At 38.1% G+C, this 57671-nt stretch carries 54 protein-coding genes (1 of these 54 running past the window's edge); 3 read left to right on the top strand and 51 right to left on the bottom strand.

Annotated elements, in window-relative coordinates; genetic code table 11:
- The 24 genes from clpB to VIK44_RS09380 all read right to left on the bottom strand — a co-directional run.
- On the bottom strand, positions 1–558 hold the 5' portion of the coding sequence (gene clpB, locus VIK44_RS09495; protein WP_331553663.1) for an ATP-dependent chaperone ClpB. Its footprint begins 2058 nt before the window's first position; only the first 558 of its 2616 coding nucleotides appear in the window; the start codon lies at positions 556–558; the stop codon falls past the left edge of the window.
- 29 nt (positions 559–587) lie between these two features.
- Entirely contained in the window at positions 588–1232 is a 645-nt protein-coding gene (locus tag VIK44_RS09490) for a hypothetical protein (RefSeq protein WP_331553662.1), read from the bottom strand.
- A 252-nt stretch (positions 1233–1484) separates the two neighbouring features.
- Positions 1485–3506, bottom strand: coding sequence for a sodium-translocating pyrophosphatase (locus VIK44_RS09485; RefSeq protein ID WP_331553661.1), 2022 nt, complete (start codon positions 3504–3506; stop codon positions 1485–1487).
- A 56-nt stretch (positions 3507–3562) separates the two neighbouring features.
- Positions 3563–3790, bottom strand: a complete 228-nt coding sequence (secG, locus tag VIK44_RS09480; RefSeq protein WP_331553660.1) for a preprotein translocase subunit SecG — start codon at positions 3788–3790, stop codon at positions 3563–3565.
- A gap of 125 nt (positions 3791–3915) precedes the next feature.
- On the bottom strand, positions 3916–5451 hold the full coding sequence (gene gpmI / locus VIK44_RS09475) for a 2,3-bisphosphoglycerate-independent phosphoglycerate mutase (protein ID WP_331553659.1): 1536 nt from the start codon (positions 5449–5451) through the stop codon (positions 3916–3918).
- 82 nt (positions 5452–5533) lie between these two features.
- Positions 5534–6271: a triose-phosphate isomerase gene (tpiA, locus tag VIK44_RS09470; RefSeq protein WP_331553658.1), complete on the bottom strand. Its 738-nt coding sequence runs from the start codon at positions 6269–6271 to the stop codon at positions 5534–5536.
- An 11-nt stretch (positions 6272–6282) separates the two neighbouring features.
- Complete coding sequence (locus VIK44_RS09465; RefSeq protein ID WP_331553657.1) at positions 6283–7467, bottom strand: phosphoglycerate kinase; 1185 nt, start codon at positions 7465–7467, stop codon at positions 6283–6285.
- 96 nt (positions 7468–7563) lie between these two features.
- Entirely contained in the window at positions 7564–8568 is a 1005-nt protein-coding gene (gene gap / locus VIK44_RS09460) for a type I glyceraldehyde-3-phosphate dehydrogenase (RefSeq protein WP_331553656.1), read from the bottom strand.
- Between the two features lie 71 nt (positions 8569–8639).
- Positions 8640–9761: a sugar-binding transcriptional regulator gene (locus VIK44_RS09455; protein WP_331553655.1), complete on the bottom strand. Its 1122-nt coding sequence runs from the start codon at positions 9759–9761 to the stop codon at positions 8640–8642.
- A gap of 64 nt (positions 9762–9825) precedes the next feature.
- On the bottom strand, positions 9826–11244 hold the full coding sequence (gene rpoN / locus VIK44_RS09450; RefSeq protein WP_331553654.1) for an RNA polymerase factor sigma-54: 1419 nt from the start codon (positions 11242–11244) through the stop codon (positions 9826–9828).
- A gap of 75 nt (positions 11245–11319) precedes the next feature.
- Positions 11320–12237 carry a thioredoxin-disulfide reductase gene (gene trxB, locus VIK44_RS09445; protein ID WP_331553653.1) on the bottom strand — a complete coding sequence of 306 codons (918 nt, stop codon included), beginning with the start codon at positions 12235–12237 and terminating at the stop codon, positions 11320–11322.
- Positions 12238–12336: 99 nt separating this feature from the next.
- Positions 12337–12786, bottom strand: a complete 450-nt coding sequence (locus VIK44_RS09440; RefSeq protein WP_331553652.1) for a flagellar FliJ family protein — start codon at positions 12784–12786, stop codon at positions 12337–12339.
- Complete coding sequence (gene fliI / locus VIK44_RS09435) at positions 12783–14087, bottom strand: flagellar protein export ATPase FliI (RefSeq protein WP_331553651.1); 1305 nt, start codon at positions 14085–14087, stop codon at positions 12783–12785. The genes VIK44_RS09440 and fliI overlap by 4 nt, the downstream gene beginning before the upstream one ends.
- A gap of 17 nt (positions 14088–14104) precedes the next feature.
- Positions 14105–14821 carry a FliH/SctL family protein gene (locus VIK44_RS09430; RefSeq protein WP_331553650.1) on the bottom strand — a complete coding sequence of 239 codons (717 nt, stop codon included), beginning with the start codon at positions 14819–14821 and terminating at the stop codon, positions 14105–14107.
- Positions 14814–15818: a flagellar motor switch protein FliG gene (gene fliG / locus VIK44_RS09425; protein WP_331553649.1), complete on the bottom strand. Its 1005-nt coding sequence runs from the start codon at positions 15816–15818 to the stop codon at positions 14814–14816. The genes VIK44_RS09430 and fliG overlap by 8 nt, the downstream gene beginning before the upstream one ends.
- Before the next feature lie 32 nt (positions 15819–15850).
- Complete coding sequence (fliF, locus tag VIK44_RS09420) at positions 15851–17416, bottom strand: flagellar basal-body MS-ring/collar protein FliF (protein ID WP_331553648.1); 1566 nt, start codon at positions 17414–17416, stop codon at positions 15851–15853.
- Positions 17417–17569: 153 nt separating this feature from the next.
- On the bottom strand, positions 17570–17890 hold the full coding sequence (locus tag VIK44_RS09415) for a flagellar hook-basal body complex protein FliE (protein ID WP_331553647.1): 321 nt from the start codon (positions 17888–17890) through the stop codon (positions 17570–17572).
- An 18-nt stretch (positions 17891–17908) separates the two neighbouring features.
- Complete coding sequence (gene flgC / locus VIK44_RS09410; RefSeq protein ID WP_331553645.1) at positions 17909–18343, bottom strand: flagellar basal body rod protein FlgC; 435 nt, start codon at positions 18341–18343, stop codon at positions 17909–17911.
- A 2-nt stretch (positions 18344–18345) separates the two neighbouring features.
- Positions 18346–18747 carry a flagellar basal body rod protein FlgB gene (gene flgB, locus VIK44_RS09405; RefSeq protein WP_331553644.1) on the bottom strand — a complete coding sequence of 134 codons (402 nt, stop codon included), beginning with the start codon at positions 18745–18747 and terminating at the stop codon, positions 18346–18348.
- Between the two features lie 324 nt (positions 18748–19071).
- The gene (locus VIK44_RS09400) at positions 19072–19467 is read right to left on the bottom strand and encodes a hypothetical protein (protein ID WP_331553643.1); all 396 of its coding nucleotides are present in this window, start codon (positions 19465–19467) and stop codon (positions 19072–19074) included.
- A 2-nt stretch (positions 19468–19469) separates the two neighbouring features.
- Positions 19470–19862, bottom strand: coding sequence for a flagellar export chaperone FliS (gene fliS, locus VIK44_RS09395; RefSeq protein ID WP_331553642.1), 393 nt, complete (start codon positions 19860–19862; stop codon positions 19470–19472).
- A 22-nt stretch (positions 19863–19884) separates the two neighbouring features.
- Positions 19885–21795, bottom strand: a complete 1911-nt coding sequence (gene fliD / locus VIK44_RS09390) for a flagellar filament capping protein FliD (RefSeq protein ID WP_331553640.1) — start codon at positions 21793–21795, stop codon at positions 19885–19887.
- 59 nt (positions 21796–21854) lie between these two features.
- On the bottom strand, positions 21855–22667 hold the full coding sequence (locus VIK44_RS09385; RefSeq protein ID WP_331553639.1) for a protein-glutamate O-methyltransferase CheR: 813 nt from the start codon (positions 22665–22667) through the stop codon (positions 21855–21857).
- Positions 22668–22873: 206 nt separating this feature from the next.
- Positions 22874–24925, bottom strand: a complete 2052-nt coding sequence (locus VIK44_RS09380) for a chemotaxis protein CheA (RefSeq protein WP_331553638.1) — start codon at positions 24923–24925, stop codon at positions 22874–22876.
- Positions 24926–25152: 227 nt separating this feature from the next.
- Here VIK44_RS09380 and VIK44_RS09375 point away from each other — a divergent pair, with 227 nt between their 5' ends.
- From VIK44_RS09375 to VIK44_RS09365, 3 genes are all read left to right on the top strand, one after another.
- Complete coding sequence (locus tag VIK44_RS09375; protein ID WP_331553637.1) at positions 25153–26580, top strand: hypothetical protein; 1428 nt, start codon at positions 25153–25155, stop codon at positions 26578–26580.
- Positions 26567–26860: an EscU/YscU/HrcU family type III secretion system export apparatus switch protein gene (locus VIK44_RS09370; protein WP_331553636.1), complete on the top strand. Its 294-nt coding sequence runs from the start codon at positions 26567–26569 to the stop codon at positions 26858–26860. The genes VIK44_RS09375 and VIK44_RS09370 overlap by 14 nt, the downstream gene beginning before the upstream one ends.
- Before the next feature lie 233 nt (positions 26861–27093).
- Positions 27094–28626, top strand: a complete 1533-nt coding sequence (locus tag VIK44_RS09365) for an IS1182 family transposase (RefSeq protein ID WP_414637071.1) — start codon at positions 27094–27096, stop codon at positions 28624–28626.
- Positions 28627–28717: 91 nt separating this feature from the next.
- Here the strand turns inward: VIK44_RS09365 and VIK44_RS09360 are convergent, their stop codons facing one another.
- The 27 genes from VIK44_RS09360 to VIK44_RS14245 all read right to left on the bottom strand — a co-directional run bounded on the left by VIK44_RS09360 (position 28718) and on the right by VIK44_RS14245 (position 57656).
- Positions 28718–29482 (bottom strand): cytidylyltransferase domain-containing protein, encoded by a 765-nt coding sequence (locus VIK44_RS09360; RefSeq protein ID WP_331553634.1) that lies wholly within the window; start codon positions 29480–29482, stop codon positions 28718–28720.
- Positions 29483–30427 carry a Gfo/Idh/MocA family oxidoreductase gene (locus tag VIK44_RS09355; protein WP_331553633.1) on the bottom strand — a complete coding sequence of 315 codons (945 nt, stop codon included), beginning with the start codon at positions 30425–30427 and terminating at the stop codon, positions 29483–29485.
- Positions 30428–30430: 3 nt separating this feature from the next.
- Positions 30431–31408, bottom strand: coding sequence for a Gfo/Idh/MocA family oxidoreductase (locus VIK44_RS09350; RefSeq protein ID WP_331553632.1), 978 nt, complete (start codon positions 31406–31408; stop codon positions 30431–30433).
- A 4-nt stretch (positions 31409–31412) separates the two neighbouring features.
- Positions 31413–32579 carry a UDP-N-acetylglucosamine 2-epimerase gene (neuC, locus tag VIK44_RS09345; protein ID WP_331553670.1) on the bottom strand — a complete coding sequence of 389 codons (1167 nt, stop codon included), beginning with the start codon at positions 32577–32579 and terminating at the stop codon, positions 31413–31415.
- Positions 32579–33574, bottom strand: coding sequence for an N-acetylneuraminate synthase (gene neuB / locus VIK44_RS09340; protein ID WP_331553631.1), 996 nt, complete (start codon positions 33572–33574; stop codon positions 32579–32581). The genes neuC and neuB overlap by 1 nt, the downstream gene beginning before the upstream one ends.
- Positions 33571–34218 carry an acetyltransferase gene (locus tag VIK44_RS09335; RefSeq protein WP_331553630.1) on the bottom strand — a complete coding sequence of 216 codons (648 nt, stop codon included), beginning with the start codon at positions 34216–34218 and terminating at the stop codon, positions 33571–33573. The genes neuB and VIK44_RS09335 overlap by 4 nt, the downstream gene beginning before the upstream one ends.
- The gene (locus tag VIK44_RS09330; protein WP_331553629.1) at positions 34208–35254 is read right to left on the bottom strand and encodes a sugar phosphate nucleotidyltransferase; all 1047 of its coding nucleotides are present in this window, start codon (positions 35252–35254) and stop codon (positions 34208–34210) included. Before VIK44_RS09330 ends, VIK44_RS09335 begins: the two co-directional genes overlap by 11 nt.
- Positions 35255–35276: 22 nt before the next feature.
- Positions 35277–36449, bottom strand: coding sequence for a LegC family aminotransferase (locus tag VIK44_RS09325; protein ID WP_331553628.1), 1173 nt, complete (start codon positions 36447–36449; stop codon positions 35277–35279).
- A gap of 23 nt (positions 36450–36472) precedes the next feature.
- Positions 36473–37123 (bottom strand): transferase, encoded by a 651-nt coding sequence (locus tag VIK44_RS09320; RefSeq protein WP_331553626.1) that lies wholly within the window; start codon positions 37121–37123, stop codon positions 36473–36475.
- 10 nt (positions 37124–37133) lie between these two features.
- Positions 37134–38114 carry an NAD-dependent 4,6-dehydratase LegB gene (locus VIK44_RS09315; RefSeq protein WP_331553625.1) on the bottom strand — a complete coding sequence of 327 codons (981 nt, stop codon included), beginning with the start codon at positions 38112–38114 and terminating at the stop codon, positions 37134–37136.
- Between the two features lie 12 nt (positions 38115–38126).
- Positions 38127–39998 carry a motility associated factor glycosyltransferase family protein gene (locus VIK44_RS09310; protein ID WP_331553624.1) on the bottom strand — a complete coding sequence of 624 codons (1872 nt, stop codon included), beginning with the start codon at positions 39996–39998 and terminating at the stop codon, positions 38127–38129.
- A complete protein-coding gene (locus VIK44_RS09305) occupies positions 39988–40656 on the bottom strand; it encodes a hypothetical protein (protein ID WP_331553623.1) in 669 nt (222 codons plus the stop codon). Before VIK44_RS09305 ends, VIK44_RS09310 begins: the two co-directional genes overlap by 11 nt.
- A 558-nt stretch (positions 40657–41214) precedes the next feature.
- Positions 41215–42438 (bottom strand): flagellin, encoded by a 1224-nt coding sequence (locus tag VIK44_RS09300; protein ID WP_331553622.1) that lies wholly within the window; start codon positions 42436–42438, stop codon positions 41215–41217.
- Positions 42439–42732: 294 nt separating this feature from the next.
- Positions 42733–43332 carry a hypothetical protein gene (locus tag VIK44_RS09295; protein ID WP_331553621.1) on the bottom strand — a complete coding sequence of 200 codons (600 nt, stop codon included), beginning with the start codon at positions 43330–43332 and terminating at the stop codon, positions 42733–42735.
- Between the two features lie 99 nt (positions 43333–43431).
- Entirely contained in the window at positions 43432–44439 is a 1008-nt protein-coding gene (locus tag VIK44_RS09290) for a hypothetical protein (protein WP_331553620.1), read from the bottom strand.
- A gap of 53 nt (positions 44440–44492) precedes the next feature.
- Positions 44493–46094 (bottom strand): flagellar hook-associated protein FlgK, encoded by a 1602-nt coding sequence (gene flgK, locus VIK44_RS09285; RefSeq protein WP_331553619.1) that lies wholly within the window; start codon positions 46092–46094, stop codon positions 44493–44495.
- Positions 46095–46115: 21 nt separating this feature from the next.
- Positions 46116–46613: a flagellar export chaperone FlgN gene (flgN, locus tag VIK44_RS09280; protein ID WP_331553618.1), complete on the bottom strand. Its 498-nt coding sequence runs from the start codon at positions 46611–46613 to the stop codon at positions 46116–46118.
- 30 nt (positions 46614–46643) lie between these two features.
- Positions 46644–46958: a flagellar biosynthesis anti-sigma factor FlgM gene (locus VIK44_RS09275; protein ID WP_331553617.1), complete on the bottom strand. Its 315-nt coding sequence runs from the start codon at positions 46956–46958 to the stop codon at positions 46644–46646.
- A gap of 228 nt (positions 46959–47186) precedes the next feature.
- Entirely contained in the window at positions 47187–49919 is a 2733-nt protein-coding gene (locus VIK44_RS09270) for a methyl-accepting chemotaxis protein (protein ID WP_331553616.1), read from the bottom strand.
- Between the two features lie 176 nt (positions 49920–50095).
- Positions 50096–51130, bottom strand: a complete 1035-nt coding sequence (locus VIK44_RS09265) for a chemotaxis response regulator protein-glutamate methylesterase (protein ID WP_331553615.1) — start codon at positions 51128–51130, stop codon at positions 50096–50098.
- A gap of 23 nt (positions 51131–51153) precedes the next feature.
- Positions 51154–51648: a chemotaxis protein CheW gene (locus tag VIK44_RS09260; RefSeq protein ID WP_331553614.1), complete on the bottom strand. Its 495-nt coding sequence runs from the start codon at positions 51646–51648 to the stop codon at positions 51154–51156.
- Positions 51649–51707: 59 nt separating this feature from the next.
- Positions 51708–54038, bottom strand: coding sequence for a methyl-accepting chemotaxis protein (locus VIK44_RS09255; RefSeq protein WP_331553613.1), 2331 nt, complete (start codon positions 54036–54038; stop codon positions 51708–51710).
- A 138-nt stretch (positions 54039–54176) separates the two neighbouring features.
- The gene (locus VIK44_RS09250; protein WP_331553612.1) at positions 54177–54665 is read right to left on the bottom strand and encodes a chemotaxis protein CheD; all 489 of its coding nucleotides are present in this window, start codon (positions 54663–54665) and stop codon (positions 54177–54179) included.
- A complete protein-coding gene (locus VIK44_RS09245) occupies positions 54662–55279 on the bottom strand; it encodes a chemotaxis protein CheC (protein WP_331553611.1) in 618 nt (205 codons plus the stop codon). Before VIK44_RS09245 ends, VIK44_RS09250 begins: the two co-directional genes overlap by 4 nt.
- Positions 55280–55327: 48 nt before the next feature.
- On the bottom strand, positions 55328–56746 hold the full coding sequence (locus tag VIK44_RS09240; protein WP_331553610.1) for a FapA family protein: 1419 nt from the start codon (positions 56744–56746) through the stop codon (positions 55328–55330).
- A gap of 43 nt (positions 56747–56789) precedes the next feature.
- Positions 56790–57491, bottom strand: a complete 702-nt coding sequence (locus tag VIK44_RS09235; protein ID WP_331553609.1) for a flagellar hook-basal body protein — start codon at positions 57489–57491, stop codon at positions 56790–56792.
- Positions 57492–57512: 21 nt separating this feature from the next.
- Positions 57513–57656 (bottom strand): flagellar basal body rod C-terminal domain-containing protein, encoded by a 144-nt coding sequence (locus VIK44_RS14245; protein WP_414637072.1) that lies wholly within the window; start codon positions 57654–57656, stop codon positions 57513–57515.
- Positions 57657–57671: the final 15 nt, after the last annotated feature.

The following is a 57671-nucleotide window of genomic DNA, read 5'->3' as shown; positions in this document are numbered from 1 at the left end:
AATCACAGGGTCAAGCTTATTATCTTTTGCATCCTGGACCAGGTCATGTCCATATTGACTCAAGGCTTCATAGGTTACTTCGGGATGATCATTCACCACTTTCTGTCCGCCACGAACCTCTTTAAGAACATTTAATATTTCATCTTTGGAGATCCCGTATCGTTCAAGAATTTCAACGGCCTTTGACTTCTTTCCAAGGTTATATAATGCCAGCAGAATACATTCCACTGAAATGAATTTGTCATCCAGTTTTTTGGCTTCCTTATAGGAATCATTAAGAACCTTATCCGTTTCAGTACTGATGTAAATTTTCCCCTGTTCCCGGCCCGGCCCTGAAACACTTGGTTTCTTTGCAATTTCTTTTCTGAGTTCTTCTGCAATGGTATGAGAATTTTTTCCGATCCGGTCGAAAATTCGACTGACAATCCCATTTTCCTGGGTAATCAGCCCTGCTAATAAATGCTCCGGCTCAATTTCCATGTGATTATTTTCACCTGCAATGAGTTCTGCCGTTTTAAGGGCTTCCAAAGATTTTTGTGTAAATAAATTCATATCCATGACTTATTCCTCGTTTCTTTCAAATTTATTCAATTATTATAATAGCCCCTGTAGATTTCCTCTAATAAATCTGTGAGGTCCGAACTATTCAGCCCTTCAATGTTTAAAAAATAGACATTCATTGCCTTATCAATCATTTTTAAATACCGTGTAAGGTTATTGGCTACAATTTCAGTATCCTGGGAAAGCTCCCCTTCTTCTTTAAACTCTCTGATGAATTTATGACTGGTTTGTTTATTGGTTAAATCCGCAGCATAATCTTTTTGTTTTTTTTCGATATCGGTAATAAGATTAAAAAATTCATCAAAATGATCAATTAATTCCTCGGATTTAGTCCTTGAGCTGATTTTTAAAACAGCATATTTTCCTTTTTCATTGCTGGTGAATTCATAACTGTATCGGACCTTTGGACGGTATTTATATTTTAGGCTTTTGCCAAATTGAATACTCGAATTTTTATTAATTTGGCTTACTGACAATGTATCACTGAAATTTTCATCCAGTTGCTCGAGTATTATTTGGATTTTTTGTTCAGGTGTCACCAATCCAATTTTTTCTGCCAAAATATCATTAATCAGCTGGGAGCGGTTTGTATTGTTAACATAGGCTATTTGATCGATTTTTTCTACAATTTCATCAAACAACATTAGGCTGTAGACACTTTTTTTCATCATATAACTCCTTCACTATAAATCATAAGACCCTGCTCGTAATTTGTCAATCATTTTATTTATTTAGTCTCTCGCTTTATTAATATTATTAACTATTTTTAAGACTGATTCTATCTATTGATTACCCAAAAAACAAAGAAAAAACCAGCCTCTTTCGAGACCGGCTTTAAATAATATTTTTTATGCTGAATTCAATCTGTATTTTTAATTAATTTTTATTTGTTGAATACAATTTTTGCATTTGTACGACACAAACTAATGAATCATATTTGCAATAATAGGGGCGATGATTAATGATAAGGTTCCCATAACTTTAATGACTGCGTTTAATGAAGGACCGGCAGTATCTTTAAAAGGATCTCCGATTGTGTCCCCAACAACAGCAGCTTTATGAGCTTCTGAGCCTTTTCCGCCATGTTGACCTTCTTCAATGTATTTCTTGGCATTATCCCATGCACCACCGGCATTAGCCATTGTTAATGCAAGCAGAACACCACTTGCAGTTCCTCCGACAAGCAATCCGCCAATAACCTGGAGAGCCGCTTCAGGGTTGAATAGTGCAACCCCAAATCCAACGACTATAATACTCGCTGGAGCAAGCAGACCTGGTAAAACCATTTGTCTAATGGCTGCTTTTGTAGAAATATCAATACATTTTTTTGAATCCGCTTTTGCTGTTCCTTCAAGAAGTCCCGGAATCTCACGGAATTGTCTTCTTACTTCTTTAATCATGTCAAATGCAGCTGTACTAACAGCCCGCATAGCCAGTGAACAGAAGAGGAATGGAATCATTGCACCAAAGAAAAGTCCAAGCAGAATCATCGGATTAAGAATATCCAGTGTTGCCAGTTGCGCTCTTTGCGCAAAGGCTGAAAAAAGAGCAACCGCTGTAATTGCAGCGGATCCGATAGCAAATCCTTTTGCTATGGCTGCTGTGGTATTTCCAACTGAATCAAGTTTATCTGTAACTTTACGTACTTTAGGATCAAGACCTGCCATTTCGGCAATCCCGCCGGCATTATCAGCAATTGGGCCATAAGCATCAATGGCAACAATGGTTCCTGCCATGGATAACATACCCATTGCAGCCAATGCGATACCATAGAATCCATTCGCTCCGCCGCCTGGTACAAAATAAGCAACGCCTACTGTACCGATGATAACAAGAATAGGTAAAGCGGTACTTTCCAAACCAACTGAGAAACCATAAATTACATTCGTTGCTGCTCCTGTATTTGAAGACTCCGCAATTTTTTGAACTGGTTTAAACTTAGCTGATGTGAAATATTCAGTGATTAGACCAATCAGAATATTTGCGATCAAACCGACCTGAATAGCAATGTAGAATTGAAACTGATTATCAGGCAGCATGTATTTTGTTAATAAAAATGCTGCAATCGATGAGAGTAAAAAAGAAGTATACAGACTTCTATTGAGACTCGATTGTGGATTGCTTTCATTCCCTGTATAAATGAAAAGTGTTCCGATGATTGAGGCAATAATACCGCAGGCACCTAACATCATGGGAAGCATTACCCCAACTGAACCTAATAAAGCTGATCCCAGAAGCATTGCGGCAATTGATGTCGCAGCAAAGGATTCAAATAAATCGGCTCCCATTCCGGCAACGTCACCAACATTATCACCAACATTGTCAGCAATAACGGCAGGGTTTCTCGGATCATCTTCGGGAATTCCGGCTTCAACTTTACCGACTAAATCGGCACCGACATCTGCTGCCTTGGTGAAAATTCCTCCGCCAATACGAGCAAAAAGAGCAACCAATGAAGCACCAAATGCGAAACTGTCAATTGACGGTATCATATCCGGATTTTGTTTTGCAACAAAGATATACAGTAAAGAAACACCCAGTAATCCAAGGCCTACAACGCCCATTCCCATAACCGAACCACCTTTAAAAGCAATTGTTAATGCTTTTTTCAGGCTTGTTTGTGCAGCATTCGTGGTTCTTGCATTTGCTCGTGTAGCAATGTACATTCCCATGTATCCGGCGACAGTTGAGAATAACGCCCCTACACCAAATGCTATTGCTGAAGCAACTCCAAACTCAGTAAATAGTAAAAGAACAATGATTATAATAGCAATTGGAAATATCGTCTTATACTGACGGTTTAAAAATGTCATTGCCCCTTCTTGGATTGCTTCTGAAATTTCTTTCATTTTGTCATTTCCCATGTTTTCCTTGAGTACTGACTTTGAAAGATACAGTGCGAATAACAAAGCGATTACCCCCACTGTTACAATGAATATTGTCATTTTCTTTTCTCCTCTTTAAAGTTTTTTGCATCCCCTGAATCAGATGCGCGGCCTAATTAAATGATTGAATAAACGAATGCAGACAACATAAATATGACGGCTGAAATTTTGGTTGCTTTTTCTAAAGCACCTTCCCAGCCCTTAGCTTTTTTCTTGCCAAATAGAGTTTCGGCACCACCTGCAATGGCTCCTGACATTCCGGCTGACTTACCTGGCGACAAAAGAATCGCAGCGATAAGAACAAAGCTAGAAATAATTAATATAACCAGTAAAGCGGTTTTCATTGGTATCACCTCCGTATATAATCGTGCACATAATAATATCATATTCTAAAAATATTTTCAATCATAAAAAAGTCTCAACAGAGACTTTTTTTATGTAAACGTAACCAACTTCATTTATGAACTGATTATCCTTTTGCAATCAGAGTTTCCCCTGTCATTTCCTCTGGAATAGGAAGTTTCATTAGGTCTAACATGGTCGGTGCCACATCCGCTAGCTTACCATCATTTCTCAGCAGAACGTTACCGGCTCCAACCAAAATACATTTAACCTGATTGCTGGTATGGGCAGTAAACGGGCGATGGGTTTTATAATCCAGCATTTGTTCAGCATTTCCATGGTCAGCTGTTATAATGGCAGCACCGCCTTTTGCCAAAATAGCCTTGACCACTTTTTCTGTACAGCTGTCGACGGTTTCAAGAGCCTTTTCGGTTGCCCCGATTAGCCCGGTATGAGCAACCATATCCGCATTAGCAAAGTTCAGAATCATGACCTGATATTTTTCAGATGCAATAGCTTGAAGTGCCATTGCGGCAACCTCGGGAGCACTCATTTCCGGTTTCAAATCGTAGGTGGGCACATGAGGAGACGGCACCAGAATGCGGTCTTCCAGGGGATATTGTTTTTCTATTCCGCCATTAAAGAAATAAGTCACATGGGCATATTTTTCAGTTTCCGCAATTCGGAGTTGCGGAATCCCCAAGTCACTTAAATATTCTCCCAGCGTATTTTTAACCGTTACCGGCTTAAAGGCAATCTCAATGTTGGTAAAGCTCTTTTCATACTGAGTCATGGAAATAAAGGTCACTGGGAAAAAACCGGGTTTTCTGATAAATTCTGAAAAATCAGGATCAATAAAGGTTTGTGTCAGTTCCCTGGCACGATCAGGTCTGAAATTAAAAAAGATAATGGTATCATTGGCTTTTATCCGGGTTTCATCAACCGTATCAATAATGGTTGGCAGAATAAACTCATCGGTTACACCAGTATCATAGGATGCCATCGTGGCAGCCAAAGCACTGACCGCGTGGACTCCTTCTCCTGATACCAGGGCATGATAGGCTTTTTCCACCCGGTCCCATCGATTATCCCGATCCATTGCATAGTAACGACCGATAACGGACGCAATTTTTCCAACCCCAATTCCCGCCATTTTTTCTTCTAATTTTTGGATATAACCAATCCCACCATCCGGTGCGGTATCCCGACCATCCATGAAACAGTGAACAAACACTTTTTTAAGCCCCTGCTGTTTGGCAAGCTCTATTAACGCATAGAGATGGTCTTCATGACTGTGAACCCCGCCATCGGACAATAATCCCATAATGTGCAAGGCTCCATGTTTTTCTTTAGCGGAATTCATCCCTTTAAGGAAAGCTTTATTTCTGAAAAAATCCCCATCCGCAATGGATTTAGTAATTCTGGTCAGCTCCTGGTAAACAACCCGTCCAGCCCCAAGATTAAGATGTCCGACTTCGGAATTACCCATTTGTCCTTCCGGAAGTCCTACCCCAAGGCCACTGGCAGTAATCAGGGTATGAGGATTTTCCATGTATAAAGCATTCAGAAAAGGGGTTTTTGCTTCTGCAATGGCATTACCCTCTTTACTTTGTGTGGAGCCATAGCCATCAAGAATGATCAGGGCCGTTAAATTCTTTTTCATTTGTCACACACCTCTGGGTTGAAATTTTTCTAATATAACAATAAATAATCATTCCTGAAATTAGGTTTTTCTGGAACTTTTATTAAAATTTTACGATTTCTGCAAAGCTGGCTTTTAATGCCGCTCCCCCAACCAATGCACCATCAATATTTTTCATGGCCATTAATTCTTTAACATTGCCGGGGTTTACACTGCCGCCATATTGAATCCGAACTTTATCAGCGGCATCTTCACCATATAGTTTAGCAATGGTGGCTCTTACCCAACCACAGGCTTCATCTGCCTCTTCCTTGGAGGCAGTTTTTCCGGTACCAATGGCCCAAATAGGCTCATAGGCAACCACAACCTTTGAAATAGTATCAATATTTTTTAAACCGGATTCTATTTGTCTCACAACTTTAGCTTCGGCTTGTCCGCTTTCACGTTCTTTCAGGGTTTCACCACAGCATACAATGGGAATTAATCCTAACGAAAGGGCTTTAATAGCTTTTTTATTCACTGCTTCATCCGTTTCATTAAAATACTGACGTCTTTCGGAATGACCGATAATAACATATTTCACTCCAATGGCAACCAGCATCTCCCCGGAAATTTCACCGGTAAAGGCCCCGCTTTTTTCAAAATGCATGTTTTGAGCACCAATGCCAACATTTGAGTCTTTCGCCATTTCCACAGCTTTTTGAAGACCCAGGTAGGTTGGACAAAAAACGACTTCCGCTGCAGCATCAGCTACCAGGGGCAGTAATGTTTTCATCAGAGACTCTGTTTCATTAACATCATTGTTCATTTTCCAGTTTCCGGCAATAATCGGTTTACGCATTTTTCACTCTCCTATTTATCTTGTAAAATTTCAATGCCAGGTAATACTCTGCCTTCAAGGAATTCCAGGGAAGCTCCGCCACCTGTTGAAATATGGCTCATTTTATCTTCGTAACCCAGAATTTTTACAGCTGCTGCCGAATCCCCACCACCAACAATGGTAATGGCATTGGATTCCGCCATTGCTTTCGCCACAGCTTTTGTTCCCTTTGCAAATTCAGGCATTTCAAAAACACCCATGGGGCCATTCCAAAAAACAGTTTTTGCATCAGAAATTGCCTCGGTAAAGATTTTAACGGTTTTCGGTCCGATGTCAAGTCCCATTGAACCTGGAGGGATTGCATCGATGTTGACCACCTTGTAAGGTGCATCTGCTGCAAAGGCTTCTGCAGCAACAACATCAACTGGTAATAACAAGTTAATCCCTTTGGCTTTGGCCATGAGCTCTTTGGCTAACTCAATTTTTTCGACTTCCAGCATCGATTTCCCAATGTCATAACCCTGGGCTTTAAGGTAAGTAAATGCCATACCGCCGCCAATAATAAGGGTATCGACTTTTTCCAGAAGGTTTTCGAGGACTCCCATTTTATCAGCGACCTTGGCGCCACCTAAAACGGCAACAAAAGGATGCTCCGGCGCTTTGAGAGCATTGCCCATGTAATCCAGTTCTTTTTGAATCAGGAAGCCCGATACTCCGGTGAGAATTTGAGCAACACCGACATTGGATGCATGGGCACGATGGGCTGTTCCAAAGGCATCATTCACAAAAACATCTCCTAACGCAGCAAGTTTTTTTGAAAATTCGGGGTCATTTTTCTTTTCTTCAGGACGAAAGCGGGTGTTCTGGAGTAAAAGAATCTCCCCTGGTTTAAGTGAGGCTGCTGCAGCAACCGTTTCAGGGCCTGTGACCAATCCATCATCATTAAAAATAACGGGCTTTCCTAAAATCGCTGCAAGTTTTTTCGCAACCGGTGCCAATGAATATTTCGGATCCGGCTCATCTTTAGGACGTCCCAGGTGAGACATGAGAATTAACGACGCTCCATGTTCCAGAATATAGTTTATGGTTGGTAAAGAAGCCATAATCCGGGTGTCATCGGTAATGTTTCTGTTTTCATCCAGCGGCACATTAAAATCAACCCGCACTAATACTTTTTTTCCTTTTAAATCTAAATCCGCTACGGTTTTCTTGTTCATATTGATGTCCTTTCAATTTTTATTTTATCTAAAAATAATTTCAGTTCCCCATAATAACAGGGAACTGAAAAGTTTTTTGCTTATTCTTATATTTTATTATATTTGTGTTGCAACAAAACCTGCTAAACGAACTAATTGAGACGTGTAGGACATTTCATTATCATACCAGGAAATAACTTTAATCTGTTGCTTTCCGTCTTCAACATCCATTACTTTTGTGAGAGTGGCATCAAATAATGATCCATATTTCATTCCAATAATATCGGTGGAAACGATTTGTTCTTCATTGTAGCCTAAAGTTTCATTGGCAGCGGCTTTAAATGCGGCATTAATTTCTTCTTTGGTTACTTTTTTCTCCAGAACACAGGTTAAGTCCACTAACGAACCGGTTATCACTGGGACACGCAGTGCAAAACCATCCAATTTTCCGTTTAAGGCTGGCAATACTTTACCAACAGCCGCCGCAGCACCTGTTGAAGTAGGGACGATATTCTGAGCAGCAGCCCGACCTCTTCTCAGGTCATTATGTGGTCCATCAAGAGTTGCCTGGTCATTGGTGTAGGCATGAACAGTGGTCATTAAACCGCTGACCAAGCCAAAGCTGTCATTCATAACTTTAGCAACAGGAGCTAAACAATTTGTTGTACAGGAAGCACCACTGATGACCTTTTCAGAACCATCAAGAGTCGCTTCATTAACGTTGTATACAATCATTTTTACGTTGCCCTTTGCAGGTGCGGAAACAATGACTTTTTTAGCCCCGGCTTTAATATGTTTTCCGGCACCCTCTTCAGTCGTAAAGAATCCGGTACATTCAATAACAACATCAATTCCCAGTTTACCCCATGGTAGTTGTTCAGGATCTTTTTGCGCAAAAATCTTAACTGCTTTCCCATCAACAACAATGGTATCACCCTTAACTTCAATGGCATCTTCTTTGAATTTTCCTTGTGCACTGTCATATTTTAACAGGTATGCTAAGGTTTTTGCATCTGTTAAATCATTGATGGCAACAATATCAAACGCAGGATTATCCGCCATTAATCTAAAGGTTAACCGACCAATTCTACCAAAACCATTAATTGCTACTTTTACAGACATATTATCTGCCTCCTTAGAATAATAATAAACTTTTTTGATCTATAACTCCGCCATAAACCGATTCAATCTGTTTATAACGTTGTTTTTAATTTTTCAAGAATCTCCCTTGCCGCACTTTCATCAGTGATGAGTACAATGTCCTTCCGAACACGACTCACCCCGATAATTGCGTCTGCCTTTGATATTCCTCCGGCTACTGCAATGACATGGGGTATCTTTTTAAAATTGTCAATACTGATACCAATGGCACTTGAAGGACAAATGACCTGACCGTCAATGTTAAAATAATGACCAAATGCTTCTCCCACAGCACCTTCATTTAACATTTTGTGTTTTTCTGCAGCGCTCATGCTTCGCCATTCAGCTAACACATCTGCACGACCTAATCCAAAAACAAAGATATCAATCTCTTCCATCTTATCGAATACCCTTTTTATTTCCGGATAATCTTGAAGGGCTTCCAATAATTGATGGTCAATATTATCAGGTAAATGGAGAAGTTCATAATTGGAATGAAGTTTCAAGCCCATTTTTGCAACAACATTATTAGCTTGTGTTGAATGGCTTTTGCCGATGCCGCCACGGGCTGGAATAACATAGACATCCGGATAAAAAGCTTCAGACATTTCATCAGTTACTGCGGCAGCGGCACTTCCTCCTGTTAGAGCTAAGGTATCTCTGCCTTTCATAACCGATAAAACATATTTGGCACCGGAACGGCCCATAAACCGGAGGACCTCATAGTTTATGTCCATATCTCCGGGACAGATCATGACACGCTTAAGATGCAGTCTTTCCAAAAGTTCTTTTTCCAGTTGTTCTAAACCATTATAAGTGTAGAGCAAACTTTTAAGCTTCATGAGTATTTCTTTCCCGGCATCAGTGATGACAACGCCTTGACGCTCGACTAAAATCAATTTTTCCGTTTGGAAAAAATCGATTTCATTTCGAACCTGACGTTCACTCATGTCAAGTACAAAGGCAAGGTTTCTCCGACCGATGGGTTGTTCACTGCTGATCGTTGACAAAATATTGTATCGCATTTCAATAAGGCGATTCACTTCTGGCGCAACAAGCTTCTGAAGCTCAATGACTTCCTTACTAATTTTTAATTGATTTGTCACAATATTTTCCCTTCCTTCGGATGTGCTTACTCGCTTTTGTCCCACCGGGACAAAATTATTATACTTCATTAAAACCCCAATTACAAGTAAAGAAGGTCAGAACATTATAAAAATGTTCTGACCTTCTTTATTCTCATCGATATTCTTTTCGTTTGGATGACGGCTGTATCAATAATGCTTCTCTGTATTTTGCAATAGTTCGTCTTGCCACATCAAGATTTTTTTCCTTAAGTATTTCTGAAATTTTTTGATCACTGAGCGGTTTTTTCTTGTCTTCACTTTCAATCATTTCCTGGATAAATTGTTTAATGGCGTCTGAAGAACGATCTTCTTCCCCCTGATTAAATCCACGTTTAAAGAAAAACTTAAGTGCAAAGGTTCCTTTCGGGGTTTGTATATATTTCCCGCGAATGGCACGGCTCACAGTGGATTCATGAACCTCTACCATTTCAGCAACGGTTTTAAGGGTCATTGGCCTTAAATCCTCTACCCCTTCAAAAAAGAAAGTTTCCTGACATTCGGCAATGGCCTGGATTACTCTGAGGATCGTTTCCCGGCGCTGTTCAATACTGCGAATAAGGAAAACCGCACCATCCAGTTTCTTTTCCAGGTACTTTCGGGTGTCTTCATTTTGATCAGTTTTTTTAAGCATTCCCTTATAAAAAGAATTTATTTTAAGCCGGGGAGCTGATATTTCATTGATTTTCACCACCAGTTCCCCATTGATATTCTCAATGGATCCATCGGGGATAATATAGGAAACGCCCTCTAAATTTGTAAACTCTCTGCCGGGCTTCGGTTCCAATGTTTGAATAAGTTCTTTGAATTCAAAAACTTCTTCAAGTGATAGCCCGGTGGAATTTGAAATCCGTTTATACTGATGATCTGCCAAATCCTTCAGGTGATCATTTATAATTTCCATATAGATTTCATCATCGTCATAGCCCATGTGCCGAAGTTGAATCAGAAGGCATTCCCTTATATCCCTGGCCCCAACCCCAATAGGGTCAAAACCCTGGATAATGCCAATGAGCTTTCTAATGCTATGCTCTTTTGATTCAAGGATTCCCAGAAGATACTTCATATCAACGATCAGATAGCCGTTATCATCAATGCAGTCAATGAGATACTTTCCAATGAATTTTTCTTCATCACTTAGTTCCTCAGACACCATATTCAACTGAAAATGAAGATACTCGCTCAGGGTTTTTTCCTGATATGAAAATTTCTCAAAACCGAATTCATCATCCGGATCATAGGTACTGGGTGCCTGTCCCCGGTATTCTGAGGCTTCCACACTATGAAAATATTCATCCCATTTGATGTCTTCTTTTTTATTTGTTTCCTCTTTAGCAGCTTCCCCCGTTTCAGGAGCCAAAGCTTTAATGGAAACTTCATTAAACTCCAGCACCGGGTTCTCGTTAATTTCAGCTTCAATGAGATTGTTTAATTCCATTGAGCTTAACTGAAGAATTTCAATGGCCTGTTGCATTTCCTGGGTCATGATCAATTTTTGAGTTTGTGCAATATTTAAATTAAACTTTATATTCATTCTTACACCACCTCAACTTTTTTAGTTTGTAAAAAATCAGGACTGGATTTTCTCCAGTCCTGATTATAGTCTGTTTCAGACAAGCTCATCAATAAATTTGATGGCATTAAAAGCTGCAATTGCGCCATCTGCCGTGGCAGTGACCACCTGTCGCAATGATTTTTCCCGAACATCCCCTGCTGCAAACAATCCGGGGATACTGGTACGCATTTCCGCATCAGTCACAAGATAACCTTTGGCATTTCGTTGGAGACTGCCCACAAACATTTCAGTGTTCGGATTTAGTCCGGCAAAAATGAAAACACCATCCATGGGAATTTCGCAAATTTTTCCAGTCTTCAGATCTTTCACACAAATGCTTGCCACCATGCCGCTGCCTTTAATTTCTTCTAATTGCGTATTATCCAAAATTTCAATCTGCTTACAATCCATAACTTTTTTTTGAAGAACCTCATCACCTTTGAACGTATCCTGCTGATGGATAATCACAACTTCTTTTGCGAATTTTGTGAGATACAGCGAATCTTCCAATGCAGCATCATCCCCGCCGATAACAGCCACCCTCAATCCTTTGAAAAAATTAGCATCACAAACCGCACAATACGAAACTCCCATGCCCCTAAGTTCCTGCTCGCCTTTGTAACCAACTGATTTCGACGCTTTTCCAGTGGCGATAATAATGGTTTTTGTTTCCAATGTCTCTGCATCTGTCTGAACAAGAAACCCTCCAGGAGTTTCCTGATTTGATAAATAAGTTCTTGTGGAAAATTCCACACCAAATTCCACACATTGCTGACGCATCCGTTCGGCAAGATCCGGACCGGTGCTATTGGCTGGAGCTCCCGGGTAATTTTCAATTTCTCTGGCAGTTGCAATTTGTCCCCCAATGCCAGCTTTTTCGATAATCAACACTTTTAATGATCCTCGCGCGGCATAAAGTCCGGCAGTCAAACCTGCCGGGCCACTGCCAATAATAATTAAATCATATGTCATCTTACACCTCTTTTAAAATTAATTAAATGATAAGCAACGGTTAAAAAAATCCATGTTGAAACATTCACCATCACTGCCCTTTATTATATTAAAATCCCATTAAAAAACATTGTTCATAATTTTAGCGGTTACGATAAATTCTTCCATTTGCTTTTCAGACTCTTTAACCATTTCTTTTTTGTATTCATTATATCGTGTTTCCTTAATTATTTCCAGAGATCTTGTTTCGAGCTTTAAATTTTTTACAATTTCAATCTGACCATCAATTTTTTCAGCGATTGCCAGTATCTTTTTGACAATGATCTTAATCTGATCATTTAAGTATGTCATATAACGTAAATGAATCTGACAGAACTGGGGTGTGATACCCATTGACATTTTTTTTTCAAAATTATGATTGCAATTTTCACGGTCGGTTTTTAGCGCTGAAAGCCTTTTTTGCTCTTCCTGTAACTGTTTATTGAAAGCAGCTAAAATCATCATTTCATTTTCCAGATTTTGATCTTTATAGGATAACAGTTTTGCTAAATGAAATTCAAATTTTTTCATATAATAGCTCTTTTCATTAATTCAATACTATCCTGATAACAAATCTTTTCATCAACTTTTTGTTGTAAAAATCCATTAATGCCGTCTATTTTTTTTAGTGCTTTGTCAAGTCCCGGGTTGGACCCACTTTTATAGGCACCAATATTAACAAGATCAAAATTGGTATCATAGACCGACATCATGTTACGGATCTGAGAAGCAATATCAATCTGATCCCGATCCACAATATCGGTCATCAGTCTGCTGACACTCCCAAGCACATCAATGGCCGGATAATGATTTCTGGCAGCAATCTTTCGTGACAAAATAATGTGTCCGTCAATGATACCTCTTACCGTATCGGCAACTGGCTCATTCATATCATCACCTTCAACCAGAACCGTATAAATCCCGGTAATGGATCCCTTCTCAAAGTTCCCGGTTCGCTCAAGAAGCTTGGGCATCATGGAATAAATTGAAGGGGTATACCCTCTTGCCACCGGAGGCTCTCCCGTTGCCAAACCAATTTCTCTTTGAGCCATGGCAAATCGGGTTAAAGAATCCATCATTAAAAGAACATCTTTCCCCTGATCTTTAAAATATTCGGCTATGGTTGTGGCGGTTAAGGCACATTTCATGCGTTGCATCGCAGGCTGATCAGAAGTGGCAACCACGATGACCGATCTCGCCAAACCTTCTTTTCCCAAATCTTTTTCCAAAAACTGGCGAACTTCCCGGCCTCTTTCGCCAACTAACGCAATGACATTCACATGGGTTTTCACATTTCTGGCGATCATTCCCATTAACGTACTTTTTCCGACGCCGCTTCCCGCAAAAATTCCCATTCTCTGACCTTTTCCAATGGTTAAAAGGCCATCAATGGCCTTGACTCCAAATTCAAGTACCTCGTCGATACAGGGTCGGGAAAATGGATTAGCTCTAACACTCTGAATGTCATAGTCAACAGTATTTTCAATGGGTCCCATGCCATCAATGGGTTCACCCATGGCATTAATCACCCTGCCAATCATATTTTCAGACACTCCGATTTTAAGAGCAGCTCCGGTTGGCTCAACAATATTGCCGAAACTAATGCCGTCAGACTCATCATAGGGCATTAATAAAACTTTGTTGCCACGAAATCCCACAACTTCTGCCAGACTAAAATTCTCAGCATTCTGATCGAATATCTTACAGAGATCCCCCATTCTACATTCAGGACCAACCGATTCAATCATCATCCCCACAACTTTTTCAATTTTACCAAAGAAACGGCAGGTTTCAGCACCTTGAATCGCTTTACAAACCTTTGATGTATTCATAAAAAGCCTCTTCCATATTAAGTACTCTGCTCAACAGCCTTCTTCAATTGTTCCAATTGTACCGGCATGCTCATTTCCACCACGCCGTTTTTTGTCTCAATCATTATTTTGTCATTCTCTTTAAGAATGATAACCTTTGCACTTTTCGATAATTTCTGTATCTTTTCAGAGATTTCTTTATCAATGTGAATCTCTAAGGTTTTTTGATACTCTGATAAATATATTTTTAAACCTTCCTCATTCTCAAGAATAATTTCTTCCAGCATTTTAGGAATAGCATTTTCATCCAGTTGAACCTGTTGCTTCATAATTTTACCTGCAATTTCAAAGGCAACCGACAATAAATCTTTTTTCCGATTTTCCAAAGCTGTTTGTCGCTCTTGCTTTAAACAGTCAATCAGGTCTTTTATTTCATTCAGACTCTCCTGAGCCTGGGCTTCTGCAGCCTGTGCGCCATCTTTTAACCCTTGTTCAAGGCCTGACGCATGTCCCTGGGAAAAGCCTTCATTATATCCTTTTTCTTTTGAAATAAGTTTAATTTCCTGGCTGCTTTTCAAAGCACTTTTCATAAGCTCATTGGCAGATTTTATTCCTTCAACCGTCTGATCATAAGCAATTTTGGTTTTATCTGCATTTTCAGCATGCCTGGTTATATTATTTTTCGGGCTGACTTCAGGAAATTCCAATGATTGAATACTTTCAGTAATCCATTTAGCCTTAACTATACTAGACAATAATCTCATCCTTTCCGCCTTTTGAAGTGACAATTTCGCCTTCTTCTTCAAGCCTTCTGATTATAGCTACAATTTTTTGCTGGGCCTCTTCAACATCACGTACTCTCACATTATGGAGGAATTCCATTTCACTTTTAACCGTTTCACCCATACGTTGAGACATATTTTCGAAAATAAGGTCAGAAACGTCTTTGTTTGCACCTTTAAGCGCAATGGACATTTCTTTTGTATCAATTTCACGGAGAAAACGTTGGATTGACATAGGATCCAAAATAACAATATCCTCGAAAACAAACATGCGTTTTCTAATTTCCTCAGATAATTTATGATCAGTTTTGCTTAATTCATCGAAGATATACTTCTCGGTTCCCCGGTCAATATTGTTCATAATTTCAGCGATATAGTTGATTCCGCCAACTTCCAACAAATCGAATGATAACACTGATTGGAATTTATTTTCAAGAATCCTTTCTACCTGTCTGACAATTTCTGGTGATGTTCTGTCCATCTTGGCAATACGCTCGACGACATCCACCCGAATACTTTTCGGCAATTCAGAAATAATAGATGAAGCCTGATCGGGTCTGGCATAGGATAGAATTAATGCAATGGTTTGGGGATGTTCATTAACAATCATATTTAGAAGATTCTTGTAATCTGCTTTTCGAACAAATTCAAAAGCCTTTGTTCTTAATGTTTTTGTTACTCTTTCTAAAAGCGCATTCCCCTGCTGAACCCCGAAGGCCTTTTCAAGGACATTCTTGGCATAACTAACACCGCCCTCAATATAGACCTTTTGGGCTACACATAAGCCGTAAAACTCATCAATAACCTGATCTGTAACATCTGGTGGAATACTCTCCTGCTGGGTTATTTCATAGGTTAATTTTTCAATTTCATCTTCCTGTAAATGTTTATAAATACCTGAGGCAATATCAACCCCAAGAGCAATTACAACTTGGGCTGCTTTTTGCCTCGGAGTTAAGTTACCATCCATACGCATTGTCATCCTTTTTTAGTTTCTTCTTATTATTCATTTTCATTTTTTAGCCAGGATTGAAACAATTGAGCTGCAATTTCCGGGTTTTCCTTGGCAAAGTCTTTTACTTTTTCTTTTTTCTCGTCCTTGATTGGCTCAATATCGGCAACCCCAGCATTTGGAGTCATTTCCCCGAACAATTCGTCCATTGAGCCCTGTGCATTACCTGCTAGTTCTGCGTCTAATCCCAGTGGATCTTTATTCTTTTTGCCTCTGATCACAAGAATAATAACGAAAATCAATACAATAAGAAGCAGGACTCCACCTCCAATTGCGCCGTAAAGCAGCAGTTGATTCATGTTATTTGTGGTTGCTTTGGTTGTTTCAACATTATCTTGCTGGCTGTTGAACGCAAAATTTCGAATCGCAATACTTTCAGGGGTTACCCCTGCGGAAAAAGCCACCAGCTGGATAAGATTCTCCTGCTCTGTGGGGTTTAAAGTAACATCATCCAGGGCAATCCCAATGGAAACTGATTCCACTACCGGATCCATTTTTTCCGTCTGAGTTTTATCCTCATTCACTGAGTAGGTTGTACTGTTTGTTAAATCAGTAGTGGGATTCGTCCCTGTAGTCGTTCCTGCTGCATAGGTTGTGACTTCTGTATTGCTAGTCGTTCCGGCAACACCATTAGTAGTTCCTGTGGTTCCGGAACCACTTTGACTCGACGACTCCTGATTAATGACCCCGGTATTATTCCCATCAGGAGAAGGTGTGAAAACCGTTGTTTCTTTCTTAGAGGTATCTGTATTAAGGATTGCCGAAACAGATATTTTATATTTCGAAGGATCATAGGGTCCATTCAAAACCTCAGTGACTTTTTTCTTTATATTATCTTCAATTTCTTTGGTTATTTTTATTTTGGAAGAATTACCACTGAGGGCAGAAGTGCTGCTGATTAAATCGTTTCCCTCACTGTCCGCAAGGGCTATGTTATCCTTAGAAAGCCCGGTGAAAGACTTGGCAACCAAATTCTGGATTCCCAGAACCTGACTTTCTGTCAAGGTATTACCGGGGTTCATACGAATTATAACAGAAGCCGTTGGCTTTTCTGTTTCCTGTAAATAAAAAACATTTTCTGTTGGCACTGAAATCGTCACAACTGCATCCTTAACGCCATCCAATGTCTCGATACTGGCGCCGATTCTTTCTTGGAGTTGCATGTTCTCGTATTGCTTTCTTTCATAATCCGTTGAAAGCATACTACTATTATCCTGGATCACATAATAACTCAACCCATTTTTAGGGTAACCTGCGGTTGCCAAAGCCATCCTGATCTTGGATTCATCTGCCTTGGGAACCGTGATATTATTCGATGAATCTAGCTTTACACTCACATTCATTTTCTGGAGCTGCCCTAAAATTTCGGTATTTTCCGCTTCCGACAAATTATCGAAAAGGGGAACATAATTCTTAGCATTTAACAAAACCGTCATTGCGAGAGCTCCAACCAGCACCACCACGACTCCTCCGATAATGAGTCCTTTGCTTTGTTTGGAAAGGCCAGCCCAAAATTGTTGAATGCTCCCCAAAAACCTTTTTATTTGTTCATTCATTTTTTATATTTATCCGCCTGTAGATTTTATGACATTAATCATTCTCAAATCTTTTACAAAAAAATTGCAGAACTCTTCGAAACACCAATCAAAAGACGATTCAATCGAACAATTTCCGCAATATTTAAAATCTCTTAAACTAGATTTAATTTTTTATAAATTCGTATTCATGACTTGTGAATACGCATCCAGTACTTTGTTTCTAAGCTGAACCATGGTTTGGAGTGCAACATCTGCCTTGGCTGAATTGATCATCATGGTATGGGTATCATCCATATTTCCGATTGATAAATTATAAGCATCCACCTTGGTTGCAGCCTCTGTGGACTCAACGTTATTAATAACACTTTGAACCATATCTTTAAAACCAGATCCTGATTTGTCTCCGGAAACTGCTGCTGTACTGTCAAGACTTTTGCTAACCGAACCAATACCGCTTTGTCCAATAATTGAACTCATAGGAACTATAAACATATTATTATTTCTCCTTTTTTATTTACCAATTTCCAAAGCCTTTAACACAATGGACTTAGTGGCGTTAAGCGCTGTTACATTTGCCTCATAGGCACGACTTGCACCCATTGCATCAATCATTTCCTGGGCCGTATTCACATTGGGATACATCACATAACCTTCAGCATTGGCATCTGGATGACTGGGATCGTATACCGGAACCAGGTCTGATGGATCATCCATGACCTTTTCAACCTGTACACCTTCCATATTTACCTTAGTTGCAGAATTAAGAGCATCCTGAAAACTTCCTGTATTCACACTACCCAGCACCACCATTTTCCGACGATATGGGGTTCCACTTTCAGTCTTGGTGACTTGGGCATTGGCTATGTTTTGGGAAATAACATCCAATCTGTATTTTTGGGCTGTTAACGCTGATCCTGAAATATTAAAAGAACTTAAAAAACTCATTTCTATCGCTTCCCTTCGCTAATAGCATATTTTAAACGTGAATAGGTATCAGATAATCCTCTGACTAAATAATTATATTCCAGGACTGTTTTTGACATGTCAACATTCTCAGCATCCAAATCAACATTGTTTCCATCTGCCCGGTTCGATGTTGCGTTATTAGTACTGACACTAATATCAGAATCACTTATTGACTTAAGCTTTTGAAATTCTCCACCTGTAGTGGCTGAATTGCTTTGAATTTTACCCACTTCAGATTTCAGTGTGTCTTCAAAAGAAACCTTAACGGCCTTATATCCAGGGGTTTCCCCATTAGCAATGTTATTGCCAATTGCCCTTTGTCTTTGCCAGGTTCCATCCAATGCTTTTTGATATAAAGCAGTTGTTATAGAATCTCCTATCATTTTGACTTCCTTTCAACACTATAAGAACTTTTTCATTCTGGAATAAGCAGATTTCAAGGTGAATAAAGGGTTTCCATACCCAAAATCGACCAATGTTATCATATATTAATGACTTAACTAAATGCAAACCGTCAATGCCACCGTCTTTTATTTTTAGTAAGAATAGATATAATTTCTATCCCTAGTATTATACCATAAAACAGCATGTATTTCAATCTCATAAGTTGATTATATTTTAAACAACGCAAAAAAGCAACTCTCTTTCAGTTGCTAATTATCTTGCATATTATTACATAAAATAAACTTTACTATACTGATTCACTCTTATTTCTTGAAATTAAGAAATTTGCCATTATTTGTCGTTGATTTCGGTCCATAGTCCAGAGCCTTTTGACTCTGCTGATTGATCTTCAATTCCACAATGATCTTATCTTTTTCTTCCTGAATCATTTTTATGCCATCTTTATCGATGTCTAAAATAAGTTTGATCAATTGGTCGATTTGATCCTTTTGCGCCTGAGAACAACCGGATTTCGAGCGCTCATTATCAAAATCAGTTTCAAGAATCTGCAGTTTTTGAATCAAATGATCCCGATCTGTTAGAATCACATTTAATGCTTCCCAGGCTTCCAGGCTGCCAAGAAGCTCTTCGCTTTTTGAAACATATTCCTTCAAAAGTCGGATTTTCTGTGGGTAATATTCATTTACATTCCCGGACATTTTTATAACCCTTTCAATCTTGAAGGACTGGTCAATTTATCGACTTCCTTAAAAGAATCCTTTAAATCATTAATTATCTGCCAAAGTTCCTTCATGAGTTTGACATCCTGTTTTGCGCTGGCCTGTCCCAAACTTTCGAAAATAAATCCATACATTTCATTTAACTCAATTGATATCGGATATTGCATATCCAGGGACTGATTAAGTGATGCGATAATATTTTGAGCCTTTGCAATACAATTATAAGCTTTAAAGGAATCTTCCTTTTCTGTGAGAAAAATACCCATTTTAACCTGTTTTGAAGCTTCCTCAAAAAGTCTTACCACCACTTCTCCCTTTGTCAGGGTTTCCAAGGCCTGTCTTTTTGACGTCTGATAAGCATTAGCATATTGCATAATTTTTTCCCCCTTCTATTGTTTATGAGCCAGTTGAAAACTGAGTCAGCATGGCGCTTTGAGAATTTAATCGTGATAGTGCTGTTTCCATTGCAGTAAATTGTGCCCAGTAACGGGTTTCTTCGGCTTTCAATCGGGTTTCCAGCTTTATTTTGGTTTTGTTTTCAGCATCAATATTTTTTGTAATATTATTTTCAATGTCTGAAATGGTTGACTCGTAACCAGCCACTTCAATTAATGACCCGCGTTTTCCCTGGCCCCCGGATGTTGTTGTGGCTTTTAATATGATGTCATTTAATTTATTTGCCAGGCCTGTATCCTGCTGGGAAAACAGATCTTTTATTGCAGATCCTTTTGTTTCCAAAGCTGCTTTAAGTTTTGTTTCATCGACGACCAGCTTGCCGTTTTCATTATAACCGGCTGAAGTAATGCCCAAATCATAAAGGCTGATACCCCCGGTTACTGATGACCCGTACATCATGGATTGCATGGTTGATGCAATTCCTCTTAGCAAAGAGTCTCCACTTAAGAGACCTATTTTCGCCTTTGTTTCCCAGGTTTCAATTTGTTTTTCGGACATGGTTTCTCTTTGTATATCCGTCAGGGGTTTATAGGCTGAATCCGCATTTTCTTTAACCAAACCGTTGACCAGGCTAATCATGGCATTGTAGTCAGCAACAAAACTCTTAATGGGTTCTAATAAAGAAGACCCATCCTGTTTCATATTAATGTTTATTTCTTCCCCAACTGCTGTTTTTTCCAGAAGTGAAATTTTAACTCCATCAACCTCGATGTCATTGGAACTTCTGGAAATCACCACGTTATTCACTGTTAATTCTGCATTTTTTCCTACGGTATTCACAGCTCCCGCTCCCAATGTCAAACCCATAGAAACCAATAGATTACCCTGTGTTTCAGGTTCAATAATAACAATATTCTCACCTGCACCACTATTTTTAGACATCAAAGTGAATTTATCCGAAATCGAAGAATAGCTCATGGTCACTCCGGCGTCGCTTGAATTAATTTTACTCATAACGGTGGACAAAGTATCTGTTTTATTGAATTCGAATTTAACACCGTTAATCGTTGTTTTAAATAGTTCTACTCCCGATTCAAGTGGTGTTGCAAAAGCTAACTCCCCTAAGGTTTTATTCGTGTTTAATTTATTGGACTCTCCATCCGTTAAACCCAAAAACCCTAAAGTCGCAGTATCACTATTCAAGGCATTCACCGTAAGCTGTGATCCTGAAGCTGTAAAACTCAACTGATCATTAACGACATCCACCTGGACGGCATTTGCCCCGAAGGCCGTATCGACTGCATTTTTAAAAGCAGTCTGAAAGGCGCTCAAGTCTCCCACAGTTCCTGCATCTTCCATAAATTTGCTATCAAAAGTAATTGTTTTAACCTTGCCATCCAAGGTTAGTTTAATTGATTTCCCATTAATATCTGCAAGTAAATTGGTGACATCTGCTGCGGTCATCGTCCCCGCAATATCACTGGCCATCTTTCCGCTCATAGGACTGGATACCACATCATTGCTTTGAAAAATCTGGTTCGTAGCCAACTGAGTGATATTCTTAATGGTGATACTTCCTTCATTCCCTGAGGAAGCCGATGTCACTGAAATTTTTGTTGATGGACTTGTGGCTTTCACCGTATTATAAAATGCTGTACTTCTCATGTTCGAGCCTGAAAGAACATCTAAATATTTAGTCTGAAATTCCTTAAGGGCTTTTGTAACCGTCCGATAAGCGGTTTGTTTCCATTCCAGCCCCTGAACTTTTTGACCCTGCTGTGCTATTTTCGAACGACTTCCAATGGTTAAACCTTCTACCAGTTCATCCGTGCTCATTCCGGATACCAGGCCGCCGATGCCTGTTTTAGCTGTAAGCGCACTTGTTGTTGAATTACTGACTGACGTTACCATCTTGTATCCCTCCTAAAAATGATTTCTTAATTACAATATCGTCCCCACTTTCAAATACTTTAGGCTTCTTTCTGATAAACTGACGGTTTCACATATTTAAAGGGGTGATCACAGGACGATAAGGACTCACTTTGTCCAATAAAAAAATAACCGCCAGGCATTAATGCATCGTAAAACTTCCGGACAACTTCGTTTTTTGTGGGCAAATCAAAATAGATCATAACATTTCGGCAGAATATACCATGAAAAGGCTTTTTGAATTGAAACTTCGACAATAAATTAAAGTTCCGATAAGCAACTCCTTGTCTTAATAAATCAGAAATAATCCAACTCCCACGATCATGAGGCAAAAAATACTTTTTCTTCCATTCTTCCGGAACTTTTGTCAATTCTTCACTGGAATAGATTCCTGCCTTTGCCGTAAATAATACTTTATCAGATATGTCCGATGCCAAAATAGTGCTATCCCAGGTTTTATGTTTATTCGTTAAATAATCCCGGGTGATCATTGCCAGGGTGTAGGGCTCCTGTCCCGAAGAACATCCGGCACTCCAAATCCGCAGATCATTTGATTTTAAGGTATTATCCACCCATGGCAATATCAAGTCTTTATAAAATTCGAAATGATCATTTTCCCTTAAAAAATAGGTATGATTCGTTGTGAGTTTATTGATCAACACAATCATCTCATTATTTGTTGTATCGGCCTTGGCATGCTCAAAATAATCCATATAATTTTCATAATTCAACTGGGAAATATGATTCCCCAGTCGTCCTTCGATTAAATGTTTTTTCTTTCTTAAATCCACACCATAATTCATTTGGATATAAGAAGTGATGGCCTTGAATTCATCCTCTTTTAAGCTTATCATATTTTGCCGCCTTCTTTCAAGAAATTAGTATTTAGATAATTGCGAAATTCATAAAAACAACCGTAAATTACTTTGATGTCAGTTTACATAAACAATTTTGTAACGTATAGGCGAACAGTTCAACGAACTGTCCGCCGTATAGTGGAAAAATTGTTTCATGTAAACTGACAGTGAAGCTCAAGGTACTTTCCCGATTGCTTAAGAAATTAGTATTGATTCAAAATATTCGGAACGTCGATAATCAGGCTGATGCTGCCATTTCCCAAAATGGTACAGCCGGCAATGCCCGAAGCCTTTACATTCTGATGGTTTAAATATTTAGGAATCGGTTTCACCACAATCTGATGTTTCATAATCAACTCATCCATAAATAGGCAGGCAAGATTATCTCCGGAATCAACCAGCATAAAAATGCCGTCTTCTATCTCAAAGGCAGTATCCTCTGCATGGAAAATCTCATGCAGTCTGATCACCGGATAGCATACGCCCCTTATTAAAACCATTTCATTTTTATCAGGATCTGTAATTAACTGTTTTTCGGTTATTTTAAAGGATTCCCGAATATTGCTGATGGGGATTTCACAAATGTTTTCTCCAACTTTAACCTGCATGCCTGAAATAATGGACAGGGTTAATGGAATCTTCAAAAATATATTGGTTCCTGAACCCTTTTCACTTTCAATGGATACCGAGCCTCCGACTTTTTCAATATTCTTTTTGACAACGTCCATGCCGACGCCTCTTCCGGAAAACTCTGTAACCGTTTCTTTGGTGGAAAATCCGGGAGCCATGAGGAAACCCAATATTTCTTTTTCAGAATATTCTTCTTCCGGTTTAACTAAAAGTTTTTTCTCCTTTGCCTTCTCCATAATCTTTACAGTGTCAAGTCCCTTGCCGTCATCGCTGACAGAGATGACAATATCCCCTCCTCTGTTTTGAGCAGACAGTATTATCTTCCCCACAGGATCTTTTCCCGACGCTTTTCTTTCTTCTTTGTTTTCCAAACCATGATCCAAAGCATTCCTTACCAAATGCATTAAAGGATCTGAAATGCCATCAATAATGGTTTTATCCACTTCAGTACTTTCACCCATGGTAATGAGTTCAACATCCTTGGAAAGCTTTTTACCAATATCTCTGACCACACGATGCATCTTCTTAAAAGTCCCTGAAATAGGAACCATGCGAATGGACATCACAATATCCTGGAGCTCATCGGTTAATTTTCTAAGCTGTCCCGAGGATTTTGTAAAAGTTTCCTCTGCTTTTCCCTGAAGTTCCACACTGCCGAAAACCATGGATTCTGTAATAACAATCTCTCCGATTAAATCCATCAGGGTATCCAATTTATTTAAATCCACATTAATTAAATTCTGACTGTTATTATTTTGTTTGGCCTGACTATTGGAACTCGTTTTTGCAGATGTTTCCGCTTTTTTCTCAAGAGGCACAGTTGTCTCAGCTTTTTTGATGACCTCTTCTATTTCCGGAAATTCATTGATGAAATGAACACTTTCCACGGATAAAACACTTTTGGCTGCAACCTCAATGTCATCTTTCTCAAGATCCGATTGAAACTTGCAGAAAAAACCATTTTTCAGAATAATACCTGCTGCATTCGGGTTATTATTAAGTTCTTCGGGAATGGTCTGCAAAACAGTTCCCATGGACTCAAGCTTATTAACCAGCATAAAAGCCCTGATGTTTTCCATTTGGCTATCCTCGGCAAACCGGGCATGCAAGAAATAAAGAGTGCCTTCAACCGATTCTTCAGATGAAAAGTCATCGGTTTCCGGCAAAGAAGGACTCTCTTCATCCTGGAGTTCTGTTTTTTCTTCCAGAATAACCCCCTTCAGACGATTCAGCAAGGCATCAATTTCTGCTTCCAGCTCAACATTTATCTCTGAAAGCGGTTGGCTATTTTTTATTTTTTCAACATCGCCCTTTAAAAAATCCGAGACTTTCAAAACCAGGTCAAGTAGATCCTCAAAAATCTCTTTTTCAATGCCTTCTTCGCGAATAATAAAAAACAAATCCTCCAGTTTATGAGCAGCATGGGCCACAACGTCATATTCCATCATGGCTGATGATCCCTTGATGGTGTGCATAATCCTAAAGATTTCATTGATATCTTCGGCTGTCAAATCTGCATTCTCCTCAGATTGAAGTAAAATCTCATCCAGTTGATCGAGGAGTGTCTCGGATTCAAAAAGATACATTTCAAAGATTGAATCATTTCCTGAATCATAATTGCTCATAATAACCATCCTTTATGTAAATTTATATTTTTATCTCATAAAATTTTGACTCTTAACTATTATATCGACAGAAATATGGAAAAGCTGAGTCATTAATAAAATATTTGTTGAAAGAAATTTATCCGGCACTCCCCTCCAAATGATTGCTTATCCATGACCTTTACAGTATAATCATACATATCATTAAGCATGCATCTATAGCGTTTAAAATAGAAAGGAGCATTTCATTGGCCGATAGTCTTAAAATCACCTCATCCATTACACCAGCCAAGGTCATCGATATTCCTAAGCAAAGCCCGGTTGATGCCATCATCGGTATTGACAACCGGGATGCGACTGTTAAAATCCCCCCTAAATCTGATAATGTTAAGGAAGAAAGTTTTAAAGAAACCCTTTTTCAAAATTTAAACAAAGAAATATTAAAGCCTTTACTGAACAGCACCAAAGCCGAGGCCGACATTCTGAGAAGACTCGTTCTAATTTCAGAGCTCTTTACATCCTCTCCCGGTGCAATCCCCAAGAATTTTATGGATCAGATCTTTTTGGGCTCCCAGGATTTTTTAAGCGAGCTGTTAACTCGTGACAAAACCGAAACCATTTTTAAAGGCGCTTTCTTTGATAGCCTGAGAACCTTGGCCAAGCTTGACGGCTATCCTCAATTAAAGGAGGCCATTGTCTCCATCCTCAGACACTATGATGCCTATGTTAACCGCAGCCAGACCCTAAAGGCCATTCTTACGGAAATCTCCCGGATGTCCACGAATCTTCCAGCCAATGAAAAGGCGGCACTTGAACAGCAGGTTGCTAAACTGGAAGCCGCCATCACTGGAAAAAGCCCGGATCAAAAATCGGTTCAGACCATCTTAAAAAGTGAAACCATTCCTTTAATGGGACAAATTCTCAAGAACCATGCCTTCAGCGAAAAGCCCTATCACTCGGTGCTTACCATTATCAATAACATTGTCCGTTACGATAAAGGGGATGCTGAGCATTTAGAAGCAGCGGTTCTGCGGTTCAGCCAGGCTCTGAAACCTCTTTCCAATTTAACCGATAAGGAAATTGTGGACATGAAAAACCTCCTCTTTTTTCATGCCGAGGAGGCCGAAATTCTCTTCGAAAGAATGAGTATTTTATCCAAAGATGGCAAGGTTGGCGAAAAAATAGATTTATCTGCTCTGATCCTAAAGGCTATGGATGATTCCAGCCCGGCTAAAATGAGAAATACTGCCTTTACTTTACTGGAAACCATGGTTCGTAATGAAAGTCCTATCTTTCCGATTATGCACTTTTTAATTCCTCTGGGTTATTTAGGCACCAATTCCTATGGCGAGTTCTTTATTGATAAAGACCCTTTTGAAAAGAAAGGGAGCTCCAATAAAGCCACGGACATCTTTTTTACCATTCAGTCCGATCGATACGGTAATTTTGAAGTTGAACTCCTGATCAGAGATCAAACCATTGACATGGAAATTAAATGTCCGGTTCCATTAATCGGACCGCTGAAGAATTCTAAAAATCAGCTGCGAAATATCATTGAAGAACAGGGCTATAAGCTTTCTGCTTATGGGATCGGCGAGTATGTGGAAGGTCAGACCATCAGACAGCGCTACCCCAAACTTGCCCTCAGAAAGGTAGGTTTAGATGTCAAAATCTAAAAAAATTAAGGCAGCCCCTTTAAAAGCGGTTGCCCTGAAGTACGATCGCGAAAAAAACAACGCCCCGGTGATTGTGGCAGCAGGCACCGGCCCGGTGGCTCAGAACATTCTAAACGTTGCCGCAGAAAACGGCATTGCCATTTACCACGACGACAGTGCCGCCACCTTGCTTGCCAAACTGGAACTGGGCCAGGAGATCCCACCGGAGCTCTACCAGATTGTGGTGAGTATTTACTTATCCCTTTTGGATTTGGCAGAGGAGAATAGTGTTAATCGCTGAATTTATGACTAATAACAATAATCGCACCGAGGGACGTTTGGGACCTGTGAAAAAGTCAAAAAATCAGCTAAAATATCTCCTTGAGAAAATATCCAATGGATAAGAGGAAATTTGATCAGATTAAAGATCAATCATGAAAAAGTAATGATATTTTTGTTAAAATTGAGCAAAAAAATAACCCTGTCTGGTATAATATAAGTGCAAACAAAACCAACCAGTCAGGGGGAAAAATCATGCTTCGATATGAATCAAAACAAGCATCATTCCATTATTCATTATACAATAAAATCCCGGAAAATCATATCCTGAAACAGATAAAAGAAGCAGTTGATTTCGGCTTTATCAATGATCTGCTGAAAGATACATACTGCAAAAAATTTGGTCGTCCGGCCAAAGAGCCGGAACTGATGTGTAAACTACTGTTTCTGCAGCATATCTACGATCTCTCTGACGAAAGAGTGATTGAAGAAGCCAGCTTCAATCTGACTTATCTCTATTTTCTGGACATTAATCCGGAAGATCCATTGCCTGAAAGAAGTCTGTTATCGAAATTCAGAAAACTGAAACTGGGTGAAAAGATGCTGGATGAGATCATTATCGAAATCGTCACTCAATGTGTGAAAAAAGGGATTCTCAAGGATATCAGTGTGAGCATAGATACCACCCATGTGGAAGCCAACACCATCAAAAAAACACCGGAACGGCTGATGAAACACCTGGCTAGAAATATCATCCAAACCTACAAGGAAGAAACTAAAGAGGAACTGGAAAGTCTACCGGAAGTACCGGCCTACAAAGAGATCAGCGATCATAAACAGGCAAAACAGGTCATGAAAGACTACCTGGAAACCGTCATCGAAACCGTGCAAACAAAGACAACCACGCATACCCCGGAAACAAAACAGATGATCGAAAAAGCAAAAGAAATCCTGGATGAGCCTAAATTTATGAACCAGACCGGAATCCGATCATTAATCGATGAGGATGCCCGGGTTGGCCGAAAAAGCAAAACCACCAACTTCTTTGGTTACAAAGTTGAATTCATCATGACCACTGACCAGCGGATCATCACAGCCGTGCGAACCGGGAATGGGGCCTATGTTGATGGAACAATGATTGAAGAATTACTGAAAGATACCCTTGCAAGCGGATTGACAATCAATGAGTTTTACGGTGATAAAGCCTATTTCAGAAAATCCATTCTTGATAAAATAAAAGCACTGGAAGCACTGGCCTACATTCCGGTCAGTGGTTCAGCCTATCGCATCGATGAAAGCGAATTTTCATATAACAAAGATTCAGATCAATGGTTCTGTAGCCTGGGAAATGAAACGGTCAGCCGGAAATATTACAAACGAAAATGCAAAAACACAAAAAATGGTTTTCAGGAAGGATATAATTATTACTTCGATCTCAAAACCTGTAAATGCTGTCCCAAACATGACGAGTGTGCCAAAAAATCAGCACGAAAAATTCTGAACATTGGGATTAATACATTGGGATTCTATGAAATCTCCCAAAGTCAGAAAACGGATGAGTTCAAAGAAAAATATAAAAAGCGGGCCAGCATTGAAGGGAAAAATGCTGAACTCAAGCGATTCCATGGACTTGGCCGGGCGAGAAGCTACGGTCTTATTTCAATGTCCAAACAGGCAAAACTGGCAGCAATCGCAGTAAATTTAAAGAGAATAGCGGCCATCATGACCGCTAATTTTAATTGTTTTGGAGAAAAATTCGTCATATTCAGAATTAATTTCGTTTTCTAAAAATTATTTACTCATATTTTTAGAAATCAGCCCAAAAACGCGACTTTTTCACAGGTCCCGAAACGTCCCCGCGTGTCAGTTGTCTTCGCTTTTATGTTATCAACAGTTTTCTTATATTATCTCTAACTTCATGAAACTTTGGTTTGTTAAAAAATAAATATTCCGCTATTATCTCCATAAGTTCAAGATCTGTTTCATGATCCAAATCCAAAACAGCTGTATCGAACATCTTTATAACATCACATTTTCCTTCAAATATTCCCTTTCCAGTCTCTAGAAATGCTTGAGAATACGCATACAGTGATGCATTCATATCAAATATTACCGGTGCCTGCTGCCTTGCATTATAAGATGATTTTATTACACGTTCATAACCATCTTCTGTTTTTTTAACCATATTAAAATATGGATTTCTTCTTGCATCAGTTACCGAAAAAATCACATCCGCATCAGAATTCAACTTCTTTTGTATTAGATCATTAACATCTTTTACCGTTCTTAATGGTGCAGTAATATCCATGTCAACAACCATGTCATAGTTGGTTGATTTTCTCATTTTCATTACCTCTAGGCAATTAAGTATAACTACGCTTTTCCCAGTATTATCTAATCCCAAAGAAGGATCTCTTTCGATTATTTCCACCTCAACATTTAATTGATCCTTAAATATCCGAACAAGCTCCAAACTATCAGTGTTTAAAACAGTATCACAGTGAATATCAGGATTTTTCTTTTTATACAACTCAATTGCTGAAACTGTATAAAATGGTAATGGATATCCTAAGAAATTCATTATATTTTTATTTTTTATTCCTTTTGATCCCGCTCTCCCGCATATTGTAAATAGAATATTCATTTACTTTCCCTCTTTTGCTACTTGCAGTGTTCTAATTGCTTTTAGAATGTCATTGTCATTAGGAGATCTTCCTTCTATGATATCAAAAAAATGCGATATTTCTTTGCGCTGGAAATCATTTCGTTGTTCACCAAATGAAATGATTTTACCACTTTTCAAATAACGTATTTCACTTTTTGTTAAATCTCCAACGATTGTATCCTCATCTGTAAATATTTGAATTTCTCTAATCGTTTTGCGACCAAAATAATCTAAGTGAACCTCTACGGTCATATTCGCATATTTTGCAATATACAAGGATAAATCATCACTATCAATTTCCAAATTTGAAATTGTGCCTTGTAAATTAAATACCTGCTCTGGTTCACCAAATAAATAACACAGATAATCCCATTCGTGTATCAAGTCAATCGAAGCACCCCCGCCCTGGTCTTTGTGAGCACTGTAACTATCACGATAATCCTGCCCAGGTCTCCACTCTGGAAGATAACTTGAACAAATGGATCTAACACTGAATGCATTTTTTAAATTACATTGATATTTTAAATATTGAATTACATCCGTATATCTTAATGGACATGCTACATAATAAACACTTCCACATTTGAGACGCAACTCATCTAATAAAACTTCTGTTGTATGAAATACCGGTTTTTCGATAAACATATGCTTCGTTTTTTTAACAAATTGCTGCACAGTTTCAAAGTGGAGATGGGTAGGGTTTGTAACAAATATTACATCATAATCGTCTGGAACCTCATCATAAGACCAAAATATTTGGTTGACGTGTTCAGCAACATCACCATCCAGTTCTTTTCCATTTCCGCTTCTTACCACGTCAATTGCGTAAGCTTTACCTTGTTCTTTTAAAACTGCGACTATATTTTTTAAATGCCTGGCACCAATTGAGCCCATACCAATCATGCATATTTTAAATAATTCCATTTTCTAAGCCTCAATCATATCAATAATTTCAAGAATCGCTTTATCCTGTTCAAAGTTATAGGGTAATGCTGTTCCTTCAGTTACCGCTTGAAAAAAAGAGATGATTTCGCTTGAATAGGCATTTTCAACTACAAAACTACTGTAATTATCCAATTGATCTATTTTCTCATAGAGATGAATTCTTATATCACTGTTTTTTTCGATGTCATAAACTTTCAGTCCTGTTGGTGTGCCGTCCCAATACAGATAAAGTTCTTCACCATACACCTCTAAATTTCTAATCGCTTTTCGAGATACAACATCAACGACTAAGGTACCTTTATGTCCTGTCTTGTGTTGTATAAGGACTAAATAATTGTCATCATAGTCAATATTCAGACTACTCATTTTACTCTTTACAACATCAATCTTGACAATATCACCGAATACATCGACTAGCCACGGAAGTTCGATGGCAAATATTTCTCGACATCCATTAGACCGCTTATTGCCAACAAAAAAATCTTTGTAATTTTCCCAAGGATGCCAATCCGGCAGGTACTGTCCAACATGATATGTGTAGTTAAGAGGATAGCTCACTTGTTGCACCAATGTTTTAATTTTTTTGATTTCTTCCCGATATAAAAATGTTGAGGACATAAATAAGACAAGTTTATTTTGCTTTGCGAGGAAAATATTTTCGTCATAACCATCATCCACTAAGTTTAATTCCGTAAATACATGTAATCTCAATTTTAAGCATTGTGTAATAATTGCACTATGTGAAAGAGGGGATGCACACACAAAGGCACAGTCAAAACGAGTAGTTTCCAGCACTTCAGTTAACCATTCAAAAGCATCAATTTCATATTCTTCTTTGCAATTTTTTCTGCGTTCTTCATTGGTATCTACACCAATAATTTCTATTTTTTTATTTAACTTGCGAATTAAGCGGATCCGTCTTTTTCCCATAGAACCTAAGCCAATTACAATAACTTTCATTTGATTACACTTCACAGTCATAAAATTTCTTTTTCAAATCTATTTTTTCATTCATCAAAAATTCTTTTACCTTATCAATAATTTTATCCGATGTGTTTCCATCACCATATGGGTTGACAGCATTTCTAGCATTATTTTTATATTCTTTGGTTAATGCTAAAGCAATAGCTTTTTCAATTCCTATTGCTATTGGTTCACAGTTAATGACGCTCTCTCCCTGCAACCTACCCTTTTGACGATCTCCAATATTAATTGTTGGAATTCCAAAACTTGGCGCTTCAATTAATCCACTTGATGAGTTGCCAATGACCATTGCGCAATATTTTAATGCGCTCAAATAACGAATCATCCCTAGTGAATCAAAGCCTACCGCATTATCGTGTTCTTTTATGTATGTATCAAGCATTTGGTTAATAATGCGGCCATCTGCATCTGCATTTGCTTTACTGAAAACAAAAGCCATATCTTTATGCTTTTCACAGACATTTAATATTGCTTTGAATTGATTCTCTGAATTAGAGTTTTCAAGCGTTACAGGATGAAACGTTACCATCGCATAAGGTTTATCCAGTTTAAAGTCAATAGCAATTTCAAGATCCGCCTTGCTCAGCAATTTTTCATTTTGTATATTTTCAATACCTATTGCACCTACACAAAACACCCTATCAGGCTGTTCCCCAAGTTGAATAACCCTTCTTCTATATACTTCTGTGCTTGTAAAGTGTAAGTAACTGAATTTAGAAATGGCATGGCGAATACATTCATCCACTACCCCCTCTGTCGTTTCACCACCATAGAGATGTGCAATCGGTATTTTTTGATTCATTGCAGCACAGCATACCGCCAAGGTCTCATATCGATCTCCTACTACTACTAACATATTAGGCTCAAGCTGAGCAAAGTAATCCGCAAATCCCATTATGGCCAGACCCATAGTTTTTGATATTGCTGTTGGAGTATCCGAACTTAAAAGTATTTCGATTTTTTTATCAATGCAAATTCCATCTCTTTCGATTTCTTTATAGGTTAGACCAAATTCTGGTGACAAATGTGCTCCTGTTACGACTATTCGCACATCTAACTCCGCTACTTTTATAAATTTGGTAATAATAGATTTAAGCAGCCCATATTCAGCTCTTGTAGCAGTTAATATACATATTTTCTTTTTCATCATAATTCTATTAACTCATCTTCTTTAAAATTCTTTATGGCCGTCTGTCCAAGCACCTCAAACCACATCATAGAACTAATACCATTACCAGGTCGTTTTACAGTTAGGTTTTCCTCAGTAAAAACTTCGCCCTTATTTATACAATTGCTAGCCATTATACTTTTTCTGGTAATTTTCATGTTTTTAATTTCCGATTCCGCAGGTATCTTCACACCATTGCCTAGAGCCAATTCAATATTTCGAATTGCTTTTACCATTGCTTTAAGTTCATTCGGTTCCAGGCTAGCCTTATGATCTGGGCCCTCCATATTTTTATCCATTGTAAAATGCTTTTCTATAACTATAGCACCCATTGCTACAGCAGCTATTGAAACTTCTATTCCTTTTGTATGATCAGAATATCCGATTGGCATCTTTGTCTCATCTTGAATCGTATTCATAGCCCTTAAATTCACATTTTTATATGGAGTGGGGTATTCGGTTGTGCAGTGAAGCAGTGTAATATTCCCACACCCATTTTCTTTCAACACTTTAACAGTCTCTTTTATTTCATCCATTGTACTCATACCGGTGGAAAGTATGATCGGCTTCCCAGTCTTTGCGATTTTAATTAAATAGGGCAGGTTTGTAATCTCCCCTGATGGAATCTTCCATCTTTTCATATCAAGTTTCATTAAAAAATCTATGCTATCAAGATCAAACGCAGTTGATAGAAATTCGATATTCTTATGTTTGCAATATTCATTCAGCTCAATAAATTCGTCAAAAGATAGTTCCAATTTTTTTAACATATCAAGCTGGTTTTCATTTGAATCTGTCTGCTTTTTTTGGTATTCAGCCTTCTCAGCATTTTTTGATACAAGATTCTCTGCTATAAATGTCTGAAATTTTATACAGTCAGCTCCGGCTTCTTTAGCGTTATCAACCATTTCTTTTGCGATATCAATGCTGCCATTATGGTTAACCCCAGCCTCTGCAATAATGAATACACTCATATTGTTTTAATCTCCTTACACGGATTTCCATACGCGATCATATCATCATCAATATTTTGTAATACAACACTCCCCACTCCTATGATTGTATTCGCACCAATTTTTATCTGTTGCTTTATTACGGTATTTGCCCCAATATGAGAATTTCCTCCAATTATCACTTCTCCACATAAGACTGCACCTGGTGCAATATGAGAGAACGCCCCTATTGCACAATCATGTTCTATTGTTGCAGAAGTATTAATGATTGAGCCCTTACAAAGGGATGTGCCAGCGTTAACAACCACATTTTTTCCGATATAGATGCCTGTTTCCATATTTACATCGTCACTTACAATTGCTGATGCATCTACAATATTAGGTATTTTAAAACCTATTTCTTCAAGAAGCCTAAATAGGTTAATACGGAGCGATGGATCACCGATACTACCCAGTGTCACGAAGGCATAATGATAGCTTTCCGAAAAAAACCGAGGCAAATCATCGTCAAAACCAATGACTGATACTCCTAAAATCCGGATTTCCTTGTTCTCTTTTTTATCGATGATTCCAATCTCTGAAAATTGATCAAGTTCTAAGAGGCTATCTATTACAGACTTACAGTGCCCTCCTCCCCCAACCAATAAAATTTTTTTATTCATCATACTCCAACCTTTTTCTCATCTTTTCCATCTCATCCAATTGCCCCATATCCAACCAACTATGCTCACTAATTGGATAAACCCCAATTTTTTCTCCAGCTTCTTTGTATTTCTGGATAATATCCGGAAAACCGATTGTCTTATTTTCTTCCAGCTCTTCAATAATTCTTGGTTCCACAATATACATTCCAGTATTTGTGAAAAAAGAAAGCTTTGGCTTCTCTTTCATTTCTTCTATTTCACCGGTTTCACTGATTTCAATAACACCGTATGGTATTGTTATATTCTTTAGTGAACAAACGATTGTAACGAGATTTTTCTTACTTTTATGATAATTGAAAATCTTTTTATAATCTGCTTCGATTAAAATATCACAATTTGAAAGTATGAAGGTTGAATTAATTATGCCATTTAAGAGACTTAACCCCCCCCCTGTTCCTAAGGGCTGTTCTTCGTCTATATAATTTAGTTTATAATCTTTATCCACATCATTAAAATAGGCTTTGATCATATTTCTTTTATAATTAAGAATAAGATGAAATTCTCTGCAACCATTCTTGTGAAATCGATTAATGATATGCTCTGCAATTGGAATCTCCCCAATAGGCATCAATGGCTTCGGTAAGATTTTAGTATAAGGGTATAAACGGGACCCCTCTCCTCCTGCCATTATAACTACTGGAACCTCTAGTTTTCTTTTTCTTTCGATCTTCGCGTCATTCCAAAAAACAAGAGAAACGATGTCACCATCTTCATTTAAAATCGGCAAAGCCTCAATGGAATTGTTTCGCATAAAATCTTTTGCTAAAGCTTTTTCGCTTTCATTTAAAGATTTTGGGGTGTAATTTGCTATATCTTTTACTTTGGCATCCAGGTTTCCTTTTTTAAGAATCCATCTCCTGATATCTCCATCTGTTATGGTAGCTACAAAACGGCTGTCTTTTGTAATAAATAGGACCTTCTTTGCCACTTCATCTAATAACTTCATAGCATCAAGCATCGTGCATTCTTCATCAATTAAAAAATCTTTAACATCCAAAACTTCCACCTCTTTGCTGAAATTATTTATACTTTTTAGGATACTTAAGACAATGGCTCACAAATAAAACGTCTTCCTTACTTAGATTGGTACTGCAGGGGACATTCACAATATGTTCTAAATATTTTTTTGCTTTTTCAATTTTATAGGTCTGACAATCTTCATAGGGTTTTTGGTCGCTGATCAAGCCCCATATGGGTCTTGACTGAATCCCTTTTGATGCTAAATATTCAATCATTTCATCTCTATCTAGCAGATATGGATCACTGCAATATAATCCATAAAACCAATAATTTGGTCTGATACTCTCTTTGAAGTTTAAAAGGGTCAACCCTTTAATCTCTTTGACTGATTCTCTGTATAAATTGTAATTTTCTTCTTTCACTTTAATGAAATCCTCAAGCTGTTCTAACTGAGCTAGGCCAAGAGCTGCCTGGAGATTGGTCATACGGTAATTATAGCCGATTTCATCATGGGTACAAAAAAGTTCGTCACTTTTAGCCTGGGTTGTAAGATGTTTTGCTTTGTTAAGTAAAACTTCATCATCAGAAACAATCATCCCACCACCGCCGGTTGTGATAATTTTATTTCCATTGAAGGAATAAACGCCAACATCACCGATGGTGCCAGCATATTTTTCAGCATACTTCCCATAAGTATAGTAAGTGCCTATTGCTTCTGTTGCATCTTCTATCACCTTGAGATTAAAGCGGAGGGCTAACTCCATAATTTTTTCCATATCCGCCATATTTCCAAATACATGCACAATTATAATCGCTTTTATTTGCTTACTGGTTTTAATGTTGATGAGCTTACCCTCTACAACCTTGCATTCTCTTTCACAAAACTCTGAAAGCTTGTTAGCATCCATGTTAAGTGAATCATCGCAGTCCATAAAGATTGGTTCCGCCCCTATGTATTTAACCGGATTAACTGCAGCGATGAAGGTTAATGTCGGTACAATAACTTCATCATCCCTTGTTACTCCGCATACTAAAAGTGCTGTATGCAAACCGGACGTGCCATTTTGACAAGACACTGCACCTTTTGTTTTAACATATGCTCCAATTTTTTGTTCAAATTCATTAACATACGGACCACCGGTTGACACCCATTCCGTCTCAACCGCATGGGTTAAATACTCTAATTCTCTCCCTCTTAAATTAGGAACAGATAATGGTATGAATTTATTCACTTTATTTCTCATTTCTACTTCACTCATGTTATCCAAAATTCAGAAATAAGGTTTTTCATGTATTTTTCATCCTTTTTTTTGATACTCAATTTTGGAGATTGCCCAAATACCAAACAATTACATGGTATTATCTCATCTTTAATCATGGTACCGGCTGATAAAATAACCTGATCCCCAATTTTTGTATCCCCTATTACTGTGACATTTGAATATAAGATGACATTTTTCCCCATTACCGGGTATTTACCTTTATTACCTCCAACTGTGCAACCATGATAAGAAAAAAATCCATTACTATATTTTGCTCTGCCCAATACTGTTCCCAAAGGATGCTCTACACCCCAATACTCGGGTAATTCTATTTCATAGTACCAATCTGTGGAATGTAAAATTTTGTTGAGATAATAGACTTTTGTTGCAAGTAACGAATTCCCGTCTGTATGATATATAGTGTTCGCCAGATAATATAAGAATATTGCATACTGCCCCGAATGAAATGGGGAGAAGTATACACCCTCTGCATTGTGATAATACTTGTTTTTGGTTGCTTTAAAACATTTATTTACCCTAAGCAAGGCATCCGCTAAGTATGGTGAAATATCTCCACCTTCTCCAAATATATTTGTTAACTGACGGTTAACATAATTTATCAGTTCGTTGCTGTTTAATTCCATTTGTCTGCCTCTACAAATTATAAATATCTGTTTTATATTTGTCTAAATTGCATCTGAAAAACTCAATCGTTTCAGTTATCCCTTGTTCAAACGTATAATGAGGTTCCCAACTGGTTAATCTCTTGATTTTTTCATTCGATCCTAGTAATCTATTAACCTCGCTCTTTTCAGGTCTTAATCGCTGCTCATCGCAGATAACTTTTGCATTCGGATTAATCTGTCTGATTAATTCATTTGCCAGTTCACCAATTGAAATTTCCTGTTGCGTGGCTATATTCAACTCCTCACCAATTGTACTTTCTGACTTCGCTATTTCAATAAAACCGTTTACTGTGTCTTTAACATAGTTGAAATCTCTGGTCGGAGACAATGATCCTAATTGAATCTGCTCTTTTCCCGCAAGCAACTGGGTTATGATTGTAGGTATAATCGCTCTCGCTGATTGCCTTGGCCCATAAGTATTAAAGGGTCGCACTATGGTGATTGGCATATCAAAACTTCGATAAAAGGATTCCGCCAATCGATCTCCACCAATTTTTGTAGCCGAATATGGGGATTGCCCTTGATAAGGATGTTTTTCATCAATGGGAACATATTGAGCCGTACCATATACTTCCGAAGTAGAAGTGATCAAAACCCTGGATGTCTCCAAATCTCTTGCTGCTTGCAAAACATTAAGCGTGCCTTTAATGTTTGTATCGACATAAGTATCTGGGGAATGATAACTAAAGGGAATTGCTATAAGTGCAGCAAGATGAAAAACTTCATTAACTCCCTTCATCGCTTCTCTAACACCATTCGGATCTCTGATATCACCTGGGAATACTTCAACATCCTTCATGGTTTCTTTAGATAACGTATCCAGCCATCCCCAGGTATTAAAGGAATTATAATGGGTAAAAGCTTTTACTTTCATTCCTGATTTAACCAATTCTTCAGTTAAATGGCTACCAATAAAACCGTCTGCACCTGTTATCAATATTTTTGTCATCGCTTTTACCTTTTATCCTATATCTCTTTTTGCTCCAACAGCATCTGTCAGTATCTCAATGATCTGTTGATTTAAATGACTATCTCCATATAGCAAATTAATGAATGCTTCTACGTATGCGATCAATTCTCGAATTTTATTCAACTCATTTTTTTCCATTTTTATCCGCTGAATATTCATAACCAATAAGTCATATTCCACCCGATTCATGGGCAGTGAAAAAACCTTTGCGTAATCATTTGCTTCCAGTTCGGCAATCACTTGATCCAACTTTTGATGCATTACAGAGGCTTGCTTCACATTTTTATTCATAACCAATTCACTCATTTTAATGAGTTGCTGCTTAAGTGAGGATAGCAATCCTTTATAAGTTTCATATTCTCTTTTCATTTTTGTCAATTGGGCTTTTAAATAACCTTGATCATAAAGTTCAGATTTAATGATATTTTCAAATATATTTCCCTTTGAAATTGGTGTTTTCAGGTTTATATTTATAACTTCCTGCATTGGTAGATACTGGGTTCCTTCAATCTGTGCTCCACCCACAGTTGTATTAATGATTGACATATCAAAAATTTTAATATACGCTTCCATTTGTTGTTTCATTAAATTAAGACTTTCACTGGTTAAAATGGCATTTCCATTAACATCAACTGTTTTCATTAAGCATTCATCTTTCTCTTCATCAATTGTTTCTTGGTAGTCAATTCCATCAGCATAAAGCTTATTATTTAAAAACGCTAAATTTTGCCCAACAAGAATAATTTTTTCAAACTCCAGTTTATGTAGTAGTTCCAAAGTCATAACAGCGATGGATGGCGCATCATTCACTATGATTAATTCCCTATCATTTTTCACTTTTAAAAAATAATGAGATACCGTATCCTGGCTTGTAATCATATGGCACTTCGGACCTTGATAATTTTGTAATACTTCCATTCCAACGCTACTTCCGAAAATCATTGGAATACTTGTAATTCCCATTTCATTTACTTTTTTAAATACAAATTGCTGTCCCTTTGTAGGGTCATAAGTGCACATCGCATCCGGATATATATTATAGTGCAAGAGAGTGTTAATTGCCGAACCCACACAAAATATATAGGCAAGGCCTTTTTCTTTAATCAACTTCAAATTATCGATTTCGTAATTTAAAGAAGGCCCTGCGGAAACTAATATTGCCGTTTCACCTTTAAATACACCATTATTTTCCATAATGATATTAGGCGTGGTCAATACCTCTTTAAAATTAACTGCACTGTTATATACCCATCTTTTTTTATAAGCATAATTCGTATGCAAAGTACTTCTTTTGCTTTTAATGACTTCTCTAAATTTATTTGAAAATTGAATGTATTGCTCTTCGAAAGCATTGTGATAAATAGGCAAATCCATAATAATCGTTTTTTTATCTGAATTATGTAAGAGCTTAATAAAAAATTCATCCATTGCTTGAGGCTTAACCTCACACTGAATTGTATATATTTTTTTCACCGGAAGACTATTGATATTTTTGTTGCTCAAAAAGTATTGAAATACTTCCACAGACGGTTCATAAAGTGAAAAAGTTGTATCTGGGAATCGCCTGACAAAAGAATCAATATGATAGCCTAGTCCTAAACCGTAAAAAATGACATGGGTTTTATCATCAATGTCTTCTCTTTCTTCTAATTTATCGATAATGGACTCTGCCTCATGGAGTGGGTCGTATTTACTGTGTAAATACAGCGACTTACCATCTTTTTTAATTTTCAATGTTTTAAGATTACTCCTGGTGTTTTCTAACGAAATTGAACCATGAACATTAGCCTCTTCATTCTTTTTTAATGCGTCATATAATACTGGATAATTTTTCTTTAAAAATATGATATTATCAGCTAACACTGCCATCCTCCAACCCAGGTAATAAAAATTGTAATTTATCAAACATACCTTGAAATATTGGCTTTATTTCATACAAGAGCATATCACCAATCGAAATAATGTCTTTTCCGATGATAGCGCTTTCAAGTTCAGGAATAATGACACTGAGTTTTGATACCCCTTGAACGTATTCATTCCATATTTTATAGTCATTAACAGTGTTGCTTAAATTTTTAATGGAATCGATCTGAGTTAATGATTCGATGATCCACTGGACTCCTTCAAATAAATCATTTAATTTCGTCCATGTTTCTTTATTAGGTTGCTGATAAAATTCTTCTGCTAATTGAGTTAATAAAGGAATTGCATTGCTGATATAATCATTGGCTGTTATTATGCTTTCATTGACTAAATCGGTGGTCGTTAGAAGCACGACTTCTACCTTATTTATTTCTTCTATATTCTCAGCAAAATAATTATAAAAGTCACCATAAATTGGTATTCCATCAACGATCAGATTCGAAAACCTCAGTTCTTTTTCATCTAATCTTTCATTAATCGTAGTCAGCATTTTTTCTATTATCTTTGGATCATTATCAAATTCCAATACTTCATCTTGTATGTAGATAAACATATTTTGCCCTCTTCCTTCAATTGTATACGCTTTATAAGCAATCATTTTTCCTTTCCTAATTTCATTACACATTAGGAAAGTTTTTTTGTTCTCTTTAAAAAAACAGATGGACAAAACACAAGAAAAACCGTCTCGTCTGCTTGGTTTGAAATTGTACTTCTTACTATTAATATCGACTAACGTTGATAAATATTTAGCTGTGCTCGGACTTTCTACCAAGCTTTTCATAAGATTGAATGCTCATCAGATTCTGATCCCCTTTTTCGTGATTATACAATAATTGCGCAATTTTTAAACATCTACTACATTGGGTTAATCTTAACACTTAACTCCGGCACTCTGGAATATTCATTTCGATCTTAAATCTAAACTTGATCTTACAGATAATCTAAAACATCTATTAAGTTGTTATTAATATTTTATCATAATAAAGAAACAATTCCAATGAAAACAGTGAGGCTTTGTAATCAATCGTAATAATGCATCATCAAAATGATTGATAACTCTTCTCTAAATGAAGTTGCATATTCTAAAACGAACCACAAAAAGACCACCTTAAGGTGGTCTTTTTGTAAATTTATTAATTGACAAACTTTAAATTGATTATTGTAATAATTGAAGAACGCCTTGTGGTTGTTGATTAGCTTGTGCAAGCATAGACTGAGCAGCTTGAGAGAGGATGTTGTTCTTAGTGAATTCCATCATTTCTTTAGCCATGTCAACGTCACGAATTCGAGATTCAGCAGCCGTTGCATTTTCTGAAGATGCACCTAAATTATTAATGGTATGTTCCAAACGATTTTGAACAGAACCTAACTTAGATCTTTCAGCAGATACCTTCTGTGTGGCTGCATCAATAACCTTAATCGCAACATTGGCCTGTCCCTGATTACCAACTTGTAGGTTCTCTACACCAAGAGCTGCAGAACCCATGTTTTCGATGTCAACCTGTATATTCTGACCGGTATTAGCCCCAATTTGCAAGGTCGACTGACCATCTGCACGTTGATCAGCTGCCGCCGTTGTTTCACTAAAGCTTGATAGTGCATTGGTGGCACCGGCTCGAACCACATCATTAGAATCCGTAACCGTAATGGTTATTCCGTTAGCGGCCCCTGTAAAACCATCAGTAGTTGCAGCAAGATGAACACCAGCAGCTCCACTATAGGTAGCACCGGAAGCACCTAACATTTTATCAAAGCCTACTTTAAGTGTTGCACCACCAGAGGTAGAGGCCGTTTTTGTCTGTCCGTTAATCACATACGAAATTTCAATTTTATCGCCTGATTGGATGCCTAGAGAATTACCATCTGCATCCGTAAGAGCGGAGAATTTACCGCCACTTGTAGCTGCGCCAATTGCCGTATTCGTGTTAACATTCGCTACATCAGCAGCGACGCCTTTACCCATTGAACCATCCAACAGGTTTTTCGTATTAAACTGAGTTGTGTTTGAAATACGATCGATTTCTTCGCCTAATTGATTCACTTCTTTTTGAATTTCTGCACGATCATCAGCTGTATTGGTATCATTGGCAGACTGGACTGAAAGTTCTCTCATCCTCTGTAAGATTGAGTGAGTTTCATTTAAACCACCTTCAGCAGTTTTGATTAATGAAATACCATCACTGGCATTGGCAGTAGCTTGATCCAAGCCTCTGATCTGTCCACGCATTTTTTCTGAAATTGCTAACCCTGCTGCATCATCCCCGGCTTTGTTGATTTTTAAACCGGAAGATAATTTTTCCAGGGACTTAGAAGTTGTTGCCTGGTTTGCGGCCAATTTGTTATAGGTGTTTAGTGCTGCGATATTATGATTGATTCTCATCTTTGTTTCCTCCATTAATTTATTTGCCAGTTACCCCTGACCCAGGTTGAATTGATTGAGGCTTTCCTTCGTACGTTAGGTTCGCCTAATGTTTAAAGCTTTCTTTGTTTCTAATCTATATATCGGTCTTAAGTTCATATACTTTAGCCGAAAGTTTAACTTTTTTATAATTTAATGATTTTCGCTTTTAAATGATCCAAACTGTAGGCTAAGTTAACTTCAGTCAGGATTGATTTGGCTATAATCAAAAATCCACCATTTAGGTGACTTAGGATGTAGTAAAATGGATTTCTTTTAGATCTTAAGGTCCAGTTTATCCCCTTGTGCCGGGTCGGGCATTTCCATTAAGCCCTCGGGTCGAACATAATTAGGATCCGCGCTCGCAGGTGCATAAATCGGCCCTCCCACATATTTAATAATGACTTTTGGCCGTTGGGTTATTTTCAATTCAATATCCGGTGGCACAAACTGAAAATTCTGATTTTTTTCCATCGACATTCCCCCGGGTTGCCTTCCAATATCAAAGCTAATCTCGAGACTGGCGGAATATTCTGATGCACCGAATAAATCGATCATTTGGTCAATCCCTCTGGTGGTATCCTTGAAACTGATGGGTTTTGACTCTCCATCCTCCATATTAACATTGAGCTTGAGTTTTCCATCATCGCCGTACTTTGCCGTGGCGGTATAAGTTGGATTTTCCCAATTATAAACGGAGCTTGGTTCAAAGGAATCTCGAATGGAAATCCTCATGGGATTTCCCTGAATGATTTGTTTGCCGTCGTCTTTGGATATTTTCAGCGTATCAGACTGAACCGACGACAGACGCAGGGGTTCTCTTTCCACATATTCAATTTTCATGGGAATGGTTTCTATGGTAATTAATGGTTCCATTTTTCTCCCTTCTAAAAAAGAATGATCCTTAGGGATCATTCTCTATTCTTCTCATCTATTGTATTTTTAATTTATGAACTCTTTTAGTTAACTCCTTGCCTATGACATATAATCAAACACCGAGGATTGAATAATGCTGGATCCCATCTGCAGAGCTGCCTGATAGGCCACCTTCTGGGTTTGAAACGCAATATAGGTATAGGCTGCATCAATGCCTTCGACCTCTGTTTGCCTGGTTTGCAGATTAAGTTCCTGGGCATCGTACCGGTCTGTCATAAAATTCAGGTAATTGGTTTTTGATCCAATTTCTGTGGTGACCTGGTTAGATTTACTGGATGCAGTTTGGAACAGACCCAAAAGCTTGTCCACCTTATCACTTGAGTAATTATCTGATTCAAACTCAGTAGCTATTTCGCCTAATAAATTATATAAATTATTGGAACCACCATCGGCTGTTTTTCCATTTCCAACAATATTAATTCCAGGAGTGGAATAATTGAAAACACTGTTTTTATTAACAACACCTGCAGCATCAAATGACATGCCAAGACCAACATCCACATAAAGTGAATCCGTGGCAAGCTTTTTCAACTCAGCTGAACCATCTGCTAAGGAATCCACATCAACTTTATTATAAAACAGCTTTCCGGCTTCTACTGTAAAGGGTTTTTCAGCCGTATTGCTTCCACCAAAAATATAGGAATCGGAGACGCTGCTGTTAAGGGTATCCAGCATTTGATCCTGCATGACCCGGAGCTCATTGGCAATGACTTTTCGGGTATCCGGACTTTGGGTGCCGTTTTTCCCTTGGAGTATTTTTACGGTGGCATCTGAAACCGTTTGATTAATATCGTCTAAATTGGTTTCGGAATTGGTTAAAAAATCACTGGCATGTCCGATATTATTTTGATACCCCTCAAGCTTTGACATATCTCTTCTGATCTGATAGGCTTTTATGGCCGATGACGTATCATCCGATGTTTTGGCAAATTTACGGCCTGAAGCCACCTGAGTATTTAATCGATCTAATTCCGTGGACATATTGTTTAAATTAGTGGTATATTTTGAAGTCATCATTTTATATGTAATTCGCATTGTGTTATCCATTCCTTCCTGATTGTAAGGATTTTTTTAAATCAATCGCTCTGATAAAACACTGCCTATTGACCCATTGTATTAATGATAGTATTCAGATTTTCATCCAATACGTTAAAATACCGGATAGCGGCATTATAGACTTTTTGATAGGCCATTAAGTTGGTTCCTTCTTCATTCAAAGAAACCCCGGAAACCGACTCTCGGGAAGTGGAAATAGTATCAAGCACGTTTTTAGAAGTACTTGCAAAATTTGTATTAAGCTCGACATCCATGGCAACATCCCCGAGAAGTCCGGTCATATATTCATTGAAGGTTCCATTGAAAAATGTCGTTTCAGAATCCGAATCTTTTTTGAAATCCTGATCAACGGTTAATGCATTGATCATGCGAAGCACATTATCCGCACTTCCAGGGGTTCCTTCAGGATCTATTAGATCTGTTGGATCTGGAGGATTATTAGTAGTGTTAATATAAGAAGGATCATCCAGCCAGGCCTGGGACACTTGAATGTTTGCTGCTGTAACCGCAGTTCCATCTGAGCTAGTGAACAGAGGTTTTGATGCTGGGTCAGCCGGATCAACTATCGAATTGATTTTATTGAATACATCTGCAAATTTACTGGCAAAAATGTCCATGGTTTTTTGATAATAAGGAATGCCTTTTGAATCATTTTCCTCTACGCTTGGATCTGCCGGATCTGCTGGATCTGCAAAGGCTCCTTCTCCATTAATGAGATTTAAATACCCTTTAACGGAACCATCTGAAAAAAGATTAGTAATGTCATCGGAATCAATTCCCGTTCCATTAGGGACAAAAGCAGGGTTTAAAGACGACAGTACAACCTTATCCCCGGTATCCGTGAGCTTGATGGTATTATATAAATCATTGTCCACTAAACCAATGGAGTTTCCGGTATTTTTGTCCACCAGAGAAATTGATAATCGATCAACGGTGATATCTGCCGATATTTTTTCAGGCATTCGATTGACTTTGATATTGGCGATGCCTGAAAGTTCATCAATTAGTGAATTTCTCTGATCATAAAGATCGTTGGGTGTATTCCCATATATTTCTTCGGTTCGGATTTTGTCGTTTAAATCGGCAATGCTTTTAACAGCAGCATTGATATCATTCGACACCACAACTGTTAAATCATCCACTTGTTGTTTTCTGACATCTTTGATTTGATTCGCATACATGTTCATAATTTGCGTGACTTTTTGAGCTTCGGTTCGTGTGACCTGGGCAATATCCGCACTGGTGGGGGTTTCCGAAAAGGTTTGTAAGGTGCTGATAAAGTTTGACAATTCGGTTTGCAGGCCATCGGTTTGGGCCTCATCAAAAATATTTTCCAAATCGGACAGTCCTGTAATCATCTTATCATATTGGCTGGCTTCTGCATTCTGACTCCGATAACGGGCATCTAAAAAAGGATCTCTCATTTGGGTTGTACCCACAGCTTTGGCTCCCAAACCGGTTGATAATTGAGGGGTTGCATACTTTTGAATGCCTCCGCCGCTGGTAATGGCGTTAATATCCACACGCTGTCGTGAATAGCCTTCTGTATTAATATTGGCGATATTATTACCCGTGACGTTAATGGTTGCCTGACTGGCTTCCATGGCCCTGCTTGCGACATTAAATCCTAAGAATGTTGATGACATCGAATGATCCTCCTTTCTATACTAAATGTTTTTTTCAAAGGTTTTTGGAAATGCTGAGGTTTCGGCTTCTTTTCCATCTTTCCCATAGGTTGTTTTATCTTTTTTTAATTCAAATGAAGAAATCTTTTTATTCACAACATATAGTTTTGTTTGGAGCAAACTCTGACACTGCTCTTTGTAAAATTGTACTTCTTTGATTGTGACCTCAAATTCACTGAGCAGCTTATAAAATCGCATCTGTTCTTCCTGAGGAAGCTGGAGAATTACTTCTGACAGATTTCTTCCGGATAAGTTTAATTGATTCATATAGCCTGCGACTTCTTTGTCAAAGTTTTTGATCTGGTAAAGAAAGCTTTGCTGGAGGTTGAGGTTCGTGTTTAATCCTTCAATATCATCTCCCTGAATCAGTGCAAGCTCATCCTTTAATTTGGATACCTCTTCCTGATGGAGTTTGGTTACCCCGAAAAGGTACTCGTGAAAACAATCGAGTGTATGTTTAAAATCCTTTATTGCAGACATATTAAGCCTCCTGGGTAATCATTGCGTTTTTTATTTCAGCATTTCTTCTGCCAATAACTCTGTGGGCACTTTATAGGTTCCGTTTTTAACCGATTCTTTTAATTCTTGTATCCGATCTGATGTATTTACAGATACATCCAACAAAATCGCTGACTGTGCTCCAGACAGACGTTTGTCGTCAAAGGATGCATTACGACTGCTTGAAATCTCGGCACTGTCGACCTTATTTTTTTGAGGAATCTTTTGATTTTTTTCCGCCTCAATATTTTTTGCAGCATCGTTTGAAACATCCTGAGCCTGTTTGGGTTGTACTAATTTGTTATTATTCTGAAATGTAATTTTCATCGTTAAAACCTCCCTCATCTATATTTATATTATAAACTAAATTATTTTATTATGCTTGAACTATTTGTTGAACCATTCAAATAATTTTTTCTTCTTAATCTATTTATCGTCATTCCCGGATAAAACTTTAGAAAATAGTTTTAAAGAATGAACTTTCCCTTAAACGTACCAAAGCTTCGATCATTGATCGAAGCTTTGGTAAATGAGTTAAATTTTTATCATTGTGGTCTAATATTTATCCCCTTCATCATCATTTAAAATAATTCCTGGTGCGGGTTTCTCTTTTTGCAGTTTTGCTTTAGGAGCAGCTTTTTCTTTCATTCCGGCTCCGACTCTACTCTTATGTTTTATTTTAAAGGTTCCAACCATTTCTTTTAACATTTCCGACTGGCCGGAAAGCTCTTCGCTGGCGGCAGCACTTTCTTCTGCAGTTGCAGAATTTGTTTGAACGACCTGAGAAACCTGTTCGATTCCCTGGGTGATCTGTGCAATCTCAGAAGCCTGATCGTTTGATGCCTGAGCAATATTTCCGACCAAACCTGCTACTTTTTCAATTCTTCCCAGAATTTCCTTTAAGCTTTCAGCGGTTTGATCGGCAATTTTGGTTCCCATTTCAACTTTGTCAATGGAACCTTCAATGAGCCCTGTCGTTTCCTTGGCTGCTTCGGCACTTCTTGCGGCCAGGCTTCGAACCTCTTCTGCCACAACTGCAAAGCCTTTCCCGTGTTGTCCTGCCCGAGCAGCTTCCACAGCTGCATTAAGGGCGAGGATATTGGTTTGGAAAGCTATATCATCAATGACTTTGATAATTTTTGAAATGTTTTTGGAGGAATCGTTGATTCCCACCATGGCACTGACCATTTCTTTCATTTGTTTATTGCCCAGTTCTGCATTGGTGCGAACATCAATGGCCAGCTCGTTTGCTTCATTGGCATGTATGGCATTTCGCTTAGTCTCTTCAGCAACTTCTGAAATAGAGGCGGTAAGCTCTTCAATGGAGCTGGCCTGTTCAGTTGTTCCCTGGGATAAAGCCTGACCGCCATCGGATATTTGTCTGGCTCCGGAATCAACCTGATTGGATGCAACATCAATATCCGACATGATTTCGCTTAGGCTCGTGGTAATATCATTAATTGCCAACTTTATATTCACAAAATCCCCATTATAATAGCCGGTGATTTCCTGATCAAGATTTCTTTTTCCAATTTGTTCTAAAATTTGAGTGACTTCGGTGACGATACGTTTTAAAAACTTAATAGTCTGGTTCATGTCCTCTTTAATTTTTGCGTGATGTCCTTTGTAGTCGCCGGTCATAGAGGTGTCTAAATTTCCATCTGCCAATTCTTTTAAAACATCTGAGGCTTCCTTAATGGGTGCAATAATCACATCCAGCGTTTCATTAAAGCCTTTAATGACTCTGGCATATTCTCCTGGGAATTGACTGGCGTCTCCCCGATGATTTAAATCTCCGGCAATGGCAATTCTGGCCATCCCTTCGGTTTCAGTTACAAGCAAATTGACGTTTTCAATCATTAGAATCAAACTTGGCATTAAGTTGTCCTGTTCCGATCTTTTCCCGGTTTGTTTCAAATCTTCTAAATCCTGCATATCGCCTTTGGCAATATTGGTTGCAATACTAACAATATGACCAAGCTTCCAATGGATCACATTGATAGACTTTGATATTTCATTGTAAATGCCTAAATATTCTCCCTCTATCTTATCTGTGAAATCATTGACGCTCATTTGACCAAGGATTTTATTTCCTTCAACCAAAGCCCCCAAACCATTAATGCAGGCATTGAGATTATTTTTAAGTTCATTAAAGTCTCCGCTGTAGGCCACCGTGATTTTTGGAGGGATTTGACCTTTTCCGATTTTAGCAATTGCTTCTGAGGCCATATTCAGTGGTCCGACCACAGCATCAAGGGTGTCGTTAACACCTTCTAATATCTCTTTGAATCCACCCTTGAAAGCTGCTGCATTTGCTCTTGTATCCAGTCGGCCTTCTACGGCGGACCTGGAAAGCATATTGGCCTCAGTAATCAACCCTCTTATGGACTCAATGGTCTGTTTAAGCGCCGGGGTAATTTCATCGTTAACATCGTTAATTTCTATATTTGCGGATACATCCCCATTGGAAATCCGGTTTATGGTACCGATGACCTGATTTTGGAGGTTATCTGCCAAACTATCCATGGCTATGGCCATTTCTCCTATTTCATCACTGGAATCCATGTTCAACCGAAGTCCCAGATGTCCCATACTCATTTCCTTAATCATATGATTCGCTTTTTTCAAAGGTTTAACAATGATTGAACTGAGGAAAAGTCCTAAACCAATTGCAATGAGTGCACCCATAATGGTGATGATAATCATGATTAAAATGGTACTGTTTCCCTGGGCTATATTTGAATCCGCCGTTGCCTTTGCAGCTTCTACTTTCATGGCGACGATTTTGGCAATGGCATCCTGTTCAGCTACCGTTGCTTTTCCAGCCGGGCTGTCAGGACTCATCAGTAAGAAAGCTTCAGCATCGAGATTCTGGGCGGCAAGGTTCGTTAACTGATCAAGATGTCCATTATAGCCATTCCGGGCATTTATAAATTCGTCAAATGCTGCTCTTTCATTATCTGAAAGGATTGTTTTTTCGAATTCCGCTGCTACCGCATCTATTTGCGCTCTCCGTTCAGCGATTTTATCTGCATTTATTTTTATGGATTGGGGATCATTTGCAAGAATCATGTCTCTTAGATTTACGCGCATTGTCTGAAACGCCGTTGATATTTGTCCAATTTGAGACACTGGCACCGTTATATTTTCATAAAGCGCAGTATCCGAATCATCTAGAGCCTTAATATTAACAATTCCTACTATACCTACGATCGCGGCTATGATTGCAACAATGATAAATCCGGATAAAAGTTTGGCACTTATTTTCATGTTATTAATCCATTCCATAATCAGTCAACCTCCTGTTTTTTATTTTCATGTTATACTTATCGTCATTTTTTGATAAAGCTTTAGCCAAATTAACCATCGAATGACAATTCCTATTATTCGTTCAAAAAAAATGAAGGTCCAAGCTTTCACTTTATTTAAATAAACAATTGATGAAAGTTTTTCCTTCTATTTTCTCATTTTTTTGATAAATAACGAACGATTTCTTCGGCTATTTCTTCCAATGGCAATTGTTTCATGACCGCTCCGATATTAAAGGCAACCATTGGCATTCCATAAACAATGGAGGTTTTTTCATCCTGACCAATGGTAGTTGCTCCGCTTTTTTTCATATTCAACAAGCCCTTGGCTCCGTCTCGGCCCATTCCGGTTAATATCACACCAATTGCTTTTTTGCCTGCCAATTCTGCCACCGAATCAAAAAGAACATCCACTGAAGGACAATGCCCGCTGATTCTTTCCTCTTTTGTGCATTTGACGAAAAATTCTGATGCTTTTTTAGTAAGCCGCATCTGATAATCCCCAGGTGCAATGAGTACCCTTCCGGGTCTTAATGCATCCCCATCTTCTGCCTCTTTCACTTCAAGATCACATGAATGATTAAGTCTTTCGGCATATAACCGCGTGAAAACCGGTGGCATGTGCTGGACTATTAATATCGGGGGCATATCCCTTGGCAATGCTGAAATCACCGAAAAGATCGCTTCTGTTCCTCCCGTTGAAGCGCCTATGGCTATTACTGTGTTAACCATATCAAATCCTTTACCGGAGACAAGGTTTTTAGGGGTATACTCTTTCTTTTGATTTCCTACCTTTGCTGTGGATGCAATTTTAATTTTAACTTTCAGTTCATTAATGAAAGAACTCATCCCACCTGGCCGAGTCATGTCAGGTTTTGTTACAAATTCAACAGCCCCGGCTTTTAATGCATCCAAAACGTTGTTGGAACTGGAACTGACAACAATCACTGGCAAAGGGTATTGGGGCATCAGCTTTTTTAAAAATTCAATTCCGTTCATTTTTGGCATTTCCACGTCTAAAGTTAAGACATCCGGCTTTAATTTTAAAATCAGATCCCTTGCAATAAATGGATCCGAGGCTGTTCCAACAACTTCAATACCTAAATCCTTTGTCATTTCTCTTGACAATGTTTCTCTGAACACAAGTGAATCATCTACGATTAATACCTTTATCTTTTGTCTCACGCTCATCTGAACCGACCCCTTATAATTTCCTATGCAATATCCTCAATTTGTTCTATTTCGCTGTTCTTAAGCAATCTCTCGCATTCCAATAGTAGTTGAACCTTTCCGCCTACCATTCCGATCCCTTTAATAAAACGGTTTTCGAATCCCGTTTTATTAGCAGGCGGAGGCGAAATCGCTGCATCGTCAATGGTCAGAACTTCTTCAACATTATCTACAATTAACCCCACGGAAACTTCCTGAATGTCAATAACAATAATACAGGTTCGGTCATTGTAATCAATGGCTTCTTTCTCAAACTTAAGTCGAACATCAATAACCGGTATAATCTTGCCTCTTAAATTTATAATCCCTTTGATATAGGATGGAACTTCCGGCACTTTAGTAATTGATTGAATACCTACAATTTCAGTTACATATTTAATTTCAATCCCAAATACTTCTTCCTCTAAGCTAAAGGTTAAAAACCTTCCGTGCTGGGTATCTTCTTCAAAATTGTTTTTTTCAATATCAATCTCAGTCATTTTAATTCTCCTTTTACTTAGTCTTTATTAGCGATTTTCTAATCTGCACTGTTATTTTTTCAGCTTTTTCTCAATTGGAACCTGTCAATCATTTGTTTGAGTAATTCAGCCTGGCCGGAGAGTTCTTCACTTGCCGCCGCACTTTCCTCAGCTGTTGCCGAATTGTTTTGAACGACCTGGGCGACCTGTTCAACGCCCTGATTAATCTGTGCGATGCCGGTTGCCTGTTCGTTTGAGGCTACCGCAATATTTTCAACCAAATTCGACACTTTTTCAATACCATCGACTATTTCATTAAGCGCAGATGCTGTTTCATCGGCAATTCTGGTGCCTGTCTGCACTTTCTCTATGGACCCTTCAATTAAGACGGTTGTCTCTTTGGCAGCATCGGCACTTCGGGCTGCCAGGCTGCGTACTTCTTCGGCTACTACTGCAAACCCCTTGCCATGCTGGCCTGCTCTTGCTGCTTCCACTGCTGCGTTTAGTGCCAGAATATTTGTTTGAAAAGCAATATCATCAATGACTTTTATAATTTTTGATATATTCACCGATGACTTGTTGATTTCCACCATTGAATCCTGCATTTCAGACATTTGTGAATTGCCTTTAGCAGCATTACCCATGACTTCTGTTGTCAGTTCTCTGGCTTGATTTGCATTAACGGCATTGTTTTTTGTCTGGGATGCGATTTCAGTAATGGATGCCGTCAATTCCTCTATTGAGCTTGCCTGTTCTGTTGAACCCTGGGCTAATGATTGACTTCCCTCTGATACTTGATCTGAACCTGTGGAAACCTGTTCTGACGCATCATTAATATCACTCATCACAGAATTTAAAGACTCAATAATGATATTCAATGCGCTGGAAATATCTCCAAAGTCTCCTTGATAGTCACTGATATTTTTAATATCAAGATTTCCATTTGCAATTTGTCCGGTAATTGTTGATATGTCTGTTACAATCCTTTTTAAATTGCCAGCAGTGTTATTAACGGATTGTTTTAATTGGTCAAAATCACCTTTGTACGATCCGGACACGGTCGCTTCTAAATTTCCAATAGAAATCTCATTCATGACTTTCATGACTTCTAAGATTGGTTTTTCAATGACATCAAGAATATTATTCATGCCGCTAACCAGAGTTTTCCATGCCCCTTTGAATTTCGTAGCATCTCCTCTAATTTCCAGTTTTCCTTCTACCGCTGCGGTTGTCATTATTGAGGCATCATCAATTAAACTCCCAATTGATTTTTTAACTTCAACTAAGCTTTCGCCAATTTTGCTGAATTGTTCACTGACTTCAACCGTATATTCACCTGCTTTTTGAATATTCATGTCAAAGTCCATGTCACCTTCTGATAAGAGGATCAAGTTTTTTTCTAGTCTTGATACTTCTTCATTTGTATAATTGCTGACACTTATAATGGATGTTAAATCCGTGACTATTTCAACAAAGCCTGTTTTCTCACCGTTACGATTTCTGAGATAGGCCGTATCCTGTTTGTTATTTCTGCCAACCCAATCAAAATAACTATCGCTTAAACCTTGATCCACCAGCCGTCTTATTCCACAACCTTCGGTATTACAGATGTTTGCTCCGGCGTTACAGCAATCCATTCCATAGGCTGCTTCGCGATTTTTTATCACACCATTGGCAATCATTAAATCTGAAAATGCTTTATTCAGATAGGTCCATTTCATATTGCTGTCAGTTACGTGAATAGGGAATGGAATCCCATCGAGTATGGATTCATACCATACTACTTTATCAACAGCGGTATCCATTGTTTGATTGAGACCTTCGATTATCTTCTTAAAATCTCCTGAGTACTTTTTAGTTTCGGCTCTTTTTGTAAAATCACCTTTGGCAGCTGCTTTTGAAAGCATCGTGTTATCTGAAACAAGATTTACAATGGCATTTTTGATAGCAATCAAACTTTTTCCAAGCAAATCTTTATCAGACCCTGGTTGTATTTCCACTGACAACTCCCCGGAAGCCAGACTCATCGCTGCATCAGACTGCGTTCTGATATGATGGGCAATTGTTCCAAAAGAAGTGGTAAGCTGTCCAAATTCGTCATTTGAGATTTTATCAGTGCGATCCAACCCCAGGTTATCATCACCCATTGCAAGTCTATCTGCTTCAATTGCAAGCCTTTTTATGGGTTTCACGAATCCTCTGGTAATCAAAATAATAATTCCAATCATTACCAGCAGTCCTATTCCGAATGTTGTCAGCATAACCTTTTGAACCATGGCGAACTGTTCCGGGTTTGCTATGACCTGTTTCACACTGCTTAACGAGATCACTGCTACAATAGAAAATATTACTGCAAGTGGTAATCCGATGGAAAGAAGTGCTTTTGAAAATAAACTTTTGTTTTGTTTCATCCTTTTTCTCCTCTGCATTGCTATTATGAGAAAGTATTCTTTCCTGATTAGTGTATCGACATATTTCAACAAAACTTTACTCTAAAAAAAGTTATTTTCATCGTTATTTTGAGTGAAAAATCTCACATCAACATCCTGTTAATATTCTTTGATTTGTCTGTTAAGGGATTGAATCTTCATAATCCCGGTTTCAAGATCAAAATATTGGGTTCTCCCATAGTTTAATCCTGTATCTTCGGCGAGAATGGGGATTTTCAAATCGTATAATACCTTTTTAACACTTTGAATATTTCTCTCCCCGATTCCTCCGATTTTACTTCCCGGCTGTGTTTCAAACATTTGAGCGCCGCCGGCAATTTTAGCGGTAATTCGATTGGTTCCAAAACTATTTTTCTTTAATTCCTTTACTAAATCTATTATGGCGGTATCTGCAAATTTCATGCGATTTATTTCTTTGTTTGTAAAATTAGTGCTGTCCGGAAGCATAATATGGGATAAGCCGCCAATTTTTAAAACCCGATCATAGAGACAAACCCCTACACAAGATCCTAATGCATAGGTCACAATGACTTCAGGTGCTTTTGAAAACTTATAATCTGAAATGCCAACGACGATTAACGAACTCATAGATCAAGTCCTAATTTTTGCATGATAATTTTTAATGTTTCAATTTCCGCAAACATAATAATATTACTTTTTAAATGATTTGACTCTCCAAAGAAATTTTCTTCAATAAACATCAGTTTGTCTCCCAATGCTCCAAATTCAATAATAGGAACACTCATAATCGCCCCAACCATGTCGATGGCAACATAGGGAACGGTTACATTAATGGTTAATCCTGTTAATGCGGCAATTGAATTAATATAGGTAGAACTTAAAATATTTCCAATTTCTTTAATGGCCGAAAGTTTCATCTCGGTTAATTCCCCGTCATCATCATCCTCGCCTACCAAAATATTCATAATACCTTTGGCATCTTCCATATTTAACAGGAACATAATCATCCCATTGGCTTCGCCGTTAAAACTCACCAAAACTCCTACTGTCATGGTTTCAGCGCCGCCCAATTCGTGTACCGCTTCATTAAAGCCGGTGATTGTGACCTTGGGAATGCTCATTTCCACTTTTTCATCCAACATTGTCGCTAAGGCTGTGGCCGCATTGCCGGCTCCTATATTGCCAATTTCGCGTAATAAATCAATTTGTTCATCGTTAAGTTCTTCATAGTTTTCAAACAAGTCAGCTCCTCTTTTCTTCACTATTATTTGGAAAACATTATTTTGTTTTTATAACACTGTTTGTACAATTCTGTCATGTTCCCAGTAGATTTTACACCGCACCAGATTGTCCAGGTCAAATTGAAAAACTTTATCCCCAAAACTGATTCGTACACCCTGATATAATTTACTTTTGGAGATGACGCAACCAGGATATTCTATTTTTGGTTCATTTTCCAATTTTTTTATTTCCTGCATGCTACTTTTAATCTTATCCTTTAATCTGGGAATTTGTAAGTTAATCGTTTTCTTCTGAAGTCTTTCAAGCATGGAGAGCTCATCTTCAGGCAAAGTCGATTGGTTTAACTGATTAGCTTTTTCCATTAAACCCTGTAGTTGAATGGCGTCTTTCTGAATCTCCAATTTCAGCTTTTCTATTGAATGAATGTCTACTGTTTCTATTCCCAGAATTTTTATTTTTGTAATACGTTCTTTTTCGGTACCAATCTCTTTTGCTGACAACTCTCCTGCCAAACTAATTTCGCCGCCATTAATTAATGCTTTACTTCCGGCTAATTTGATGTTGCCCAAACAGGTTATTTTACTATCTATAATATAATCCGCAGTAATATCACCCTTAACGTTAAGAATGGCATTTTCAATATAATGGCAGTTAAGATTCTTACCGGCGGTAATTTCTTTTCTGCTTCCGCCATTCAATCCTTTTGAAATATGTATATTCCCAGCCGCTTCTATTTCGGCATCTTCTACGACTCCTTTTATGATGATGTTTCCGTCGGATTTTACAGAAAACCCGGTGCAAACATCGCCATCAATGATTACATCTCCTCCAAAATGAATGTTTCCGGTGGAAAAATCAACATTCGAAGAAACATATAGCATATCGTTAATATCCAATGTCTTTCCAGTAAACTTAACAATCCCATCACAGGTTGAAATAATTTTTGTTTTATCTTCATTGAGTATGGAATTTTTCCCAACCGAAAAAAACGGCTCTTTGCCATTATTTGCAATAATCGTTTCTCCGAAAATATTTTTGCCGTCTATTCCTTCCTTTTCTTTTGTTATTTCACATAGGACCTGATCCTTCTTGACCATTTGAAAATAGTTGAGGTTCTTATAGTCAACTTTGCCCTGTTCATCTTCGCTGTATTCCGGATGGTATTCAGAATCTCTCGCAACAAAATATTGAATACTTCCATCCTCTCCATCAATGGCCTTCTGGCCGACCGCCACGTTAATTTTCAGATTAAAAATTGGTCTTTGTGCTAACTTTAGAACTGATATTTCATTAATCCCATAAAGAATTTTATTTTCTGTCAGGGCTTCATTTAATTCTTCCTTTGAAAATGAGGTAGCACCTTCGGTGTTCTTTGTCAGCTTGATATAACCCTGCATGCCATCTTCACTCATTAGAACGTCAATTAAACTCGGACTTTCATTTGGGGAAGCTTTTTCTTTATCCATGTTCTTTCTCCTGTGTTTTCTAATCCAAATTTGATTTTGTTTTTTATCTGAGTTGATTAACTATTTTCTCCATTTCATCGGTTGTTTGAAGCATTTTCGCATTAAATGAAAAACTTTTAGACGCTTCAATCATTTTCACCATTTCACTCGATATATCAGCAGCCGAGCTTTCTAAATATCCCGGTTTAATGCTGCCTTGATTATAGATTGTTCCCTGGCCGGATTCAATGGTTGCTTCAAATTGATTGTTTCCCAATAATTTAAGTCCATAGGGATTTGAAAAATTAAATAACCCCACCGCTTTCGAATCAAAACCTTGTGATATCTCTATCTTTTGACTGTCCGATCCTAAAACATAATTTCCGGCATTATCCACTAAATACTCATTATTTCCTTCAACGCTGATGCTAAATGCGCCATTACGAGTATAGGTTACGGCATTTGACCCTTTGTTTTGGATGGCAAAAAACCCTTCATCTAAAATGGCACAGTCTAATGGAGCATCGGTTTTCACCAGGGTTCCCGGGGTAAAATCAATGCCGGTGCTTTCAACCTTCGCGCCACTTCCGGTACTGATAAGATTTCCGGATCCGCCATTGACATTGCTATACAATAAGGATGAAAACTCTGTTTGCTGGGGTTTAAAAGCTGTGGTATTGAGATTTGCAATATTATTGGAAATATTATTTAAATAGGTTTGGTTGCTTAATAAGCCTTGCGCTGCTGTATAATATCCTTTGATCATAATTTCTGTTTCCTTTCTGAATTAACCAATTTTTCCAACTTGATTGGCGCTGATTTCATTAATCCGATCGTATATTTTTAGAACTTGGGCACAGGATTGAAAATTGTTTTGTCTGGAAATCATCTGACTCATTTCCGTTGTCATATCAGTATTGGATTTTTCAATAGAACCTTGTATGGT

The organism is Acetobacterium sp., from assembly GCF_036508315.1.
Lineage (GTDB): Bacteria > Bacillota > Clostridia > Eubacteriales > Eubacteriaceae > Acetobacterium.
Note: the sequence above shows the minus strand (reverse complement) of the source record. Positions and strands in the feature narration are given on the sequence as shown.

Bases quoted from the DNA above. Each gene is read 5' to 3' on its own strand.
- fliG (WP_331553649.1), bottom strand. From the start codon at position 15,818: ATGGATGGTAACTTAACTCCGAGGCAAAAAGCAGCCCAAGTTGTAATT.
- secG (WP_331553660.1), bottom strand. From the start codon at position 3,790: ATGAAAACCGCTTTACTGGTTATATTAATTATTTCTAGCTTTGTTCTT.
- flgC (WP_331553645.1), bottom strand. From the start codon at position 18,343: ATGAGTTTTTTAAGTTCTTTTAATATTTCAGGATCAGCGTTAACAGCC.
- neuC (WP_331553670.1), bottom strand. From the start codon at position 32,579: ATGAAAAAGAAAATATGTATATTAACTGCTACAAGAGCTGAATATGGG.
- VIK44_RS09270 (WP_331553616.1), bottom strand. From the start codon at position 49,919: ATGGAATGGATTAATAACATGAAAATAAGTGCCAAACTTTTATCCGGA.
- fliF (WP_331553648.1), bottom strand. From the start codon at position 17,416: ATGAATGAACAAATAAAAAGGTTTTTGGGGAGCATTCAACAATTTTGG.
- VIK44_RS09355 (WP_331553633.1), bottom strand. From the start codon at position 30,427: ATGGAATTATTTAAAATATGCATGATTGGTATGGGCTCAATTGGTGCC.
- VIK44_RS09250 (WP_331553612.1), bottom strand. From the start codon at position 54,665: ATGAGTTCGTTAATCGTCGTTGGCATTTCAGATTATAAGTTTTCAAAA.
- VIK44_RS09490 (WP_331553662.1), bottom strand. From the start codon at position 1,232: ATGATGAAAAAAAGTGTCTACAGCCTAATGTTGTTTGATGAAATTGTA.
- VIK44_RS09485 (WP_331553661.1), bottom strand. From the start codon at position 3,506: ATGACAATATTCATTGTAACAGTGGGGGTAATCGCTTTGTTATTCGCA.
- fliD (WP_331553640.1), bottom strand. From the start codon at position 21,795: ATGGTAACGTCAGTCAGTAATTCAACAACAAGTGCGCTTACAGCTAAA.
- trxB (WP_331553653.1), bottom strand. From the start codon at position 12,237: ATGACATATGATTTAATTATTATTGGCAGTGGCCCGGCAGGTTTGACT.
- VIK44_RS09275 (WP_331553617.1), bottom strand. From the start codon at position 46,958: ATGAAAATTACATTTCAGAATAATAACAAATTAGTACAACCCAAACAG.
- VIK44_RS09415 (WP_331553647.1), bottom strand. From the start codon at position 17,890: ATGTTTATAGTTCCTATGAGTTCAATTATTGGACAAAGCGGTATTGGT.
- flgN (WP_331553618.1), bottom strand. From the start codon at position 46,613: ATGTCTGCAATAAAGGATTTTAAACATACACTCGATTGTTTTCACGAG.
- VIK44_RS09290 (WP_331553620.1), bottom strand. From the start codon at position 44,439: ATGGATAACACAATGCGAATTACATATAAAATGATGACTTCAAAATAT.
- VIK44_RS09370 (WP_331553636.1), top strand. From the start codon at position 26,567: ATGTCAAAATCTAAAAAAATTAAGGCAGCCCCTTTAAAAGCGGTTGCC.
- VIK44_RS09455 (WP_331553655.1), bottom strand. From the start codon at position 9,761: ATGAAGTATAATAATTTTGTCCCGGTGGGACAAAAGCGAGTAAGCACA.
- VIK44_RS09380 (WP_331553638.1), bottom strand. From the start codon at position 24,925: ATGAGCAATTATGATTCAGGAAATGATTCAATCTTTGAAATGTATCTT.
- VIK44_RS09235 (WP_331553609.1), bottom strand. From the start codon at position 57,491: ATGATCAAAGGATATTATACAGCAGCGCAAGGCTTATTAAGCAACCAA.
- VIK44_RS09305 (WP_331553623.1), bottom strand. From the start codon at position 40,656: ATGATTGCTTATAAAGCGTATACAATTGAAGGAAGAGGGCAAAATATG.
- gpmI (WP_331553659.1), bottom strand. From the start codon at position 5,451: ATGAAAAAGAATTTAACGGCCCTGATCATTCTTGATGGCTATGGCTCC.
- VIK44_RS09315 (WP_331553625.1), bottom strand. From the start codon at position 38,114: ATGACAAAAATATTGATAACAGGTGCAGACGGTTTTATTGGTAGCCAT.
- VIK44_RS09240 (WP_331553610.1), bottom strand. From the start codon at position 56,746: ATGGATAAAGAAAAAGCTTCCCCAAATGAAAGTCCGAGTTTAATTGAC.
- VIK44_RS09465 (WP_331553657.1), bottom strand. From the start codon at position 7,467: ATGAACAAGAAAACCGTAGCGGATTTAGATTTAAAAGGAAAAAAAGTA.
- VIK44_RS09335 (WP_331553630.1), bottom strand. From the start codon at position 34,218: ATGATGAATAAAAAAATTTTATTGGTTGGGGGAGGAGGGCACTGTAAG.
- VIK44_RS09255 (WP_331553613.1), bottom strand. From the start codon at position 54,038: ATGAAACAAAACAAAAGTTTATTTTCAAAAGCACTTCTTTCCATCGGA.
- VIK44_RS09400 (WP_331553643.1), bottom strand. From the start codon at position 19,467: ATGTCCGGGAATGTAAATGAATATTACCCACAGAAAATCCGACTTTTG.
- VIK44_RS09320 (WP_331553626.1), bottom strand. From the start codon at position 37,123: ATGGAATTAAACAGCAACGAACTGATAAATTATGTTAACCGTCAGTTA.
- VIK44_RS09385 (WP_331553639.1), bottom strand. From the start codon at position 22,667: ATGATAAGCTTAAAAGAGGATGAATTCAAGGCCATCACTTCTTATATC.
- VIK44_RS09440 (WP_331553652.1), bottom strand. From the start codon at position 12,786: ATGAAAAAATTTGAATTTCATTTAGCAAAACTGTTATCCTATAAAGAT.
- VIK44_RS09360 (WP_331553634.1), bottom strand. From the start codon at position 29,482: ATGAATATTCTATTTACAATATGCGGGAGAGCGGGATCAAAAGGAATA.
- tpiA (WP_331553658.1), bottom strand. From the start codon at position 6,271: ATGCGTAAACCGATTATTGCCGGAAACTGGAAAATGAACAATGATGTT.
- VIK44_RS09350 (WP_331553632.1), bottom strand. From the start codon at position 31,408: ATGAAAGTTATTGTAATTGGCTTAGGTTCTATGGGAAAAAGACGGATC.
- VIK44_RS09300 (WP_331553622.1), bottom strand. From the start codon at position 42,438: ATGAGAATCAATCATAATATCGCAGCACTAAACACCTATAACAAATTG.
- neuB (WP_331553631.1), bottom strand. From the start codon at position 33,574: ATGAGTGTATTCATTATTGCAGAGGCTGGGGTTAACCATAATGGCAGC.
- VIK44_RS09260 (WP_331553614.1), bottom strand. From the start codon at position 51,648: ATGACTGAGATTGATATTGAAAAAAACAATTTTGAAGAAGATACCCAG.
- VIK44_RS09295 (WP_331553621.1), bottom strand. From the start codon at position 43,332: ATGGAACCATTAATTACCATAGAAACCATTCCCATGAAAATTGAATAT.
- gap (WP_331553656.1), bottom strand. From the start codon at position 8,568: ATGTCTGTAAAAGTAGCAATTAATGGTTTTGGTAGAATTGGTCGGTTA.
- fliI (WP_331553651.1), bottom strand. From the start codon at position 14,087: ATGAATACATCAAAGGTTTGTAAAGCGATTCAAGGTGCTGAAACCTGC.
- fliS (WP_331553642.1), bottom strand. From the start codon at position 19,862: ATGCAATATGCTAATGCTTATCAGACGTCAAAAAGACAGGCCTTGGAA.
- flgK (WP_331553619.1), bottom strand. From the start codon at position 46,094: ATGTCATCAACATTCTTAGGATTTAATGTCGCAAGCAGGGCCATGGAA.
- VIK44_RS09365 (WP_414637071.1), top strand. From the start codon at position 27,094: ATGCTTCGATATGAATCAAAACAAGCATCATTCCATTATTCATTATAC.
- VIK44_RS09265 (WP_331553615.1), bottom strand. From the start codon at position 51,130: ATGAGCGTGAGACAAAAGATAAAGGTATTAATCGTAGATGATTCACTT.
- rpoN (WP_331553654.1), bottom strand. From the start codon at position 11,244: ATGAATATAAAGTTTAATTTAAATATTGCACAAACTCAAAAATTGATC.
- flgB (WP_331553644.1), bottom strand. From the start codon at position 18,747: ATGATAGGAGATTCTATAACAACTGCTTTATATCAAAAAGCATTGGAT.